39 protein-coding genes and 2 riboswitches are annotated in these 50165 nt (G+C 69.4%); of the genes, 20 read left to right on the top strand and 19 right to left on the bottom strand.

All coding sequences use genetic code 11. The features are described from left to right. Window positions 1-553, bottom strand: a 553-nt coding sequence (locus AC5Y31_RS20600) for an IS110 family transposase (protein ID WP_499982625.1), incomplete at its 3' end; no start/stop codon positions are given. 103 nt (window positions 554-656) lie between these two features. Continuing rightward, complete coding sequence (locus AC5Y31_RS20595; protein WP_499982623.1) at window positions 657-2153, bottom strand: potassium/proton antiporter; 1497 nt, start codon at window positions 2151-2153, stop codon at window positions 657-659. Window positions 2154-2311: 158 nt separating this feature from the next. On the opposite strand from AC5Y31_RS20595, the gene AC5Y31_RS20590 reads away from it, so the two are divergent. The 6 genes from AC5Y31_RS20590 (at window position 2312) to AC5Y31_RS20565 (ending at window position 8661) form a co-directional block, all read left to right on the top strand. Beyond that, on the top strand, window positions 2312-2992 hold the full coding sequence (locus AC5Y31_RS20590) for a potassium channel family protein (RefSeq protein ID WP_499982620.1): 681 nt from the start codon (window positions 2312-2314) through the stop codon (window positions 2990-2992). Between the two features lie 26 nt (window positions 2993-3018). After that, window positions 3019-3930 (top strand): SAM-dependent methyltransferase, encoded by a 912-nt coding sequence (locus tag AC5Y31_RS20585; RefSeq protein WP_499982618.1) that lies wholly within the window; start codon window positions 3019-3021, stop codon window positions 3928-3930. Window positions 3931-4445: 515 nt separating this feature from the next. Continuing rightward, window positions 4446-5717: a PPE family protein gene (locus AC5Y31_RS20580; RefSeq protein ID WP_065024310.1), complete on the top strand. Its 1272-nt coding sequence runs from the start codon at window positions 4446-4448 to the stop codon at window positions 5715-5717. 68 nt (window positions 5718-5785) lie between these two features. Further along, window positions 5786-7090, top strand: coding sequence for a PPE family protein (locus AC5Y31_RS20575; protein WP_499982615.1), 1305 nt, complete (start codon window positions 5786-5788; stop codon window positions 7088-7090). A gap of 49 nt (window positions 7091-7139) precedes the next feature. Next, a complete protein-coding gene (locus AC5Y31_RS20570; protein ID WP_499982636.1) occupies window positions 7140-8327 on the top strand; it encodes a sodium-dependent bicarbonate transport family permease in 1188 nt (395 codons plus the stop codon). Window positions 8328-8340: 13 nt separating this feature from the next. Next, window positions 8341-8661 carry a DUF732 domain-containing protein gene (locus AC5Y31_RS20565; RefSeq protein WP_499982612.1) on the top strand — a complete coding sequence of 107 codons (321 nt, stop codon included), beginning with the start codon at window positions 8341-8343 and terminating at the stop codon, window positions 8659-8661. Between the two features lie 81 nt (window positions 8662-8742). Here the strand turns inward: AC5Y31_RS20565 and AC5Y31_RS20560 are convergent, their stop codons facing one another. Both AC5Y31_RS20560 and AC5Y31_RS20555 read right to left on the bottom strand, forming a co-directional pair. Further along, window positions 8743-9138, bottom strand: coding sequence for a heme-binding protein (locus tag AC5Y31_RS20560; RefSeq protein ID WP_065024308.1), 396 nt, complete (start codon window positions 9136-9138; stop codon window positions 8743-8745). A gap of 216 nt (window positions 9139-9354) precedes the next feature. Next, entirely contained in the window at window positions 9355-10098 is a 744-nt protein-coding gene (locus AC5Y31_RS20555) for an MBL fold metallo-hydrolase (RefSeq protein WP_499982634.1), read from the bottom strand. A gap of 55 nt (window positions 10099-10153) precedes the next feature. Here AC5Y31_RS20555 and fgd point away from each other — a divergent pair, with 55 nt between their 5' ends. Further along, window positions 10154-11164, top strand: a complete 1011-nt coding sequence (gene fgd, locus AC5Y31_RS20550) for a glucose-6-phosphate dehydrogenase (coenzyme-F420) (RefSeq protein ID WP_065024306.1) — start codon at window positions 10154-10156, stop codon at window positions 11162-11164. A gap of 452 nt (window positions 11165-11616) precedes the next feature. Here fgd and AC5Y31_RS20545 read toward each other — a convergent pair whose 3' ends face one another. The 5 genes from AC5Y31_RS20545 to glnX all read right to left on the bottom strand — a co-directional run bounded on the left by AC5Y31_RS20545 (window position 11617) and on the right by glnX (window position 18017). Continuing rightward, window positions 11617-11856 carry a hypothetical protein gene (locus AC5Y31_RS20545; RefSeq protein ID WP_131810544.1) on the bottom strand — a complete coding sequence of 80 codons (240 nt, stop codon included), beginning with the start codon at window positions 11854-11856 and terminating at the stop codon, window positions 11617-11619. A gap of 62 nt (window positions 11857-11918) precedes the next feature. Beyond that, complete coding sequence (locus tag AC5Y31_RS20540) at window positions 11919-13217, bottom strand: hypothetical protein (protein WP_499982609.1); 1299 nt, start codon at window positions 13215-13217, stop codon at window positions 11919-11921. 263 nt (window positions 13218-13480) lie between these two features. Next, entirely contained in the window at window positions 13481-15724 is a 2244-nt protein-coding gene (locus AC5Y31_RS20535) for a serine/threonine-protein kinase PknG (RefSeq protein WP_499982633.1), read from the bottom strand. Continuing rightward, entirely contained in the window at window positions 15724-16701 is a 978-nt protein-coding gene (locus tag AC5Y31_RS20530; protein ID WP_499982606.1) for a glutamate ABC transporter substrate-binding protein, read from the bottom strand. Before AC5Y31_RS20530 ends, AC5Y31_RS20535 begins: the two co-directional genes overlap by 1 nt. Then, a complete protein-coding gene (gene glnX / locus AC5Y31_RS20525; RefSeq protein WP_065024300.1) occupies window positions 16698-18017 on the bottom strand; it encodes a protein kinase G-activating protein GlnX in 1320 nt (439 codons plus the stop codon). Before glnX ends, AC5Y31_RS20530 begins: the two co-directional genes overlap by 4 nt. Window positions 18018-18173: 156 nt before the next feature. Between glnX and AC5Y31_RS20520 the strand changes: the two genes are divergently transcribed. Further along, complete coding sequence (locus AC5Y31_RS20520) at window positions 18174-18635, top strand: NUDIX hydrolase (protein ID WP_499982603.1); 462 nt, start codon at window positions 18174-18176, stop codon at window positions 18633-18635. Between the two features lie 9 nt (window positions 18636-18644). On the opposite strand, the gene thiE is transcribed toward AC5Y31_RS20520, so the two are convergent. Then, entirely contained in the window at window positions 18645-19322 is a 678-nt protein-coding gene (gene thiE / locus AC5Y31_RS20515) for a thiamine phosphate synthase (RefSeq protein ID WP_499982601.1), read from the bottom strand. 57 nt (window positions 19323-19379) lie between these two features. On the opposite strand from thiE, the gene thiO reads away from it, so the two are divergent. Genes thiO through AC5Y31_RS20495 form a run of 4 tightly spaced genes read left to right on the top strand, consistent with a single transcriptional unit; the run spans window position 19380 to window position 22143 of the window. Beyond that, the gene (thiO, locus tag AC5Y31_RS20510; protein ID WP_499982600.1) at window positions 19380-20390 is read left to right on the top strand and encodes a glycine oxidase ThiO; all 1011 of its coding nucleotides are present in this window, start codon (window positions 19380-19382) and stop codon (window positions 20388-20390) included. Then, entirely contained in the window at window positions 20387-20584 is a 198-nt protein-coding gene (gene thiS / locus AC5Y31_RS20505; RefSeq protein ID WP_499982599.1) for a sulfur carrier protein ThiS, read from the top strand. Before thiO ends, thiS begins: the two co-directional genes overlap by 4 nt. Next, on the top strand, window positions 20577-21338 hold the full coding sequence (locus tag AC5Y31_RS20500; protein ID WP_499982597.1) for a thiazole synthase: 762 nt from the start codon (window positions 20577-20579) through the stop codon (window positions 21336-21338). Before thiS ends, AC5Y31_RS20500 begins: the two co-directional genes overlap by 8 nt. 28 nt (window positions 21339-21366) lie before the next feature. Then, the gene (locus AC5Y31_RS20495) at window positions 21367-22143 is read left to right on the top strand and encodes an SGNH/GDSL hydrolase family protein (RefSeq protein ID WP_499982595.1); all 777 of its coding nucleotides are present in this window, start codon (window positions 21367-21369) and stop codon (window positions 22141-22143) included. Here AC5Y31_RS20495 and AC5Y31_RS20490 read toward each other — a convergent pair. Beyond that, window positions 22140-23396: a PGRS repeat-containing protein gene (locus tag AC5Y31_RS20490; protein WP_499982593.1), complete on the bottom strand. Its 1257-nt coding sequence runs from the start codon at window positions 23394-23396 to the stop codon at window positions 22140-22142. The genes AC5Y31_RS20495 and AC5Y31_RS20490 overlap by 4 nt on opposite strands. A gap of 283 nt (window positions 23397-23679) precedes the next feature. Between AC5Y31_RS20490 and AC5Y31_RS20485 the strand changes: the two genes are divergently transcribed. From AC5Y31_RS20485 to AC5Y31_RS20465, 5 genes are all read left to right on the top strand, one after another. Beyond that, entirely contained in the window at window positions 23680-27219 is a 3540-nt protein-coding gene (locus AC5Y31_RS20485) for a PGRS repeat-containing protein (protein ID WP_499982592.1), read from the top strand. 373 nt (window positions 27220-27592) lie between these two features. Further along, a complete protein-coding gene (locus AC5Y31_RS20480) occupies window positions 27593-31354 on the top strand; it encodes a PGRS repeat-containing protein (protein ID WP_499982590.1) in 3762 nt (1253 codons plus the stop codon). 156 nt (window positions 31355-31510) lie between these two features. After that, window positions 31511-32992 (top strand): M28 family metallopeptidase, encoded by a 1482-nt coding sequence (locus AC5Y31_RS20475; RefSeq protein ID WP_499982631.1) that lies wholly within the window; start codon window positions 31511-31513, stop codon window positions 32990-32992. Continuing rightward, window positions 32989-34458: a M28 family peptidase gene (locus tag AC5Y31_RS20470; protein ID WP_499982588.1), complete on the top strand. Its 1470-nt coding sequence runs from the start codon at window positions 32989-32991 to the stop codon at window positions 34456-34458. The genes AC5Y31_RS20475 and AC5Y31_RS20470 overlap by 4 nt, the downstream gene beginning before the upstream one ends. A gap of 95 nt (window positions 34459-34553) precedes the next feature. Further along, entirely contained in the window at window positions 34554-35843 is a 1290-nt protein-coding gene (locus tag AC5Y31_RS20465) for a TetR/AcrR family transcriptional regulator (protein WP_499982586.1), read from the top strand. 12 nt (window positions 35844-35855) lie between these two features. On the opposite strand, the gene AC5Y31_RS20460 is transcribed toward AC5Y31_RS20465, so the two are convergent. Beyond that, window positions 35856-37340, bottom strand: a complete 1485-nt coding sequence (locus AC5Y31_RS20460; RefSeq protein ID WP_499982583.1) for a flavin-containing monooxygenase — start codon at window positions 37338-37340, stop codon at window positions 35856-35858. A 113-nt stretch (window positions 37341-37453) separates the two neighbouring features. Between AC5Y31_RS20460 and AC5Y31_RS20455 the strand changes: the two genes are divergently transcribed. Then, on the top strand, window positions 37454-38161 hold the full coding sequence (locus AC5Y31_RS20455) for a GAF and ANTAR domain-containing protein (protein WP_065023375.1): 708 nt from the start codon (window positions 37454-37456) through the stop codon (window positions 38159-38161). Here the strand turns inward: AC5Y31_RS20455 and AC5Y31_RS20450 are convergent. The 3 genes from AC5Y31_RS20450 to thiC all read right to left on the bottom strand — a co-directional run bounded on the left by AC5Y31_RS20450 (window position 38150) and on the right by thiC (window position 41237). Beyond that, window positions 38150-38767, bottom strand: coding sequence for an alpha/beta hydrolase family protein (locus AC5Y31_RS20450; protein ID WP_499982580.1), 618 nt, complete (start codon window positions 38765-38767; stop codon window positions 38150-38152). The genes AC5Y31_RS20455 and AC5Y31_RS20450 overlap by 12 nt on opposite strands. Further along, on the bottom strand, window positions 38764-39594 hold the full coding sequence (gene thiD / locus AC5Y31_RS20445) for a bifunctional hydroxymethylpyrimidine kinase/phosphomethylpyrimidine kinase (protein WP_499982578.1): 831 nt from the start codon (window positions 39592-39594) through the stop codon (window positions 38764-38766). The genes AC5Y31_RS20450 and thiD overlap by 4 nt, the downstream gene beginning before the upstream one ends. Beyond that, entirely contained in the window at window positions 39594-41237 is a 1644-nt protein-coding gene (gene thiC / locus AC5Y31_RS20440) for a phosphomethylpyrimidine synthase ThiC (protein WP_065023378.1), read from the bottom strand. The genes thiD and thiC overlap by 1 nt, the downstream gene beginning before the upstream one ends. Then, window positions 41232-41338: riboswitch (TPP riboswitch) on the bottom strand. It overlaps the preceding gene by 6 nt. A gap of 151 nt (window positions 41339-41489) precedes the next feature. Between thiC and AC5Y31_RS20435 the strand changes: the two genes are divergently transcribed. Together AC5Y31_RS20435 and AC5Y31_RS20430 are read left to right on the top strand one after the other, a co-directional pair. Further along, window positions 41490-43250 carry an MFS transporter gene (locus AC5Y31_RS20435; RefSeq protein ID WP_499982574.1) on the top strand — a complete coding sequence of 587 codons (1761 nt, stop codon included), beginning with the start codon at window positions 41490-41492 and terminating at the stop codon, window positions 43248-43250. 101 nt (window positions 43251-43351) lie between these two features. Beyond that, window positions 43352-43519, top strand: a riboswitch (M-box (ykoK) riboswitch). Window positions 43520-43753: 234 nt separating this feature from the next. Beyond that, on the top strand, window positions 43754-43957 hold the full coding sequence (locus tag AC5Y31_RS20430; protein WP_499982572.1) for an Rv1535 family protein: 204 nt from the start codon (window positions 43754-43756) through the stop codon (window positions 43955-43957). A gap of 7 nt (window positions 43958-43964) precedes the next feature. Here the strand turns inward: AC5Y31_RS20430 and AC5Y31_RS20425 are convergent, their stop codons facing one another. From AC5Y31_RS20425 to AC5Y31_RS20410, 4 genes are all read right to left on the bottom strand, one after another. Next, entirely contained in the window at window positions 43965-44240 is a 276-nt protein-coding gene (locus tag AC5Y31_RS20425; RefSeq protein WP_499982571.1) for a hypothetical protein, read from the bottom strand. After that, window positions 44237-48694, bottom strand: coding sequence for a cation-translocating P-type ATPase (locus AC5Y31_RS20420; protein WP_499982628.1), 4458 nt, complete (start codon window positions 48692-48694; stop codon window positions 44237-44239). The genes AC5Y31_RS20425 and AC5Y31_RS20420 overlap by 4 nt, the downstream gene beginning before the upstream one ends. Before the next feature lie 46 nt (window positions 48695-48740). Further along, window positions 48741-49244, bottom strand: coding sequence for a hypothetical protein (locus AC5Y31_RS20415; protein ID WP_499982569.1), 504 nt, complete (start codon window positions 49242-49244; stop codon window positions 48741-48743). A 106-nt stretch (window positions 49245-49350) separates the two neighbouring features. Next, complete coding sequence (locus AC5Y31_RS20410; protein WP_499982626.1) at window positions 49351-50154, bottom strand: exodeoxyribonuclease III; 804 nt, start codon at window positions 50152-50154, stop codon at window positions 49351-49353. Between the last annotated feature and the right edge of the window lie 11 nt (window positions 50155-50165).

Raw genomic sequence — 50165 nt, 5'->3', positions numbered from 1 at the left:
CCCGCTGGGCATACACCCCAGATAGCGGGGTGCGTTCCAGGCGCTTGCGGGCAGTGGCGCCGAACAGATCCGTTGCAACGATCAACACCCCGGCCTTGGCCAAGACCGCATGCACCTGCGCTTTAAGCCCCGATCGCAGCGCCACCAGTTTGGCGCGGTAACGGACCAGTTCACGCAGTTCCCGTGTCGCCGGCGGTGCGATCCAGGCCTCCGGTAGCCGATTCATTCGCAGCAGATCCGCCAGATCCCCGGCGTCACGCACATCGTTTTTGACCCGCCGATACCGAAACCCTTTGACACCCAGCGGGTGCGCCAAATGCACACTGGCACCTGCGGCTTGCAGCACCTCGACCGCCCAATACCAGCCGTAAGTGGCTTCAAGCACCACCTCCGGATTCGGTCCAGCGCGCTCGATCTCCAACGCCAACGCCACCGGATCGTTGACGATACGCACCGCCGAAAGCTGCTGCCCGGTATCGGTTTGACGGACGATCACCGAACGCTGTCGATGCAGGTCAATCCCGACGAACTGTTTTCCGGCATACTCGCTCATTAGGGGCCTCCCAACACGTGACTGGTAGTGACACCCCCAGCATCCGCCGGGAACGTCACGAGGAGCGGAGGCCCCGCCCCTTCATCGCATCAACGCCAGGGGTTCACTCCGAGTCGCCGTACTCGTCGAACCAGTGGGCCAGCTTGCCGCGCCGGCTGACCGCCCGCAGCCGGCGTTCCGCTGACGCGCGGGTTTTGCTGGTGGTGACGATCAGCAGCTCATCGCCGGCGGTGATCCGGGTGTCGGGCTGCGGGACGAAGGTGTCGCCCTTGCGGATGATCAAGGTGATGACGCTCGGGTCGGGTAGCCGCAGCTCCAGCACCGAGACGTTGTGCAGCTTCGATTCGGGCTGCACCGTCATCGTCAGCAGTTCGGCCTCCAAGACGTCCAGCGGGGCCGCCTCGACCTGGATCTCGCGGGTGGTGTCGCGCGAGATCAACCCGAGCCAATGCGCGAACAGGCCCAGGCTGGGGCCCTGCACCACCGTGTAGACCACCACCAGGATGAACACGATGTTGAGCAGCCGGTAGCTGTCCGGGACGCCCTCGACGATCGGAAACGTGGCCAGCACGATCGGGACCGCGCCGCGCAGACCGGCCCAGGACAAGAAGATCTGCTCCCGCCACGGCACCCGGAACCAGATCAGCGAGGCCACCACCGACAGCGGCCGGCTCAGCAGCAGCAGCACCGCCCCGATCACCAGCGCCGGGACCAGCTCCCCGGACAGCTGGCTCGGACTCACCAACAGGCCCAGCAGTACGAACAGGCCGATCTGCGCCAGCCAGCCCAGCCCCTCGGCGAACGAGCGGATCGCCGCGCGGTGCGGCAGGCCCGAGTTGGCCAACACCACGCCCGACAGGTAGGCGGCGATGAAGCCGCTGGCGTGCGCCGACGCGGCGGCCGCGAAGGCCACCATGGCCAGGCCGAACGTGGCCAGTGGGTACAGTCCGGACGCCGGTAGCGCGGCGCGGCGCAGCATCATCGCCCCGAGCAGCCCGGCGACCAAACCGATGGCCGACCCGGCCACCAGCTCATAGACGACGCTGCCGACGGCGTGCAGCGGCGCGATCGTCAGCGGGGTGGTGCTCAGCATCAGCACCACGATCGCCGCGGGCGCATCGTTGAAACCGGACTCCGCTTCCAGCAGACCGGCCACCCGCCGCGGCAGCGGCAGCACCCGCAGGATGGAGAACACCGCGGCCGCGTCGGTGGGCGAGACGATCGCGCCCAGCAGGAGCGCCAGCTGCCAGCTGACGCCCAGCAGCAGGTGCGCGGCCACCGCGATCACCGCCATGCTGACCACCACGCCGACGGTGGCCAGCACCGCCGCCGGTGCCAGTAGCCGACGGATGTTGCCGAACGTCGTCGTCAAGCCACCTTCGACCAGGATCACCGCCAGCGCGGTCGTACCCAGGTCACTGGCGAGTTGCACATCGGAGAAGTCCAGCCCGAGTCCGTCGTTACCGATCGCCACCCCGACGAGCAGGAACAGCAGCAGGCTGGGCAGCCCGACCCGATCCGCCGCGCGGGTGGCGATGATGCTCGCCAGCAGCACCAGGCCCCCGATCAGCAGGGCCAGGTAGAGCTGTTCCAGGCTCATCTGATCCCCATTCGGGCCGTCGGTGGTGGTCGAACCCGATCGTGTGATTCGCTCATGGTCAGCGGGTTCGTGTTATCTGTCAGTAAATCAGTACTGCCGCCACCACTGTGGTACACCCGGATCAGGCCAGGGGCGGTGCGCGGAGGAGGGGAGCGATCATGCGCGTCGGGATCGCCGGTGCAGGTGCGGTGGGCCGATCTGTCGCGCGAGAACTGATCGGCGACGGCCACCGGGTGCTGCTCATCGAGCGCAACCCGGCGCACTACGAACCGCACTCCGTGCCCGAAGCCGACTGGCTGCTGGCCGACGCTTGCGAGTTGTCCGCGCTGCAGGAATGCGGCATCGAGATCTGCGACGTGGTGATCGCCGCCACCGGTGATGACAAGGCCAACCTGGCCGTCGCGCTGCTGGCCAAGGCCGAGTTCGGGGTCTCCCGGGTGGTGGCCCGGGTCAACAACGCCCGCAATGATCGGTTGTTCACCGCGGAATGGGGTATCGACGTGGCGGTCTCCACACCGCGGGCGATGGTCGCCGCGGTGGAGGGGGCGATCGACGTCGGCCACCTGGTGTCGTTGATGGGGCTGCGGAGCGGTCAGGCCAGCCTGATGAAACTGACACTGCCCGAGGACAATACGCTGATCGGCCAACAAATCTGCAACGTCGCGCTGCCCGAGGGAGCCGCGCTCATCGCGGTGCTGCGCGGCGACGCGGTCATCCTGCCGCGGGCGGCCGACGCGCTGCGGGCCGGCGACGAGATGCTGTTCGCGGTGGCCGCCGGGATCGACGCCCAGGTTCAGGCGGTCGTGCACGGGGTGCCGGCCGGCAGAGAGATGCACTGACCATCGTGCCGCCCCGGTGGACACCCATGAGCACGGCGCCGGCCGCCGATGACGCCGGAAGCCTGGCCACCGGCGCCGGGGTCATCGCGACGGTGCTGGCCGCGGCGCGGGCGGCGGCGACGTCGCGCGGTCTGATCAACGACCCGTTCGCCGCGCCGCTGGTGCACAAGGTGGGCCTGGACTTCTGCATCCGGGTGGCCGATGGCGATCTGGACATCAGCCGGCTCGGCAAGGACGGCGGGTTCCCGCGGCTGGCGGAGTTCTCCGCGGCCCGCACCACGTTCTTCGACGCATTCTTCACCGACGCCGCGCGCGGCGGGATCCGTCAGGCGGTGATCTTGGGCTCGGGACTGGACACCCGCGCCTACCGGTTGTGGTGGCCGGCCGAGACCGTCGTCTACGAGGTGGACCATCCGCCGGTGGTCGACTTCAAAGCCACCACGATGCGGGCCTGGGGCAGTACGCCGAGTGTCAACCGCCGTGCGGTCGGTGTCGACCTGCGCGGCGATTGGCCGGCGGCGCTGCGGCGAGTCGGTTTCGACGCCACCGCGCCCACCGCTTGGGTCATCGAGGGTTTGCTGGTCTGGTATGTGCCGTCGGATGCGCAGAACCGCCTGCTCGACGGTGTGAGCGCGCTCAGCGCCCCGGGCAGCCGGCTCGCCGCCGACCACGCGGTGCCGCCGAGCCGGCCGCAAGCGGTGCACCACGAATCCCTCGTCGAGCGCTGGCGCCGCCGCGGCTTGAGCCTGACCGGTCCGGGACCGTTCTATTCCGGAGAGCACACCGATGTGGTGCGGCACCTGACCGAAAGCGGCTGGATGACGGTCGATTCCGGGATCGGCGAGCTGTTCGCCGCCGCCCGGCTGCCCCGGTTGACCGAGCGCGAGCTGGACGGGGCCCCGGCCGCGATCCGCTATGTCGCCGCTACCCGGAGCTAGCCATCACCATTGTTTCTCACTTCGGGAAGCATTGCGGGACCATTTATCTCGTACAACGTCATATTAAGTGCGACTGTCGTCACTGACCGGAGCGATTGCCAGACACCGCAGTGAACTTATACAACCTGTGACGGTGAAAGGGGTTGGCGACCGAATAGGGTTGCTGATCAACATGTTTGATTTGACCCAACCGTCGGGTAACGCCTCCTCGGAGAGCGGTCTTCCTGCGGAGCTTCTCCGTCATTCAATTTGTCCAAGAGGGACTTTCGGTAATTACTTCGCAGCTCGTACACAGCGAATCCCCGGCAAGTGGGCCTAGCTTGATGATTCGTCAACAGGCGGACAGCGCGACGATGCGTGAATGACCGGTATTTCCAGGAGGTTACGTGGTTCTCACACGCTGCATCGCGCGGGTACAGCCCCAGCGTCGGCCATATCGAAGCGCTCGATGACCGCAGTGCAGAGCATCGGGTGACTCGCATCTCCTGGGGCAGTTGTAAAGGGGTTGGGTGGAAATGGATTTCGGGGCGTTACCGCCGGAGGTGAATTCCGGCCGGATGTACTTGGGGGCCGGCCCAGGCCCGTTGCTGTCCGCGGCATCCGCTTGGGGCGAGCTGGCGGCGGAGTTGCACTCGGCGGCCGCGGGCTACGGTGCGGTCATATCGGACCTGTCCGCCGATTGGCATGGGTCGTCCGCCAACGCCATGTCGTTGGCGGCTGCGCCATATGCCGAGTGGATGAGCGGACTTGCGGCCCAGGCCGAAGAGGCGGGAGTGCAGGCGACCGCGGCCGCCGCCGCCTACGAGGCGGCGTTCGCAGCCACCGTTCCGCCACCGGTGATCGCTGCGAACCGCAGCCTGCTGATGACGTTGATCGCGACGAACATTCTCGGGCTCAACGCTCCGGCGATCGCGGCCACTGAGGCGCACTACGCCGAGATGTGGGCCCAGGATGCCGGAACCATGTACGGCTACGCCGGTGCCTCGGCGTCAGCCGCCCAACTGGCGCCGTTCGCCGAGCCGCCGCCGACCACCGACCCGGCTGGCGTTGCCGAGCAGGAAGCCGCGACCGCGAAGGCCACCAGTAGTCCGGCAAGCTCTGTTGCGCAGCAGGTTTCGCAGGCGATGGCAACGTTGCCGAATACGCTGCAATCGCTGTCAGGGAGTCCCGCCGTGGCGGGATCGGCGTTGCCGGGCGGCCTCGGCACCGATCTGGCCAACTGGAACACGATCATGTCAACGCTGAGCGGGGCGTACAGCCCGATGTTGGGATGGACGTCTGTGCCCGGCGGTCCGTTGCTGTCGTTCGGACAGATATTCAGCTGGCCGATCAATGCCATGGGCGCCACCTCATACCTGGCCGGCCCGAAGGCTATCACCGGCGCGTTGACGCCGCTGTCGTCGCTGGCGAGCCAGACCATTCCGGCGGCCGGACTCGGCGGGGGCCCGGTGACGGGCACGCTCGGCCGGGCGGCGCTGGTCGGACAGTTGTCGGTGCCGACGGCGTGGGCCACGTCCGCACCGGCGATCCAACCCCTTGTCTTGTCGCTGCCGACAAGTGCGGCCGCTCCGGCAGCCGCGTTGGCCGGTGAAGACGCACTGTTCAGTGAGATGGCCCTCTCCAGCCTGGCCGGACGTGCCATGGGCGCCACGACCGGCCGCACCGTCGGCGCGACGATGACCGGTACTGCCGGCTGCGGAGTGGGCGCCGATGTGCTCGGCGCCATTGCAGAGGCAGACCCGGCGGCGGCCACGATCGTTGTGATTCCGGAGCTCGGCGATGACTGACGTTTCGAAGCCGGCTTGTGGCCCCGCGCCCGCAAGCTGGGCTGCGCTACGGGAGGGGGGATAGGCGAATGTATTTCTCTCTGTTACCGCCGGAGACCAACTCGGGAAACCTCTACACCGGTCCGGGGTCCGGTCCGTTGCTGTCGGCGGCAGCGGCATGGGACCGTTTGGCCGGTGAAATGCAGTCCGCGGCAGCGGATTACAACACGGTAGTGGCGGGATTGACCGCTGGGTCATGGGCGGGCCCGTCGGCCGAGTCGATGGCGGCCGCGGCCGGACCCTATGCGGCTTGGATGTCGGCCACCGCAGCGCTGGCCGCCGAGGCAGGCGCGCAGGCGCAGGCCGCCGCAGCCGCCTACGAAGCGGCCTACGCAGCCGTCGTACCACCGGAAGCGGTGGCGGCCAACCGTACCCAGTTGACGTCGTTACTCGCGACGAACGTGGTCGGCCAGAACACCGCGGCGATCGCAGCTACCGAAGCCCAGTACCTGGAGATGTGGGCCCAGGATGCCGCGGCTATGCACGGTTATGCGGCGGCGTCGGCAGCCGCCACCAAGATCAGCGCTTTCACCCAACCGCCGCAGACCACCAACGCGAACGCGCCGGTCGCTCCGTCAACCGCTGCCGTGTCATCGGCTTCGAACCCGATCCTGCAGGCGGGCGCCGATATGGCGACCCGCTACACCGCGTTTTTCAACAACATGCTGAACACCCTGACCGGCTCGCCAGACGCCGGTTCGACGTTCGCGGCGATGTATTCAGCTCTCAAGGTCCCCCTCGGCTTCACCACTCAGTTCAATGACGTCTCCATGCTCACCAACTTCCCGATCCAGAACTTTCTGAAGTTCGCGCCCCCGCTCGGACGTGCTCTCGTCGAGATCCCGGGCACCCGCATGGGTGCAGGACTCGCGCTGCCGCCGTCCGGTGCACTGATGTCCAGCGTGTCGGCCGGGATGGGCGAGGCCAATATGGTGGGGTCGCTGTCCGTCCCACCCGCCTGGGCCGGCCAAAGCCCGGCGATCAGGTTGGCGGCCAGCGCGCTACCGACGGCCGGAACGCCCGCCGCCGTTCCCGGGAGCCTGCTGAGTCAGATGGCACTGGGTGGCATGACCGGTGGCGCTGTCGGCAGTGCGGCACCCCGGGTCGCCGCCGCAGGGCGGACCAGCGTCACCACCGGCCGGAGGGCCAAGACGCCCGCCAAGCTCGACCAAGTCCTCGCCAAGCTGCGCCATCAACCCGACTCGGTGCAGCACTGGAATACCGACCAAGCCGGATTGGAGGACTTGCTCGACGAGCTGTCGAGGAAGCCGGGAATCCACGCTGTGCATCTCAAGGGCAGGAGAACGAAGGCGCCCAAGACATCCGGGGTCTGACGCCCCGCATCCCATCGTGACCCGCTTCGGAATCGGAGAAATCATGCAAATGCTTTTGGAGTTCTGGCAGAACTTCAGCCACAACCTGTTCAAGCCGCTGCTGCTGTTCTTCTACCTAGGCTTCCTCTTGCCGATCTTGAAGGTGCCGTTTGAGTTTCCGCCGGCGATCTACCACGGGCTCACCATGTACCTGCTGCTGGCAATCGGCTGGCACGGCGGCGAAGAGCTCGCTGGGATCAGCATGTCCAGCATCGGAGGAGTGCTCGGTTTCATGGTGACCGGGTTCCTCGTGAACTTTGTCATCGGCGCGTTGGCCTACTTCATCTTGAAGCACACCACGAGAATGCGAGAAGTGGACCGGGCCACGGTCGCCGGCTATTACGGTTCGGACTCGGCGGGCACGTTTGCCACCTGCGTGGGCGTGCTGGCCACCGCGGACATTGTCTTCGACTCTTATATGCCGGTCATGCTGGCAATCATGGAGATTCCCGGCTGTCTGGTCGCGCTGCTCCTGGTGGCTCGGCTGCGGCGCAGAGGAATGGACTCCACCGGTCTGCTGCCCGGTGAGATCGGCTACACGGGGTCGGCCGCAAGCGTGGTTCGGGCTGCTCAGGGGAGCAGTACGGAGACCGTCTCTTTCGTTGCACTCGATGATCTCCCGGAAAATCTCGAAGCGGAAACCGGGAAGACTGCCGCGCCTGACGCGGAGACCTCCTTCATCTCCGGCGCGATCCTTCGCGAGGTCTTTCTCAATCCCGGCCTATGCCTGCTCATGGGCGGTATTGCGATCGGATTCATCAGCGGACTGCAGGGACAGAAGGTCACTGCCGTCGATGATCCGGTCTTCCTGACCGCGTTCCAGGGGGCGCTGTGTCTGTTCCTGCTGGAGATGGGGATGACCGCGTCCCGCAAGCTGCGGGATCTGAGAGCGGCGGGCCGCGGCTTCATCCTGTTCGGGCTGCTCGCGCCGAACCTTTTCGCAACGATCGGTATCCTGGTGGCGCACTTGTATTCTCAGCTCACCGGGTTCCAATTGGAGACCGGGACCTACGTGCTCTTCGCGGTACTCTGCGGAGCAGCGTCCTATATCGCCGTTCCAGCGATCCAGCGGTTGGCCATTCCCGAGGCCAGTCCCAGCCTGCCGTTGGCCGCGTCGCTGGGCTTGACCTTCTCCTACAACGTGACGATCGGTATACCGCTCTACATCGAACTGGCCCACCTGCTGGCACGGATGTGAGTATCGGGTGGTGATGAGCGTGAAAGAGATCGTCGCGGTAGCGGGCCTGGCACTCGCGCTCGCCGGGGCCACTCCCGCTCAGGCGGACCCCGACGGCGCGGACAATGACCCTGCCTTCATCGCGTCCCTGAAGCAGTCGGGGATGACGTTTGCCAGTGAAGGGCAAGCGATCGCGGCCGCCCGGGCGGTCTGCGGGTCGATCAGCAACGGCGAATCCGGGCTGCAGGTCGTCAGAGAAGTGCAGAGCGATAACGCCGCGCTCACGCTGGACGGCGCTGCGCAATTCGCCGCCATCGACGCCAACGCCTATTGCCCTGGGCAACTGAAGAATTGATCGGGCCATTGCGGCCGCTCCTACTGCCCGCAGCAGTGGGTGAAGAGGTTCGCGCGGGCAGTAGGAGCTGTCCCAGGGGCGCTATCCCGCCATGAATTCTGCGTAGGCAGAAGCCAATTCGGGCGGCAGCACCGTCGTCTGGCACTGCTGCTGCTTCTCACCGATCGGCGCCAGGATGCCACGCAACTCGTAGTACTCCTGCGGGTTGGCGGTGAAATAGCTGCGCACCTCGGCCGCGGCCTGCGGCCGTGGTGAGCTGATGGCCCGGTTCATCACGGCATTTGCGCCGGGGTGTGCGCTCAGATACTGGCGAGCCGAACCGGTAACCGAGTCGACGGTGCTGGTCACCGACGCCTGGCTGCAGTCCGGTGCCGCTGATGCCGACGGCGCGGCGATCAGGGTGGCGGCAGTGGCGCCCAGCAGTCCGGCGCCGAGGCCGAATCGCCGAATCATGGTGACGCCGTGGGTTTTCGACATGGATGTTTCCTTCCGGGTGGTTAATACAATTCCCGTCCGGAGCCCAAGGTACGCGCGGCCGGGGGGTGCGACATGTGTCCCGGAGCACAGCCGAATGTGCACTGGGGTAGCAAATTGATCACTCGCCGGTCGATCCGGGCAGGAGTGCCGCAAATGCGGATCCGATTGGTAAGGCTGCTCTTAAATTCCGTGATCAGCACTTATCGGATCGTGACCTTAAGGTTTGCCCGCACGCTCGATTGCGGCTTCCGCAGCCTCCCGAATAGGGCCCCGCCACACATCGCCATGGCCGGGCGCGAGGATGTCGGTCTCCAGCAGCGCCAGCGCCGCCAGGCTGCGGATGCAGTGGTCCTGACTGTGGCTGAACAGTGCCGGCAGCAGCTGCGGGCCGGTGTGTGACAGCACCGGGTGGCCGGTGATCAGGGCGTCGCCGCTGGCCAGTATCCCGTCCACCAGATACGAGCAGTGGCCGCGAGTGTGGCCCGGCGTGGGGATGGCCACCGGCTGGCCGGGCAGCCCGGCGGCGATGTCGCCGGTCAGCGGCTGGGCTGAGGGGATGCCCTCGCGGTTCAGACCGCCGTTGCGCAGGACGTGCACGCTCCACCGGACCCAGCTCGGCCGCCACAGCTGCGGAGCCACCGCCAGCGGCGAGGCCTGCTCCAGATACTCCCGTTTGGCGTGGCCCACCTCGTCGGCGTGGCAGTAAACCGGTGTGCCATAGGTCTTGGCGAGCCAGATCGCCGCACCGAAGTGGTCGACGTGGGCGTGGGTGAGCAGCACCGCCTGCACATCGCCGGCGTCGTATCCCAGGGCGCCCAGCGACGCCAGCACGTCGGTGCGGTCTCCGGGGTAGCCGGCGTCGATCAGCAGCACGCCGGTGTCATCGGTGACCAGCAGCCAGTTGACCGCCTCACCGCGGGCCAGGTGGACCCGTTCGGTCACGGGAACGACCTCGACCAGCCTTTCACCCATGCCCGTGAGTCTAGGAAGAGCGCGGGAGGGTAGAAAAGGTGGAATGGCGGAACTCAAACTCGGATACAAGGCGTCGGCGGAGCAGTTCGGGCCGCGGGAACTGGTGGAGCTCGGTGTGGCCGCCGAGGCACACGGCATGGACAGCGCCACCGTCAGTGACCACTTTCAGCCCTGGCGCCACGAAGGCGGGCATGCCCCGTTCTCGCTGGCCTGGATGACCGCGGTCGGGGAGCGCACCGAGAAGATCCTGCTGGGTACCTCGGTGCTGACCCCGACGTTCCGGTACAACCCGGCCGTCATCGCGCAGGCCTTCGCCACCATGAGCTGTCTGTACCCGCAGCGGGTCTTTCTGGGTGTGGGCACCGGCGAGGCGCTGAACGAGATCGCCACCGGTTTCACCGGCCAGTGGCCCGAGTTCAAGGAGCGGTTCGCCCGGCTGCGCGAATCGGTGCGGCTGATGCGCGAGCTGTGGCGCGGCGATCGGGTGGATTTCGACGGCGACTACTACCGGCTCAAGGGCGCCTCGATCTACGACGTGCCCGAGGGCGGCGTCCCGGTCTACATCGCGGCCGGCGGGCCGGCGGTGGCAAAGTACGCCGGGCGGGCCGGTGACGGTTTCATCTGCACCTCCGGCAAGGGCGAAGAACTCTACACCGAGAAGCTGATGCCCGCGGTGCTGGCCGGCGCCGAGGCCGCCGAGCGGGACGCCGACGGCATCGACAAGATGATCGAGATCAAGATCTCCTACGATCCCGATCCAGAGCTGGCGCTGAACAACACCCGGTTCTGGGCGCCACTGAGCCTGACCGCCGAGCAGAAGCACTCCATCGACGACCCGATCGAGATGGAGAAGGCCGCCGATGCGCTGCCGATCGAGCAGATCGCCAAGCGCTGGATCGTCGCCTCCGATCCCGACGAGGCGGTGGAGAAGGTCGGCCAGTACGTGCAGTGGGGCCTGAACCACCTGGTGTTCCACGCCCCCGGTCACGACCAGCGGCGTTTCCTGGAGCTGTTCAAGACCGACCTGGAGCCGCGGCTGCGCCGGCTGGGCTGAGGTCCGGCGACTTTATGCCGAGTGTGCGGTTTGGTCCGCGACACGCCGAGACCGGCGTACCAAACCGCACATTCGACGGCTGCACCGCGTTGGCCCAAATCGCCCGCCGCAGAGGCGGTTTGGCGAGGCGAAGGCGACTCGTCATCCAGCAGGAGTCTGCTTAGTGCTCTCGTCGGTCTCGCGGCGGACGCTTGCGATCAGCAAGCCGAGGACGAGGATGACCGGGACGCTGATGAACCAGACCGTGAGCACAAGAATTGGCCCCCAAAACGTTAGGCACAAGACAACCAGCCGAACGTATTCGCCCCCGTCGGGAACTGGCGACGTATCCCGTGGCGTAACAATCAAGCTGATCGACTCTGCAAGCCCCACAATCACACAGCACGCGACTGCGACCACGGCTACCGACCAGAGCGCCCGTCGCAGCGATGGTTTGGCGAAGTGAAGACGCGTCATTGCCCGGTAGAAGTCTGTTCGGTGCTCGCGCCCGTCTCGCCGCGGCGGACGCTTGCGATGAATATGCCGAGCGCGATGATGACGGGAATCGTGATGAACCAGGGGATCAGCAAGTAAGCCTGACCCCATAGCAAGACGGACCAGATGTAGATCCGGATGTATTCGCCGACCGAATACGGGTATTCGTCGGTGAGCGCCGAGACCGATAGTGCCGTGCCAGACGCCACGCTGGCCACGGCGTAGACAGCAGCGACTGAAAGAGCCACCCGCCCCAGCGATGGTCTAGTGAAATGGAACCTCATCGGCCGGTGCCTACCGTAGGCGCGCTGCTCTTGAAGGGATCCGTGAGCCGCGTCGTATGACTAACGAACGGATCGTCAAAAAATGGCAGGGCGTTATGCGGCAGGGCGTTTTCCAGCTCCCATTTCCAGTTCGGCATATCGGGGCGTACCGCGTGGATCGACGTATCGCCGATCCAGTGGTGGCGTTCAAGGCTGGTGCCCGGCCCCCATGGGCTGCCCGAGTTCGCCGGCGACCACTGCAATTGAGCGGGCGCGGCGCCGTCGCGGTACTGGTAGGTCTCCATGCTCGGGTAGATAGTAGTGCTCCCTCCGAGGCCAACCGTGCCGTCTGCGTGTGGAGCGAAGGTGATTCGTCCGTTGACCGTCGCTCCAACGGCGGTCGCTACCGGCCACTCGTACGCGTCGTGGGCGTTGTAGTCGATTGTCAACCGCCCGTCTGGCGCTTGTGCCACATGGACGTTCGGCACTGCTGCCGCCGCGCCGCCGCGTTGTCCGTCAACCGCCGATGTGGGGTTCTGGCGGACCACAACCATCCCGTTGTCGTAGTCAACGAACATCGATACCCGCGAGCACTCGACGTCCGCATTTGCGCTCGGACCCCGATTGTCACCGAAGTTATCGGGACGTAGACGTCGGTGTTGAAAGTCGTCCATGTCCTTCGGGATGTTGTACACGTGATCAGCAGGAATGAACATATTGGACCGGACAACCCCCTTGCCCGGTTGCGGTGTGATCCTGCCCGCGACGATCTCCGGTGGCACCCCGTGATATTTGGGATCGTAGCTGTGCGGGTCCAGCGCTGCCGCCATGCGCCAGTCGTTGTCGCTCACGGGGTCGCGGCCGTAAACCTTGTTGAACGCTTCTCGTTGGTTGCCGGCCCGGTCGGCGTCGGTCTTCCAACGGTCATCCAGCGGCACCGCGTGTGGTTGCCCATCGGCAGCCCCCGCCCCTCCGTCGGCCCCTTCGCCGGGGAAGGCGAATTCGTGTAGTCCCGCGGTGGCAGTGGTGAGGTTGCCGGCGATCTGCGCCTCATTGGCGACCAGGTTGGCGGCCCGAGATTTGATGAAGCTGGCGTGGGCTTGGGCGGCCTGTTCGCGGGCCTCCTGCTCTGCCGCCGAGGTGTAGTAGGTCCAGGTGTCGGTGACGGAGTAGTCGTCGCCCACCCGGAAGCCCTCGCGTTCAGCGGCATAGACGGCCGACAGCACCAGTCCTTTGTTTGCCACCTGCGAGTCGTAAGCGAGATCGGCAGTACCGGCGGCGTTGATCAGCATGTCGGCGGGGCTGTGCACCGTCACCACATCGGCGCGACCTGAGCCGCCAGCGCCTCGCAGCGCTGCGCCAACTCGCGCAAGCTGGCTGGGATGACCTGCAAAGGCGCTGGGGAGGTCATGAGAAGAGCGTAGTGGGATTTTCAACGATGTCAGTTCACGATATTGATCGCCGAGCGCCCTCCATGCCGAGTGTGCGGATTCGTACGCGACACGCCGAGACCGCCGTACCAAACCGCACACTCGACGGCCGGGCAGCCGGGGGGAGCGCCCGGCGGAAGGACGGCAGCTTAGAAGGTGCTCATCGGCCGCACCGCGTTGGCCATGTCGACCAGCGCGTAGCGGTGCGCCTGGGTCGGCGCCAGCCGGGCCAGGGCCCGCAGCGCCATCTCTACGCCGAGCCGCAGCCCGTGTTCGGTGAAGGGGAAGCCCAGGATGTGGTTCGTGCTGGCGTCGTGCTCGGCCAGCCAGTCCATCGCCGCTCCCAGCACCAACGCCCGGATCTGCAACACCCGCGGTTCGGTGTCCGGCAGTGCCTCCACCCGGCGCGCGGCGTCGCGAATCTGAGCCTCGGTGATCTCCTTCGTCGACCGACCAGACAGCAATGTCACCGCGCTGGTCAGCCGGGCAGTAGTGAAATGCCTTGAGGTGGCAGGGACTTCGTCAAGTGTGCGAACCGCCGCGGTGCGTTCGCCCTTCACCGACAGCGCGCGCGCCAGACCGAAGGCGGCCGAGATCACGCTGTCATCGGTACGCCACACGGTTTCGTAGAAGGCGCATTCCTCGTCGCTGCCGGCCAGCTCGGCGGTGGCGGCCAGCGCCATCTTGGGTGCCAGTTCGCCCGGGAACATGTCGAGCACCTCGGTGAAATCCTTGCGGGCGGCCTCGTAGTCGCCGGTGAGCAACTCGGCCACGCCCCGAAACCAGACCAACCGCCAGCGCCACCCGACCTGCTCGGCGAGCTCGTCGAGCTTGGCCATCGCCTTGGTGACGTTGCCCAGGTCCAGCAGCGCGCGCACCTCCATCAACGGCAGCCCGAGGGACTCCGACAGTTCGATGCCTTCGGATTCCGGCGCGCTGTTGCGCACGGCGCGCAGCGAATCCAGCGTCTGCACCGGTTCGCTGAGCTCCATCGACGTCAACAGCGGGGCGGCCACGTCACCCGGGTCGATCAGTGGCACCTGCAGGGCAGTGACGATCTCGCGGGCGGTCAGGTCTTGCGAGTGCACGTGTCCGTCGAGGTAGACGTCGGTGTGGGCGACCAGCAGGTGCTCGCCGAAGGTGGACCGCGACCGGGTGAAGACACTCGACAGCCCCGGCCGTGGCGTCCCGGTGTCCTCGGCGACCACCTCGCGCAGCACTCCGGTCAGCTGTGCGGACATCTCCTCGGCGGAGGTGAACCGGCGGCGCGGATCCGGGTCGATGGCACGGCGCAGCAACCGGCGGTAGGAGTCGTACTTCTTCAGAACCGGGTCGTCGTCAGGCAGACCCTCGACGTAGCGGCCCTCGCGGGTGCGCAGTTTCAGCGTCAGCGCAGCCAGGGTGCGGCCCACCGTGTAGATGTCGGTGGCCACCGTCGGTCCGGTTCGGACGATGTCGGGCGCCTGGTAACCCGGTGTGCCGTAGAGGTAGCCGAACGAGTTGATGCGCGACACCGCCCCGAGGTCGATCAGCTTCAGCTGCTCCTCGGTCAGCACGATGTTCTCCGGCTTGAGGTCGTTGTAGACCAGGCCCAGGGAGTGCAGGTAACCGAGTGCCGGCAGGATCTCCAGCATGTAGGCGATGGCCTGAGCCACCGGCAGCCGGCTGCCGCGGCGCTGCTTGAGCGACTGCCCGCCGACGTACTCCATCACGATGTAGCCGACCGGATCCCCGTGCGAATCCGGGTGCTGGACGAAGTTGAAGATCTTCACGATCGACGGGTGGGTCACCTCGGCGAGGAACTGGCGCTCGGCCATCGCGATGGCCTGCGCCTCGGCGTCGCCGGAATGCACCAGGCCCTTGAGGACCACCGGGCGCTCATTGACATTGTGGTCGACCGCCAGGTAGACCCAGCCCAGCCCACCGTGTGCCACGCAGCCCTTGATCTCGTATTGGCCGGCCACCATATCGCCGGGTTTGAGTTGCGGCAGAAAGGAATACGGGCTTCCGCAGTGCGGGCACCAGCCTTCCGAGGCGCCCTTGGCCTCGCCGGTCGACCGGCCCACCGGTTGACCGCAGTTCCAGCAGAAGCGCTTGGATTCGGCGACGACCGGGTCGGCCATCAGGGCCTCGAGCGGGTTGATCTCGGGAACCCGGGGGATCTCCACCAGTCCGCCGCCCAGGCGCCGCCGCGGAGCAAGAGTGCGCACCATCGCCGCGTCATCGGGTTCGTCGTGGCCCGATGCTGCGGGGTTCGTACCCTCGCGGGGACGGAAGATCGCCTGGGTCGACATCGGCCGTCGCACCGACGACGATTCGGCCAGCACGTCCGCGCGCTGGGTGGCCGGGCCATCAACGTCGAAGTCGTCGAACTCGGAATCGTCGCCGGCCATCAGCCCGAATACCTCGGTGTAGGGGGCGCCGGCGCCGGTCCCAGCACCGTCAACCACTTGCGGTACAAGGTGTTCCAGGTCCCGTCGCGGCGAATGCGCTCCAAGGTGCCGTTGACGAAGCGGACCAGGCCGGTGTTGTCCAGGTTGATCCCGATCCCGTAGGGCTCCTCGTCCATGCTGGGCCCGACGATGTGCAGGTACGGATCCTGGGCCATCAACCCGGCCAGGATCGAGTCGTCGGTGCTGACCGCGTCGACCTGACGCTGCTGCATGGCCACCAGGCAGTCGGCCCAGTTCACCACCGAGACGATGATCGGCGCCGGGGAGATGTCCCGGATGCGGCGCAGCGAGGTGGTGCCCTGCGCGACGCAGACCCGCTTGCCCGACAGATCGCCGGCCCGGCGGATCGAGGAGTCGCGCGGCACCAGCAGCCGCTGATTGGCGACCAGATACACCGTCGAGAAGTTCACCAGCTTTCGCCGTCCGCAGGTGATGCTCATGGTCTTCACCACGATATCGACTTCGGATTTCTGCAGCGCCGCAATGCGTTCGGCTGACGCCAGAATTCGGTACTCGACCTGCGTGGGGGTGCCGAAGATGTCACGGGCCACCTCGCCGGCGATGTCGACGTCGAAACCGGTGATCTCACCGGTGATCGGATCCCGGAAGCTGAACAGGTTGCTGCCGATGTCCAGTCCGACGATGAGCCGGCCCCGGTGGCGGATCTTGGCCACCGCCGCGTCGGCCTCGGCCTTGCTGCGGAACGGCCGCAGGCTGGCGGTGGCGTCACAGTTCTCGGTGCCCGACTCCGGCGGCCGCGGCGCCTCGGGCACCAGCTCCTGCATTCCGGCCGGGGTCGGCGGGGGCAGTGTGGGCACCGCGGTGGGCGTCACGAACTCGGAGTGGCCGCACCCGGTCAACCCCGACAGCACCAGCACCGCGCTGAGTGCGCCCACGAACAGTCGGCGATTCATCATTTGTACTCGTTCAGTCGTGGCCACAAGCCGAGCGCGACCGCGATCGCGGCCCCCATCGACAGCACCGCGCCCCCGACGGGGGCCACCGACAGTACCCGCCGGGCGTTGAGGACATCGCTGCGCAGTTGATTGCGGCTGTGCTGCAGCGCCTTGTCCAAGGCCGCGTCGAGCTGGTCGAACGCCGGAGTGGAGTCCTCGCCGCTGCCGCCCAGGGCCACCATGGTGGCGGCTCGGTAGTTGCCGACGGAGATGTAGGAGTTCATCCGGTCGTTGGCCTGCCGCCACCGGGTCAGCAGCTGCCCGGCGTTGGCCAGGTCGGCCTTGTCGACGGCGTCGCCGCGGTCCAGGTAGCCCTGCAGCTGCTCCTGCATGGTGTCGATGCGCTGGTAGAAGGTCTGCTTGCGGGCCTCCTCGTCCCCGCGCCGGATCAGCGACAGGGTCTCGTCGGCACGCGCCTGCTGCGCGGTGATCGCCAGGTTGGTGATCGCCTTCAATGATTCGGCGGCGGTGTCCTTGGCGGTGCGACTGCCCGCGGTGGAGATCACCAGCACGGTGCCGACCCAGATCACCATCAGCAGGATCGCCAAAGCACCGGCCACCAGCCCGGGGTTGATCCGGCGCCGGGTGTGCCGGGCCAGCCAGCGGTGCGCGAACGCACCGAACAACACCGTGGTCGCCACCACCAGGATCACCGGGGCCGGCACCCGGGTCGACGCCGTGGTCTGGACGTCCACCGTCGCCGAAGTGGCCTGGTAGAGCCGCTGGGCGTCGGGCAGGATCGTGTGCTGCATCAGCTCGGAGGCTTCCGACAGGTACGACGAACCCACCGGATCACCCGATCGGTTGTTGGTCCGGGCGGTCTCGATCAGGCCGGTGTAGACGGCCAGTTCCGCGTTGATCCGCCCCAGCAGCGCCAGCAGCGGCTCGTCGTTCAGGCCGCCGGAGGCCCGCGTCACCGCCACCGCGGCGGCGGTGATGGCCTGCTCGTAGCGTTCCCGCACCGCTCGCGGCTCGCCCTGCGCGATGAAGGCGGTGGCCGCCGCGGCGTCGGCCACCGACAGCGTGGTGTAGAGCTGGCCGGCGGCGTAGGCCAGCGGCTCGGTGTGATCGAGCACCGTGGTCAGGGTGTTCTGACGGTCGTTGATCGTGGTGGCGGTGGCAAACGCGCTGAAGCCGCCGAGTACGGCCAGGATGAGGCCGATGGCCAGGATCCGACCGGGGGTGGTGGTGAAAAACCACCAGCGGGGTCGGGCCGATTCGGTCGGCGACCGTAACCCCGCCGGCTCGGTTGACGGATGCGCCAACTCAACGGTCACGTCTGTTCGTCACTCCATCCCTGCGCGTCACCAACGAGCATAAAGGGATTCTAAGAGCGCAGGTGTCGTCTGCGCCGACCAGCGGGGTGTTGTTGCCGAAATAGTCGCGCGATCTCACCACAACCGAGACATACCGCTGCCGATACGCTTCCAGGCGTGCGAGGTGACGGCGATGGCTGGGCGTTTTCCGACACCGGGGACCGCTTCTGGGGCCGGCACGGCGCGGCGGGTCTGCTGCTGCGGGCGCCCCGCCCCGACGGCACGCGCACCGTGTTGCTGCAGCACCGTGCTTGGTGGAGCCACCAGGGCGGCACCTGGGCGCTGCCCGGCGGTGCCCGCGACAGTCATGAAAGCGCCGAGCAGGCCGCGATCCGCGAGGCGCAGGAGGAGGCCGGCCTGCTCGCCGACCGCATCGTGGTGCGCGCGGCGCTCGTCACCGCCTCGGCCAGCGGCACCACGTGGACCTACACCACCGTGGTCGCCGACGCCGACGAGCTGCTGCCGGTGGTGCCCAACCGGGAGAGCACCGAGCTGCGCTGGGTGCCCGAGCAGGACGTGTCCGCGCTGCCGCTGCATCCCGGTTTCGCCGCCAGCTGGGACGAGCTGCGCGGACTTTGAATTGCCTCGCTAAGCCCCGGTAAGCGCGGCAAGCAGTGCCTCGGCCGCCGCCTGCGGATCCTGCGCGGCGGTGATCGCCCGCACCACCACCACCCGGCCGGCGCCGGCACCCAGTACCTGCGGCAGCCGCTCGGCATCGATCCCGCCGATGGCGAACCACGGCTTGTCGGAGCGCTGGTCCGCGGCGAATTGGAGCAGCTCCAGACCCGGAGCGTCCCGGCCGGGCTTGGTGGGGGTGGGCCAGCACGGCCCGACGCAGAAGTAGTCGACCGGCTCGGTCAGCGCCGCGGTGACCTGCTGGCCGTCGTGGGTGGACCGGCCGATCAGCACGTCGGGCCCGACGATCTCACGCGCGATCGGCAGCGGCAGATCGTGCTGGCCCAGGTGCAGCACGTCGGCGCCGGCGGCCCGGGCGATGTCGGCGCGGTCGTTGACCGCCAGCAGAGCCCCGTGTCGGCGGGCGGCGGCGCCCAGGATTTCCAGCGCCGCCAACTCGTCGCGGGCCTCCAGCGGACCGAACTGCTGCTCGCCGGGCGAACCCTTGTCGCGCAGCTGGATGACGTCCACCCCGCCGGCCAGCGCCGCCTCGGCGAATTCGGCCAGGTCCCCCTTTTCCCGGCGGGCGTCGGTGCACAGGTAGAGCCGGGCGTCGAGGAGGCGGGTCAGACGGTCTGAGCGTTCGTGCATCCCTCGACGCTAGCGGCTAGCTTGGTGAGTTGACACCGAGGCGGAAGGGAGCAGCACATGCCCGGACCCTCGCTTGGTTCGCTGGCCGTGATCGGCGGCGGTGTCATCGGTCTGTCGGTGGCCATGCAGGCCGCCCGGGCCGGGTGGACGGTGCGGGTGCATCGCACCGCCGACCATGGCGCCTCCTGGGTGGCCGGCGGAATGTTGGCCCCGCACAGCGAGGGCTGGCCCGGTGAGGAGCAGCAACTGCGGCTGGGCCTGCGCTCGCTGGAGTTGTGGCACGACTTTCTCGTTCGGCTGCCCGCCGACGTCGTCACCGCCCGCGAATCGCTGGTGGTGGCCGCCGACCGCGCCGACGTCGCCGACCTGCGCACCGTCGCCGACTGGCTGACCGCACAGGGGCACCCGGTGATCTGGGAATCGGCCGCGCGCGAGGTCGAACCGCTGCTGGCCGCCGGGATCCGGCACGGTTTCCGGGCCCCCACCGAGTTGGCGGTCGACAATCGCGCGGTGGTCACCGCTTTGATCACCGCCTGCGAGGAACTCGAGGTGGCGTGGGCCGGGCCGGTCGTGGCGCTCGATCAGGTTGCCGCCGATGCGGTGGTGATCGCCAACGGCATCGATGCCCCGGCGCTGTGGCCGGGCTTGGCGATCCGGCCGGTCAAGGGCGAGGTGCTGCGGCTGCGTTGGCGCAAAGGCTGTTTGCCGGTGCCGCAGCGGGTGATTCGGGCCCGGGTGCACGGCCGGCAGGTCTATCTGGTGCCGCGCCCCGACGGCGTGGTGGTGGGAGCCACCCAGTACGAGCACGGCCGCGATACCGCCCCGGTGGTCTCCGGGGTGCGCGATCTGCTCGACGACGCCTGCGCCCTGGTGCCGGCGCTGGGGGAGTACGAGCTGGCCGAATGCGGGGCCGGTCTGCGGCCGATGACACCGGATAACCTGCCGCTGGTGCGCCGGCTCGACGAGCGGACGGTCGTCGCCGCCGGCCACGGCCGCAATGGTTTTCTGTTGGCCCCATGGACCGCCGAACAGGTTGTTTCCGAACTACTTCCGGTTGGAGTGCAATGATCATCAACGTCAACGAGAAACAGGTCGAAGTGGCCGACGCGACGACGGTCGCGGCGCTACTGGTGTCGATGGGCTACCCGGAACGCGGTATCGCGGTGGCGATGAATCAGGCGGTGCTGCCCAGATCTCGGTGGGCCACTACGCTTTCCGACGGCGCTCGACTCGAGGTGGTGACGGCGGTGCAAGGTGGTTGATGACGCGAAGCTGACCATCGCCGGACGGGAGTTGAGCTCCCGGCTCATCATGGGTACCGGTGGGGCGCATAGCCTGGCCGTGCTCGAAGAGGCACTGGTGGCCTCCGGCACCGAGCTGACCACGGTCGCGATGCGCCGCGTCGACGCCGAGGGCGGCACCGGGATGCTGGACCTGCTGAGCCGGCTGGGCATCACCCCGCTGCCCAACACCGCCGGTTGTCGCAGCGCCGCCGAGGCGGTGCTGACCGCGCAATTGGCGCGCGAGGCGCTGGGCACCGAATGGGTCAAGCTGGAGGTGATCGGCGATGAGCGCACCCTGCTGCCCGACGCCGTCGAATTGGTCCGCGCCGCAGAACAATTGGTCGATGACGGGTTCGTGGTGCTGCCGTACACCAATGACGACCCGGTGCTGGCCCGCCGGCTGGAGGACACCGGCTGCGCGGCGGTGATGCCGCTGGGCTCGCCGATCGGCACCGGGTTGGGCATCGCCAACCCGCACAGCATCGAGATGATCGTGGCGGCGGCCGGGGTGCCGGTGGTGCTGGATGCCGGGATCGGCACCGCCAGCGATGCCGCGTTGGCCATGGAGCTGGGCTGTGATGCGGTGCTGCTGGCCAGCGCGGTCACCCGGGCGGCCGACCCGCCCGCGATGGCGGCGGCGATGGCCGGCGCCGTCACCGCCGGCTACCTGGCGCGCCGAGCCGGGCGCATCCCGAAGCGCTTCTGGGCGCAGGCGTCCAGCCCAGCGCTGTGACACTCGCTTTCAGCGCGAGCGGCCGGCGATGAATCGCTATGTCGCCCTGGGCAGTTCGATGGCGGCCGGGCCCGGCATCCGGCCCGCCGTCCCCGGCGCACCCCGGGCGGCGGGACGCTCGGTCCGCAACTACCCCCACCTGGTTGCACACGCACGCAACCTTGACCTCGTCGACGTCACGTTCTCCGGCGCGACGACAGCGCATCTGCTGACCGAACGCCAGCACGGTGCACCGCCCCAGATCGAGGCGCTCGACGGGTCGGAAACCCTGGTGACGATCACGATCGGCGGCAACGACGTCGGCTACGTGCCGCTGCTGATGGCGGCGGCGCTGTTGCCCCGGCCCGCCCGGCTGCTGCCGCCGGTCGGTGCCCTCTTCGACCGTCGCCAGCGCCAGCAGGCCCTCGACGAAGTCGAAGCCGCGCTGCAGGCGGTCGGCGCAGCGGTGCGACACCGGGCGCCGGGTGCGCGGGTGCTCTTCGTCGACTACCTGACCCTGCTGCCGCCGGCCGGATCGCGGGCGGGCCGGCTACCCGAGCCCGTCGTCGAGCTGGCCCGCCACATCGCCGGCGAACTGGAGCGGCACACCGCCACCGCCGCGGCCGCCGCCGGCTGTGAGATCGTGCGGGCCGGACAGGCCAGCCGCGATCACCATCCCTGGTCAGCAGAGCCCTGGACGGTGGGCGCGGGCCTGCCGCTGCCGTGGCGGCCGTGGCCGTTTCACCCCAATGCCGCCGGCATGGCCGCGGTCGCGCAGCTGGTGACCGCGCACCTTGACGGGCCGGGGATCCAGCCCGCCGATTAAGAGGTAACGCCGGCTGCGCCCGGTTTCCCTGCCGGGCCGGTGCTGCCATGGACGGTGCCGGGCCCGCCCTTGCCGGACGGGCCGCCGAGCCCGCCAACGGCGCCCTCGCTACCGGCGCCGCCGTTGCCGCCGTTGCCGCCGGCACCGCCGTCACCACCGAAGCCCGCGCCGCCGCCGCCGTTGCCGCCGTGGCCACCGGTCCCGCCGACCCCGCCCACGCCGCTGGCCGCGCCGCCCAGGCCACCGGCGCCGCCGTCGCCGCCATTGGCCCCCAGGATGCCCAAAATGATGGGCGTGCCGCCGCCGCCGTTGCCGCCGTCGCCACCGGCGCCACCGGTGCTTCCGGCCCCGGTCGCCGCGCCGCCATCGCCCCCGGCGCCGCCGTGTCCGGCGCCGGCCGGGTCGCCACTGCCGCCGACGCGACCGCCGTTGCCGCCGTCGCCGCCCGCGCCGCCGGTGCTTCCGGCCCCGGTGGCCGTACCTCCGGTGCCGCCGTGCCCACCGGCCCCGCCGGCACCGAACTGCTGGCCGCCGTCGCCGCCGATCCCGCCGTGACCACCGGCGCCGGCGATGCCGGATTCGGTGCCAGAGCCGTGGCCGCCGTCGCCGCCGGCACCACCGTTGCCGAACAGCGTCCCGCCGGCGCCTCCGGCGCCGCCGTTACCGCCCGCACCGCCATCGGCGCCGGCCGCGCCGTCGCCGCCGTCGCCGCCGTTGCCGAATAGACCGGCGTGCCCGCCGTCGCCACCGGCCACGCCGGCCCCGGTCGCGTTCCAGCCGTCGCCGCCGTCGCCGAACCACACCCCGCCGTTGCCGCCGTCGGGGTCGGTCTCGGTCCCGTCCGCGCCGTTGCAGATCACCCCGCAGGCGTCGGGGTACAGCGGGGCGAAGAGCTGGTTGAGCGGGGCGGTGAGCTGCTCACCGAGCGGCGAGTTGAGCCAGTCCTGCAAGGCCGCGTGCAGCGGTGTGTAGAAGTCGAACGCGGCAGTACTGGCGGCCGATCCGGCCACCGCATCGCCGGACAGATCCGACGCGGCGAACAGACTGTTGAAGTCATCGCTCAGGTTGCCCCAGGCACTCGGGTCGAACAAGTCGGCCCACAGATCGTCGAAGTCGGCCTGGGCGGCCGGGACCGACGTCAGCGTTGCGAGGCCGACGGCTGTGAGGATCCCCAGCGCTGCAGGTGCTGTCCTCAGTTCGCCGCGGCGCCCGCGCGCACGGCGCTTCCCTGGCTTTCCCAGAAGATAAGACATCGGACCGACCTCCCTGCGCTGACTAGCGACTTCGGTGCATATTGGGCGACTCTAGCGGAACCGCTAGTGCGAAAAACCGTACCAAACGAATGAGATAGTCGCAGTTTGTAGACTTCCGGTAGACAATTGACGCTAGCGCAACTACTGTGCTGTTCCTAATGCGCATGTTAACAAGGCGTTACAGCGCTAAGGGCTTATACGGGGAACGGGGGCAATGATGGTTGTTCGGCGCGGTGCCACGGCCAGCGGGAGTTCAGGCAGGGGCGGTTCGAGCCGGCGGATCGTGGGCGCAGCGTCGACAGTCGGCGCGTTCCTGGCCTTTGGAATGGCGCCGTTGGCGGCGGCGCCGGCGGCCAATGCCGATTTCGATGACTTCCTTTCCGACCTGTTTGATCCCACCGCGTGGGGCAACCTGTCCGGGCACTTCGACGACCTGTTCACCGGTTCGGATCTGCCGGGTTCGGCGGCTGCGGATGCGGATTTCGCCCAGATGTGGGACACCATGTTCTACACGCCGTTGCACGCGGCCTTGCAGGACTGGATCAATTCTGACTTCGGGTCGCAGGTCAACGGTGTGGTGAACCAGATGTTCGCGCCGTTCACCGAGGGCTTTTGCGGGATGATCTGCAACGGTGCCGACGGCACCGCCGACAGCGTCGACGGCCAGGCCGGTGGGCTGTGGTTCGGCGATGGTGGCGATGGCTGGTCGTCGAACCTCGAGGGGGTGGCCGGGGGTAACGGCGGCCATGCCGGTGGTATCGGTGACGGTGGTGACGGTGGCGCCGGCGGCCTAGGTGCCGACGGTGGCAACGGTGGCCACGGCGGGGAGATGTGGGGCAACGGCGGCGATGGCGGGGCCGGCGGTAATGCGACCGCGACCCTGGCGGCCGGCAACGGCGGCAACGGCGGGTCCTCGGGTCAAGCGCAGGACTTCTTCGGCATGGGCGCGCTGGGCAACGGCGGTGACGGCGGCGTCGGCGGTGCGGGCTGGAACGGGTCGACCGGGTCGTTCGCCACTGGCGGGGATGGCGCCGGTGCCAACGGCACCAACGGTGGCAACGGTGGCAACGGCGGTGCGGGTTCGTCGATCCTGGGGGTCGGCGGTAACGGTGGCACTGGTGGTGCGGCCGGCAACGGTGGAGACGGTGCGACCGGCACCGCTGCGCACATCACCGGCGGCAACGGTGGCGACGGTGCCGCCCCGGGCACCGGCGGCAAGGGCGGTGTCGGTGGCAGCGCGGCGGGCGTGGACGGCACCTCACCGACCAGCGGCGGCAATGGCGGTAACGGCGGCAGTGGCTACGACGCATCCACCGACGCCAACGCGGTCGCCGGCGCCTCAGGTGGCGATGGTGGTCTAGGGGGCAACGGCGGTGCCTACGGCAACGGCGGCAACGGCGGAGCCGGCGGCAACGCCGCAACCGGGACGAACGGCCAGGACGGTGTGCTGACCGGGCGTTCGGTGACGCAGGTTCCGAGTGCTGGGCAAGCTGGCGGCAATGGTGGCAACGGCGGTGCCGGCGGGAACAGCGGCACCAAGGGTGGCAACGCCGGCAACGGTGGTGATGCCGGCAACGGCGCTGACGGCGGCACCGGCGGTCATGGGGTTCAGATTCCGGCTGACCAGAACACCGGTGCTGTGAGCGCAGCCAATTCCAATGGCGCGGTCGGTGGGGCCGGCGGTCACGGCGGCAGTGGTGGCGCCGGTGGTCAGGCGCTGTGGGACGGCGGTAACGGCGGCAACGGCGGTAATGCCGGAACCGGCGGCAATGGCGGTACCGGTGGGCAGGCCGGTGAGCACGACAACAACGCCGCGACCATCGACGGCACGGGCAACGGTGGTGCCGGTGGGGCCGGTGGCGACGGCGGCAACGGTGGCGCGGCCGGTGCTGGCGGGGCCAACGGGCAAACCGGGACCTTGGGTAACGGCGGTAGTGGCGGTAACGGCGGCGACGGTGGGCGGCTCTTCGACGGCGCAACTACCGGACAAGATGCCAACCCGGCCAAGCCTCCGGCGCACGGCATCGGCGGTGACGGTGGTGTCGGGGGTAACGGCGGCACCGGCTACCACGCGGGTGCCGGCGGCAACGGTGGCAATGGTGGTGGCGGCGGTGCCGTCCCGGTCGACGGCGACGGCAACCCGATCGGCGGTGTCAACGGGGACGCCGGCGGCAACGGTGGCGCTGGTGGCGCCGGCGGTGACGGCATCTCGGTGGCCAACGGCGGTGACGGCAACGGCGGCGCGGGCGGTAACGGCGGTAACGGCGGACACGGCCAAGACGGCGCCTCCTATGCAGCGATCAATGGCCTCAACAATGCCTATGTCGCCCCCTACGGCCCGCGTGACGCCAACCCCGGCGGTGCCGGCGGCAACGGCGGCGACGGTGGTGCCGGTGGTGCGGCCGCCGGTGGTGTGGCCGGGCAGCAGGGCAACGGCGGCGACGGTGGTGGCGGCGGCAACGGTGGTGCCGGTGGTGACGGCGGCGTGACATTCGAGAACGGCCGGGTGGTGATCGACGGCACCGCCGGCGGTGCGGGCGGCGCCGGTGGTACCGGTGGCTCCGGTTTCAACGCCGGCAACGGCGGCAGCGCCGGAACTGGTGGTACAGGGGGTAACGGCGCAGACGGCTCCAACGAGGCCGGTGGTATCGCCGATGGTGGCCACGGCGGCAAGGGCGGCGACGGCGGCGATGCCGGTGTGGCCGGTACGGCTAGCGGAGGCAGCGCCGGCAGTGACGGTGCGGTGGCCGACGGTGGAGCCGGCGGTAACGGCGGCGCCGGTGCCGGCAATGTCACCGGTGTGACCGGCGGCGGAGCCGGCGGCAACGGCGGTGCCGGCGGTGCCGGCGGCGGTGGCACACACACTGCCGGCAACGGTGGTGCCGGTGGCAGCGGTGGTGACGGCGGTTCCGGGCAGATCGGTGCCGACCCGAGCACTGGCTTGAGCACCAACGGCAATGGCGGTGGCTACGGCGGCATCGGCGGGGCCGGTGGCGCCGGCGGTACCGCGACCGCCGCAGACGGTATCGGCGGCAACGGCGGCCAGGGCGGCGCCGGTGGCAACGGCGGTGCGGCCGGTGCGGCACAGCACACCGACGCCGGCCACGCGTGGTCGCAGCATGCTCAGTTCGGCGGCAACGGTGGTGCCGGCGGCGCGGGCGGGGCCGGCGGCGCCGGGGGCGTGAACGGTCACGTGGGCAACGGCGCTGATGGTGGTGCCGGAGGCAACGGCGGTGACGGCTTCACGGCGACGCCCACCGACTACAACGGCGGACGGGTCGATGTCGCCGGTGGGGCCGGCAATGGTGGCACCGGTGGCGCAGGTGGGGCCGGTTTCAACCCGGGTGACGGTGGTGCTGGCGGTAACGGTGGTAACGGCAACACGGTGACGGTCAACGGGCCTGGCGGCACCGGACCGACGGGGGCTACGGGCAGTGGCGCCACCCCCGGTGCCGGCGGCGATGGCGGTGCCGGTGGTGACGCGATCGGCGGCGGCACCGGTGGCGCCGGTGGCGCGGGTGGCGACGGCGGCATCGCCGGCGGTGACAATGCCAACGTGGTGGCCGCGACCGGTGGCGCCGGCGGTGCTGGAGGCGCTGGAGGCGCGAGTGACACCGGAAGCGGTGGCACCGGCGGTACCGGCGGCGACGGCGGCAACAGCGAGACCACGGGCGGCGGCGTCGGCGGCACTGGCGGCGGTGGCGGCCAGGGCGGTGCGTCCGGGGCCACGGCCGGTGACGCCGGTGGACCCGCGGATGCCGTCACTGGCGCTACCGGCGGCGCCGGCGGCACGGGTGGTGCCGGCGCCCAGCCCACCCCGTAGCAGACGGTCAACACGACCGGCACGACACCGGGAATGCCCCGCACACCTCCCCGTGCGGGGCATTCCCTCTGCCTGTGAAGATCCCCAGGACGGCGGCGCTGTCCTCAGTTTCAGGAGCGTCGCCGTCGCGAACGCTGTGTCTGAGGCATCGAGATGATGGGTGAGCTCCGGCCGGTATCCAGGAACCTTGGCACATTGCTGGCAAACTTCGCCTGAGCAATACGCGGCACAACCGTACTAGTCGAATGAACAAGCAGGATTCTCTGTACTTCCAGTAGACAATTGACGCCCGTGAAACTATTCTGTGCTTCCTGAGGCCAACGTTAGCGCCGGCCCACATCATTGATGCTTTCGAGAAGGGTCGGGTTTCGACATGGTTGATCGGCACGGCATCACCGGCAGCGAGAAGTCAGACAAGCGCGCGGTGTGGCAGGGCCGGCGGATCCTGGGCGCGTCCACCGCGGTAGGGGCGTTTCTGGCCTTCGGAATGGCGCCGTTAGCCTCGGCGCCGGCGGCCAATGCCGACTTTGATGATTTCTTGACTGATCTGTTTGATCCGAGTGCGTGGGGCAACCTGTCGAACGATTTCGACAGTCTGTTCACCGGGTCGGCTGGGGATCTGTCCGGTTCGGCGGATGCGACCGACATGGCTCAGATGTGGGACACCATGTTCTACACGCCGTTGCACGCGGCCTTGCAGGACTGGATCAATTCTGACTTCGGGTCGCAGGTCAACGGTGTGGTGAACCAGATGTTCGCGCCGTTCACCGAGGGCTTTTGCGGGATGATCTGCAACGGCGCTGACGGCACCGCCGACAGCGTCGACGGCCAGGCCGGTGGCCTGTGGTTCGGCGACGGCGGGGATGGCTGGTCGTCGACTCTCGAGGGTGTGGCCGGCGGTAACGGTGGCCATGCCGGCGGGATCGGCAACGGTGGTGACGGTGGCGCCGGCGGGCTGGGCGCCGATGGTGGCAATGGTGGCCACGGCGGGGAGATGTGGGGCAACGGCGGCGACGGTGGCGCCGGCGGGGCGGCGACCGAGACTTTGGCGGCCGGCAACGGCGGCAACGGCGGTTCCTCGGGTCAGGCCCAGGACTTCTTCGGCATGGGCGCGCTGGGCAACGGTGGCGACGGCGGCATCGGCGGTGCGGGCTGGACCGGTACCAATGGCGCAGCGGGCGCGGCGGCCGGCGCCAATGGCGGTAACGGCGTGGCCGGCACCAATGGCGGTAACGGTGGTGCCGGTGGTTCCGGTTCGTCGATCCTGGGCGTCGGCGGCAACGGTGGTGCCGGTGGTGCCGGGGGTAACGGCGGCAACGGCGGGACGGGCGCGACCGGGGCCGCGGGCACGTTCGACAACAACGGTGACGGCAACGGTGGCGCCGGTGGCACCGGCGGCAATGGCGCCGCGGGTGGCAACGGCGGCACCGGCGGGGCAGCCGGCATCGGATCGGCTCATTTCGGCGGTAACGGCACCGTGGGCGTTGGAGGCAACGCGGGCAACGGCGGCAACGGCGGGGGCGCCGGTGCCGGTGGCGCGGGAGCTGACGGCGCGGCTGGCACAGCAGCCGACCCCAACGGCCACGCCGGCGGCAACGGCGGCGACGCCGGTGACTCCGGTATCGGGGGCGCGGCCGGTACCGCCGCGACCGGCGGAGCGGCCGGGACAGCCGGTTCCGCCGGGGGTGTCGCCGACGGTGGTGCGGGCGGAAACGGTGGCGCCGGTTTCGACAACAGCGGCCCCAGCCCGTCCTATCAAGATGAGCCAGGCCATGTCGCCGCGGCCGGTGGCAACGGCGGTGCGGGCGGTGCCGGCGGGCGAGGAAGCAGCAGTCTGGCTTCGGTCGGCGACGGCGGCAACGGTGGTGCGGGTGGCAGCGGCGGAGCCGCAGGCGGCGGTCAAGACGGCCAGGTCGTAGGGTTCAGTGACCTGGGCCGGCCGCCGGTCGGAGCTGGTGGCGCGGGCGGTACCGGTGGTGCCGGTGGTGACGGCGGTGCTGGCGGCAACGCCGGAGCGGTCGGCGGACACAGCGGCAACGGTGGCGACGCCGGCAGCGGTGGGAACGGCGCCAACGGCGGTCAAGGCGCGTCCCACAACGACGGCATCACCGTGATCGACGGGTACAGCCCCAGCGGCAACGGCGGCAACGGTGGCGCCGGCGGCAACGGCGGGGTGGCCGGAACCGCCGCGAACGCCGGCGATGTCGGTCAGCTCGGTAACGGTGGTGACGGCGGCGCCGGTGGTAACGGCGGCGACGCCGCACCGCACACCGACGTACTGACGATCGCCCGCGGCGCGGTTTCCGGTGACGGCGGTGCCGGTGGCGCCGGCGGCACGGGATATCAGGCCGGCAACGGTGGTGACGGAGGCAACGGCGGCAACGGCGGCGTCGGTTCTGCGAGCACCGGCGTTGCCGGCGGCGCGGGCGGTGCTGGTGGTGTCGGCGGTGACGCGATCACTGGCAGCAACGGCATCGGCGGTAACGGTGGTGCCGGTGGCAACGGTGGCAACGGCGGCGACGGCTCCTTGATCAACAGGACGACGCCAGATTTCGGCAACGTGCCCGCCAACGCCATCACGGCCGGCGCTACCGGCGGGGCCGGGGGTTCCGGGGGCAACGGCGGCACCGACCTGACCGGCACCGGCCAGGACGGCAACGGCGGCGCCGGCGGCAACGGTGGCAACGGCGGCAACGGAGTCAACGGCGGTGCCCAGTTCGCCGATGGCACCACCGTGGTCAACGGCGGTAATGCCGGTGCCGGTGGTGCCGGTGGTGTCGGCGGCGATGGATACAACTCCGGTGCCGGTGGTGCCGGTGGGCAAGCCGGCACCGGTGGTTCCGGTTTGAACGGCACTGCGGATCGCCCTGACGGCGGCAATGGCGGCAATGGTGGCAACACCGGCGTGGGCGGCGCGGCAGGCACCGCCAGCGGCGGGTCGACCGGCGCCGCCGGGGTTACGCCGACCAGCGGAGGCAACGGCGGTAACGGCGGCAACGGCTACGACCCGTCGACGGACGCCAACGCGCTTGCCGGCGCCAACGGCGGTAACGGCGGCGCGGGTGGCAACGGCGGCAACTACGGCAACGGCGGTTCCGGCGGCGCCGGCGGCAGCGGAACCAACGGTGGTGCCGGTCAGAACGGTGGTTCCGGCGGCAACGGTGGCGCCGGAGGCAAGGGCGGGACCGCGGCCGGCAACGGTGGGCAAGGCGGCAACGGTGGCGTCGGAGCTGATGGCGGCGCCGGCGCTGCGGGCCAGACGACTCCGGCGGTGCCGAACAGCTACGAGCCCGGCGAAAGCACGAGTGGCGGTGTGAGCTTCGTCGAAACCAACGGTCAGGCCGGTGGCGCCGGCGGTTCCGGCGGTAACGCGGGTGCCGGCGGTGCCGCGCAGGCGGTGACTGGTAACGGCGGCAACGCCGGCACGGCCGGTCGCGGCGGCAACGGAGCCGACGGCGGGCAGGCCGGCTACACCACCGACGACTCGCCTCCGGGTGGGCCGTTCTGGACTGGCAACGGTGGTACCGGTGGTGACGGCGGGACTGGTGGTGCCGGGGCGGCCGGTGGAGCTGGTGACGCCCAAGGTGCCGCGGGAGCCAACAGTGGCGGAGCAGACGGCGGTAATGCCGGCAGTGGCGGCGCCACTGCCACCGCACCCGAGTTGGACGGCTCGGCGTCCAGCACAGTCGCTGCCAACGGCTTGGCCGGCCGCGCCGAAGGTGTTGCCGGCAACGGTGGCACGGGCGGCGACGGCGGTGCCGCCGGGGGCGCCGGGACCACCGCCGGTGACGGCGGTAACGGTGGCGCCGGCGGAAGCGGCCAGACCGGCTTCATCTCCCAGGGCGGCGCGGGTGGTGACGGTGGTGCCGGCGGTGCAGCCAATGGCGGCACCCAGGGCAACGGCGGCGCTGGCGGCAACGGCGGCAACGGCGCCGACGCGCTCGACGGCCTGATCTTCACCGGCGGCGGCACGTCGGGTACCAACAGCGCTCCCGCCGTCGGTGGCGACGGCGGCGACGGTGGTGCCGGCCTGACCGGCGGTGCGGGCGGCACTGGCGGTGCAGGCGGTGCTGGCCTCAACGGCGGACCCAGCGCGGCAAACGGCGCCGACGGTACGGCCGGTCAATCGGGCTAGCGCCGATCCGAGAGGTCCACGCAGCAGCCCCGCACGGCATGGCCGCGCGGGGCTGCTGCATTCCGGGGAGGTACACCGGCCGTGGTCTGGCCGTGCCTGGCGCGAACCGCAACACCCACCCACTAACGTGGACGCGTGGATTACCAGAAGAAACTGATGCCCGTTCTCGGTGCCGTGCTGCTCGGTGCGTTGTTCACCGGCGGGTGCAGCAGCAGCACACCGCAGCAGACCGAGCAGGCGCCGGATGCCGCCGCGGCCGCCCAGTTCGCCGGCTCGCTGAGCGACAAGGTGACCATCGACGCGATGATGGCGCACTTGCAGAAACTGCAAGACATCGCCAACGCCAACAACGACACCCGCGCCGTCGGCACCCCGGGGTATGACGCCAGCGTCGACTACGTGGCCAATACGTTGCGCGAGCACGGTTTCGACGTGGAAACTCCGGACTTCATCGCCCGGGTGTTCAAAGCGGAGAAGGGCTCGGTGCACCTCGGCGACAAGACCGTCGAGGCCCGCGCGCTGCAGTACAGCCTCGGGACCCCGCCCGAGGGTGTCACCGGGCCACTGGTGGCCGCGCCGGCCGACGACAGCCCGGGCTGCAGCCCAGAGGACTACGACGGACTGACCGTCAAGGATGCCGTCGTGCTGGTCGACCGCGGAACCTGCCCGTTCAAGGAGAAGATGGCCGTCGTCGTCGAGAAGGGCGCGGTGGCGATGGTGGTCGCCGACAGCATCGACGAGGAGAAGATGGGTGGCACGCTCGGCGAGTCCACCGAGGTGAAGATCCCGGTGGTGAGTGTGACCAAGGCCGACGGCGCGATGCTGCGCGGCGGGCACGGCGCCATGACCGTCAAACTCGACGCGCACACCGACGAAATCCCGGCGCGCAACGTGATCGCCCAGACCAAAACCGGATCCACCGAGAACGTAGTCATGCTCGGCGCCCACCTGGACAGCGTCCCCGAGGGCCCCGGCATCAACGACAACGGCTCCGGAGTGGCCGCCGTGCTGGAAACCGCCCTGCAGCTTGGTGATTCGCCGCAGGTGCAGAACGCGGTGCGGTTCGGGTTCTGGGGTGCTGAAGAGCTCGGCCTGATCGGCTCGCGCAAGTACGTCGAGTCGCTCGACGTCGAGCAGCTCAAGAACATCGCGCTGTATCTGAACTTCGACATGCTGGGCTCGCCGAACCCGGGCTATTTCACCTACGACGGCGACCAGTCGCTGGCGCCCGACAAGCGCGGCCAGCCGGTGGTGCCCGAAGGCTCGGCCGGCATCGAGCGCACCCTGGTCGACTACCTCAAGTCCGCCGGTAAGGAACCGCGCGACACCTCGTTCGACGGTCGCTCCGACTACGACGGGTTCACCCAGGCCGGCATCCCCTCCGGCGGCCTGTTCTCCGGCGCCGAGGTGAAGAAGACGCCCGACGAGGCCAAGCTGTGGGGCGGTGCCGCCGATGAGCCGTTCGACCCGAATTACCACCAGAAGGGCGACACCATCGACAACATCGACCGCGACGAGTTGGCCGTCAACGGCCGGGGCGTCCCCTACGCCGTCGGGCTCTACGCGCAGGATCTCAGCGGCCGCAACGGAGTTCCGGTACGCGACGATCGCACCCGCCACGTCGTCAGCACGCCGTGATCCGTCCGGCGGGCGCCCTGCTGGTGGCAACCGCCTTGCTGGCGGGCTGCTCGCCGGAGCCCGCCGAGCCGCCGCTGCCGAACCGGCTGGCCGGTCAGGTCACGCTCGAGGCGATGCTGTCGCACCTGCAGCGATTCCATGAGATCGCCGACGCGCACCGGCATAACCGGTCCGACGGCACACCGGGTTTCGAGGCCAGTGCGGAGTATGTGATCAATGCCTTGCGGGACAAGGGCTTCGACGTGCAGACACCGGAGCTCACCCGGCTGGACACCACGTCGCCGGGCAAGCCGACCCTGACCGTGGGCGCAACCGGCTACGCCGTCGACCAGGCCTCGCTGCTGGTGCGCACCCCGCCCGGCGGAGTGCGCGGTCCGGTAATCCGCCCGACCCAATCGACCGGGTGTGCGGCGACCGACTATCCGGCCTCGGTGCCGCGCGGGGGCATCGCCGTGGTCAGCGACGCCGGTTGTTCGGTGGTGGCCAAGCAGGACGCGGCGCTGCAGCGCGGCGCCGCCGCACTGATCGTGGTCAGCCTGCCCAGCCGCAACGGTGCGCCTGCCGGACTGTTCCCACCGGACTACTACGAGCAGCTCACGATGCCGGTCGCGGTGACCGGTCGCGACGGGGAGCACGCGCTACGCCGCGCCACCGGCGCGGTGCGGCTCGTGCTGGACGCCACCACCGTCAAGATCACCTCCCGCAACATCTTGGCGCAGACCAAAACCGGCTCCGCGGATGATGTCGTGATGGTCGGTGCGCACCTGGACAGCGCACCGGGCGGGTCGGGAATCAACGACAACGGCTCCGGAGTGGCCGCGGTGCTGGAGACCGCCGTGCAGCTGGGACCGTCGCCCGCGGTGACCAACGCGGTGCGGTTCGCGTTCTGGGGCGCCTTCTGGGCCGGAGAAGAACCACAGCTCGGCGGGTCCACCGACTACGTTTTCGGACTCGACCGCGAGGCGCTCAATGACATCGCGGTCTACCTCGACGTCGACATGCTCGCCTCGCCGAATGCCGGTTACTTCACCTACGACGGCGACCAGTCGGCGCTGCCGAGCCGCGATTTCGCCGCCGGCGACGTCCCCGATGGCTCCGCCGGGGTGGAACGCACCCTGGCCGGCTACCTCAATCTGGCGGGTGTGCGGCCCGCCGACATGCCGCTGAGCAGCGACCACGATTACAGCCCGTTCGTGATGGCCGGCGTTCCTATCGGCGGGATCACCACCGGGGCATCGCAGCCCAAGACCACCGCGCAGGCCCGGCTGTGGGGCGGGGAACCCGGGACCGCGTTCGACCCGAACTATCGCGGTCCCCGTGACACCCTCGACAAAATCAACCGGCAGGCCCTGGCGCTCACCGGTCCCGCGGTCGCGTTCGCGGTGGCCAACTACGCGCAGTCCCTCGGAGGCCCGAACGGCGTTCCGCTTCGCGACGTCCGCCACCGGGTACCGCTGGTCCCCTAGCGGTTGCGACCCGACGGGCCCCAAGCAGAGCACCTTGCGCTCACTGTTCACCCAGATGTGTTAAGAATGGCGCTTTAGATAACGGAAGTTATGAGGTGATTATCACGCTTGGTGCCACGAACGACCCGGCCGAACGCCCGGGCGCGCGCATCAGACGGCGCCCCAAGGACCGCAAAGCACAGATCACCCGTGCGGCGGCGGAAGCGTTCAGTGCGCAGGGCTATCACGCGACCAGCATGGAGGCGATCGCCACCAGAGTTGGGATTTCCGCGCCTGCTCTGTACCGGCACTACCCCAGCAAATACCAGATGTTCGCCGTCGTCGTCGGTACGCTCGGCCAGCAGCTGGTTGACTGCACCGCCTTCCTCGACGACGTCCCCGACGCCGAGTTGGAGCGCGACGCCGCGGCGGTACTCGACCAGGCCTTCGACGCGCTGATCACCTCGGGGATCGGTGACCGCGAGATCGGCGGGTTGTACCGGTGGCAGGGCCGCTATCTGCAGCCCGACGATCAGGCCAAGTTGATGGCGCAGATGCGCACGGTTCATCGGCGCATTCAACGTCCACTCGTCGCGCTGCGCCCGGAGCTGACCTCCCCCGAATGCTGGACCTTGTCATCGAGCCTGCTCAGCCTCTCCGGAAGCATCCTCGGCCACCGGCTGCGGCTCCCCGACGAAGAAGTCCGGCCACTGCTCAGCGAGGCTGCGCGCGCGGTGGCGGCCACCCAATTGCCCAAGCCCGAAGACGTCGGAGTCAATCGGCCGGCGGTATGGCGCATCTTCACGCCGGACGCCGGACCGTATGAGGCCCTGCTGCACGCGGCGATCCTGCTGTTCGGCAAACAGGGCTATGCCGAGACCAGTGTCACCGAGGTCGCCGACGCCGTCGGGGTCCCGGCATCCGGGGTATACCGTTACTTCTCCAGCAAAGCCGACATCTTGACGACCGGTCTGCAGCGCGCCATGGACCGGATCGCCGGGGAGATGTCGGCCATCGCCAGTGTGTTCGCCGACCCGCGCGAGACGCTGACCCGCCTGGTCGAGGCGTGGGTGGCCACCGTGTTCGCCAATCCCGAGCTGGCCGCCGTCTACGACACCGAGCGGGTCAACCTGGCATCGGCCGAGCGGGAACTGCTCCGGGATTCCGAGCGCGCGTTCATGGACACCTGGGCCAAGCCACTGATCATGGTGCGGCCGGGACTGGACAGCGACCACGCGCGGTTCCTGGTGCACGCGTTGTCGGTACTGCTGGACGACATGGGCCGGGTGGCTCGGGAGCGCGCGGCCAAGCTCGGCGAGGACTCGGTCCCCGGCGGCCCCGGCTACGCGCAGGCCTGCCTGCGCACTCTGATGGAGTCCATTCTGCTGGGCCCGGCTGACGCCTGACGATTCGCGGGCTCAGGCGAGCTGGTAGTCCTCCAGCGGGAACCGAGAGCCGTCGCGCACCGCGTTGCGCACCGAGGTGGGCCGCAGCAGCGACGCTTCGCCGCTGGGGTTGAAGTAGTAGGACCGTGACGTGGCGCAGTCGCCCGCGTAGAACACCGAGCGGTCCAGCCGTTTGGTCATCTCGTCGAGGAAGCGGGTGTTGGCGGCCTCGGTGACCTCGAAAGTCGTCGCGCCGCGGCGCTGCAGTTCGCCGAACAACCGGCCCATGTGGCGCATCTGGTATTCCATCGTGTTGAAGAACGACAGGCCGCAGAACGCATAGGGGCTGGCCAGGCTCAGGAAGTTCGGGAAGGCCGGGATCGAGACCCCCTGATAGGCCTGGAACCGGTTCTCCCGCCACCATTTACCCAGATTGCGCCCGTCGCGTCCGACGATCTCGATCGCCGGGAAGTTGGCCTCCCACATGTCGAAACCGGTGGCCAGCACCAGCGTGTCGATCTCGCTCTTGCGTCCGTCGAGGGTCACGACGCCGTCCGGCTCGATGTGATCGATCCCGCCCGTCTCCAGGTGCACGTGCGCCTTGTTGAAGGTGCGGTAGTAGTCGTTGGACCAGCTGGGCCGTTTGCAGCCGATGTCGTAGTTCGGAGTGAGCTTGGCCCGCAGCTCCTTGTCCCGGATCGAGATGAACCGGTGGATCTTGCACAGGTCCATCGCGCCGATCGACAGCCGGCGGAAATAGGGGAAGTTGAGGATCCCGACGAACGTCATGAACCCCAGCAGCCCATCGGTCACATACCGCACCGCCCGCTGCGTCAGCGGCACCCGGGCGAACAGGCGCCGCACGGCCGGCGAGATCCCGAAGTCCAGCTTGGGCGCCACCCAGATCGGCGTGCGCTGGTACACCGTCAGGTCGGCGACGGTCTTGGCCAGCTCCGGGATCAGCTGCACCGCGGTGGCGCCGGTGCCGATCAGGCCGACCCGTCGGCCGGTGAAGTCGTGCTGAGCATCCCAGGCGGTGGTGTGCACCACCTTGCCGGCGAATTCGGCGATGCCGGGGATGTCCGGGGTGTGCGGCTGCGACAGGAACCCGGTCGCGGTGATCAGGTAGCGGGCGCTCAGGGTGGTGCCATCGGCCAGGTTCACCTGCCAGTGCTGGGCCTCCTCATCCCAGCGGGCGCCGTCCACGCATGTGTTGAACCGCATGTGGCGGCGCACGTCGTACTTATCGGCGACGTGCTCGGCGTAGCGCTTGAGTTCCGACCCGGTGGCGAACAGCCGCGTCCAGTGCGGATTGGGCTCGAACCAGTAGGAGTAGGTGGTCGAGGGGATGTCGACGGCCAGTCCGGGGTAGCGGTTGACGTGCCACGTCCCGCCCAGATCGTCCTCGCGTTCGAGCAGGACGATGTTGTCGTAGCCGAGCTTCTTGAGCTCGATCGCCGCGCCCATCCCGCCGAAACCCGCACCCACGATGACGACGTCGAAGCGCTCCGTACTCATGAAAATCACGGTACCTGACTCGCCAGTAACCAGCGAAGCTCACCGGGCCGCCACGCGGGCGGGCACACTGGCGGAGTATCCGCAGCTCGTGACCGCAAGGACGAAAGGCAGTCATGACCGATCCGATGGCCGATCCGGCCACGGTGTTCACCGCGTTGGCGAACATCGTTTACCAGTCTTCCAGCCTCGACGAGGTGTACGCGGCGATCTGCGCGGCGGCGACGCTGATGGTGCCCGGATGCGACCACGCGAGCGTGATGGTGCGCCGCGGCGACGGCTACGGCAACGCCGCGGCGAGCGACGCGGTGGCGGCCACGATCGACAAACTGGAGATAGCCGTCGGTGAGGGGCCCTGCCTGGATGCCATCGAGGACGAAGCAGCCCAGATCGACCCCGACCTCACTGCCGACAGCCAGTGGCCGGCGCTGGCCGCCCGGATCGTCGGCGAGACACCGGTGCGCGGCGCGATGGGATTCCGGCTGCTGGTTGAAGGCCGCAAGGCAGGTGCGCTCAACCTGTTCTCCGACACACCTGGCGCGTTCGACACCGCGGCCGCCGAAAGTGCGGTCGTCCTGGCCGCTTTCGCCACGATCGCGATCGGCGCGGCGGTCCGCGGCGAAGAGGTGGACACCCTGCAACGCGGGCTGGCCAGCAACCGGGAGATCGGCAAGGCGATCGGCATGCTGATGGTGCTCAACGACCTCTCCGAGCCAGAAGCCTTCAACCTGCTGCGCCGCATCTCCCAGGACACCAACATCAGGATCGCCGACATCGCCGCGGAAGTCGTCAAGCGGCGCGGCCGAGGGGAGTCAGCCCAATAGCCGCAGCGCGGCGTCGACGGCCAGCGCCGGCACATCGAGTGTCTTCGACGCCAGGTCGTGCCGGGCGCCGGTGATCTCGACGACCTGGTGCGGCGCCGGGACCAGCGCGGCGGCCGCCTGGATCTCGGCGGGCGTTCCGAAGGGATCCGAGGTGCCGTGGGTGAACACCGTGGGCACGCCGATATCGGGCAGATGTTCGGTGCGGGCGCGTTCGGGCTTGCCGGGCGGGTGCAGCGGGTAGGAGAACAACGCCAACAGGTCCACCGGGGCGCCCCCGGCCGCCACCACCATCGAGGTCTGCCGGCCGCCGTAGGAGTGCCCGCCGGCAATCAGCGGACCGCCGGCCAGACCGCGGGCATACCCGATCGCCGCGGTGATGCCGTCGCGGTCGCCGGCACCCGACCCCGACGGCGGGCCCTTGGGCCGGCGCCGCCGAAACGGCAGGTCGTAGCGGATCGCCAGGAAGCCGCGCCGCGCCCACTCGTCGCAAAGCCGCTGCAGCATGGGCGAATCCCGGTTGCCGCCGGCGCCATGGGCCAACAGCACCACCCCGTGCGGGGTGCCGCCGGGTTCGTGAGCGACGCCGGCGATCTCGTCGAGGATCACCGCGACAACCGGAACAGCGGAGAGACCGGGCCGTGCCCGTGGCCCAGCGGGTAGGCGGCGCGCAGGCACTCGGTCACCCAGCGCTTGGCGAATGCCACCGCGTCGGGAACCGAAAACCCGTGGGCCAGAGCGCACGCGGTCGCCGCGGCGAGCGTGTCGCCGGCCCCGTGGTCGTCGCCAGTGGCCACCCGGGGGCCGGGGAACTCCTGAAAGTGGTTGCCGTCGTAGAGCAGGTCGGGGCTGTGCTGCGCCGACGGCAGGTGTCCGCCTTTGATCAGCACCCACCGCGGTCCCAGGGCGTGCAGCGCCCGGGCCGCGGCCCGCTGGGATTCGGCGTCAACCACCTCGATGCCGACCAGCAGCCGAACCTCGTGCAGGTTCGGTGTCACCAGGGTGGCCAGCGGAAACAGTGTGTCGCGCAGCGCATCCAGGGCCGATGTCGCCAGCAGTGCATCACCGTGCATGGACGCCGAAACCGGATCGACCACCAGCGGCACCGTCAGCCCGAGATCACGCCAGGTCGCGGCCACGCTTCCGATGATCTGCGCCGACGCCAGCATCCCGGTCTTGGCGGCCTGGATCCCGATGTCGGGCACCACCGCTTCGATCTGGGCGGCGACGGTGGCGGTAGGCACCTCGTGAAAGCTTTTGACGCCCACCGTGTTCTGCACCGTCACCGCCGTGACCGCGACGCAGGCATGCACACCGAGCAGTGCGCAGGTGCGCATGTCGGCCTGAATGCCCGCGCCGCCACCGGAATCCGACCCGGCGATGGTGAGGACCCGCGCCGGGGTCGATCCGGGCGGGGCCAGCGGCAGGAACTCCACTAGGAGGAGATGGGCAGATACACCCGGTTGCCGTGGTCGGCGAACTCGGCGGACTTCTCGTCCATGCCCTTCTGGATCGCGGCGTCGATGTCCTCCTGGGTGTGCAACCCGTGTTCGTCCGCGTAGTCGCGCACGTCCTGGCTGATCCGCATCGAGCAGAACTTCGGCCCGCACATCGAGCAGAAGTGTGCGGACTTGGCCGGCTCGGCGGGCAGCGTCTCGTCGTGGTATTCGCGTGCGGTGTCCGGGTCCAGGGACAGTGCGAACTGGTCATACCAGCGGAACTCGAAGCGCGCCTTGGACAATGCGTTGTCGCGGTCCTGCGCGTGCGGGTGCCCCTTCGCCAGGTCGGCGGCGTGTGCGGCGATCTTGTAGGCGATCACGCCGTCCTTGACGTCCTTGCGGTCCGGCAGGCCCAGGTGCTCCTTGGGCGTCACGTAGCACAGCATCGCGGTGCCGGCCTGGGCGATGATCGCCGCCCCGATCGCCGAGGTGATGTGGTCGTAGGCCGGTGCGATGTCGGTGGCCAGCGGCCCGAGGGTGTAGAACGGCGCCTCGTCGCACCACTCCTCCTCCAAGCGCACGTTCTCGACGATCTTGTGCATCGGAACGTGGCCCGGGCCCTCGATCATCACTTGGGCGCCACGGGATTTGGCGATCTTGGTCAGCTCGCCCAGAGTGCGCAACTCGGCGAACTGGGCCTCGTCATTGGCGTCGGCGATCGAACCGGGCCGCAGCCCGTCGCCGAGCGAGAAGGTGACGTCATAGCTGGCCAGGATGTCGGCGAGCTCTTCGAAGTTGGTGTAGAGGAACGATTCCTGGTGCCGCGACAGGCACCACGACGCCATGATCGAGCCGCCGCGCGACACGATGCCGGTGACCCGCTTGGCGGTCAGCGGCACATAGCGCAACAGCACCCCGGCGTGCACGGTCATGTAGTCCACGCCCTGCTCGCACTGCTCGATCACGGTGTCGCGGTAAAGCTCCCAGGTCAGCTTCGTCGGGTCGCCGTTGACCTTCTCCAGCGCCTGGTAGATCGGCACCGTGCCGACCGGCACCGGGGAGTTGCGCAGGATCCACTCCCGGGTCTCGTGGATGTCCTTGCCGGTCGACAGGTCCATGATGTTGTCGGCGCCCCAGCGGGTGGCCCACACCATCTTGTCGACCTCTTCGCCGATCGAGCTGGTCACCGCGGAGTTGCCGATGTTGGCGTTGATCTTCACCTTGAACGCCTTGCCGATGATCATCGGCTCCAGCTCGGGGTGGTTGTGGTTGGCGGGGATCACCGCGCGGCCCCGGGCCACTTCGTCGCGCACCAACTCGGCGGGGAAACCCTCGCGGGCGGCGATGAACGCCATCTCGGCGGTGATCTCACCGGCCTGTGCGCGCTGAAGCTGGGTGCCGCGGTCGCGCACCACGCCGGGGCGGGCCGGCAGGCCGCGGTGCAGGTCGATCACCGCGTCGCTGTCGGTGTAGGGGCCGGACGTGTCGTAGAGGTCGAAGTGCTCGCCGTTGGTCAGATTCACCCGGCGGAACGGCACCTTCATCGCCACGCCACCGGGGGCTTCGATCTCGCGGTAGACCTTCTCGCTGTAGGGGATGGGCCCGGTGGTCACCTGCGGCTCGACGGCTACATCGGTCATGTTTGTTCCTCTCCCTTGCCGGCATTACCCGGTCAGGTTCGTACGGTCGACGGCCCCGGCCGTCCTCTCAGCGCACTGGTTGCGCTCCCGCGGTGTGGATTTCTGCACTGCCATTACTGCCCCTGCCACGCTATCGCAGCGCGGCAGTTGGCGTAAGGCGCTGGCCAGGGTGCGTCTGCCGCAGATTAGGCATCCGATCCTTTGCATAGCTAATATATGTGCCTTGGCTTAACGAAAGACGTGGTGACTTAGATGACGGCGCAGATCGAGAGGGCAGATCTCGATCCCGGCGCGGTCGCCACCGCCCGTCGCCGGCGCCGCTATGACCGCGACCACCCGCGCTACAAGTGGATCGCGCTGTCCAACACCACGCTGGGCGTGCTGCTGGCCACCATCAACGGCTCGATCGTGCTGATCTCGCTGCCGGCGATCTTTCGCGGCATCGGGCTGAACCCGCTGGACCCGGCAAACGTCAGCTATCTGCTGTGGATGCTGATGGGCTACCTGCTGGTCGGGGCGGTGCTGGTGGTCTTCTTCGGCCGGCTCGGCGACATGTTCGGCCGAGTGCGCATCTACAACGCCGGCTTCGTGGTGTTCACGGTCGCGGCGATCGCACTGTCGATCGACCCGTTCGACCTGGGCGCCGGCGCGCAGTGGCTGATCGGCTGGCGCGTGGTGCAAGGAGTCGGCGGGGCGATGCTGTTCGCGTCGTCGTCGGCGATCCTCACCGATGCCTTCCCGGCTAATCAGCGCGGCATGGCACTGGGCGTCAACCAGGTGGCGGCGGTCGCCGGGTCCTTCGTCGGCCTGCTGCTCGGCGGGCTGCTCTCGGAATGGGATTGGCGGGCGGTGTTCTGGGCCGGCGTGCCGATCGGGGTGCTGGGCACCATCTGGTCGGTGCGCTCGCTGCACGAACTCGGGGAGCGGGCACCGGCCAAGCTGGACTGGGCCGGCACCGTGACGCTGGGACTGGGCCTGACCGTGCTGCTGACCGCGATCACCTACAGCATTCAGCCGCATGGGAATTCGCCCACCAGCTGGACCAGCCCCGCCGTGCTGGGCGCGCTGGCGCTGGGGGTGGCGCTGCTGGTGCTGTTCTGTGTCATCGAACTGCGGGTGGCCGCGCCGCTGCTCGATGTGCGGCTGTTTTTGATCCCGGCCTTCGGCATGGCCAACGTGGCGGGCCTGATGTCGGCGATCGGGCGCGGCGGGCTGCAGTTCATGCTGATCATCTGGCTGCAGGGCATCTGGTTGCCGTTGCACGGCTACAGCTTCGAATCCACCCCGCTGTGGTCGGGGATCTATCTGCTGCCGATGACGGCCGGGTTCCTGTTGGCCGGGCCGGTGGCCGGGTCGCTGTCGGACCGGCACGGCGCCCGGCCGTTCGCGGTCGGCGGCATGGTGCTGATGGCGGCGACGTTCGTGGCGCTGGTCATGCTGCCGGTCGACTTCGACTATCGGATGTTCGCGGCGCTGGTGTTCCTCAACGGGCTGGGCGGTGGGATCTTCACCGCGCCCAACAGCGCCGTGGTCATGTCCAGCGTCCCGGCCGATCAGCGCGGGGCGGCGTCGGGCGTGCGGGCCACGTTCTTCAACGCCGGCACGTCGCTGTCGATCGGCGTCTTCTTCTCGCTGATGGTGATCGGTCTGGCCAACACGCTGCCCGCGGCGATGGGCGCCGGGCTGCAGCAGCAGGGCGTGTCGGCCGCGGTGGCCGACCAGGTGGCCGCCACGCCACCGGTGGGCAGCCTGTTCGCGGCGTTTCTGGGCTACAACCCGATCGCCGAGTTGTTGGGGCCCTCCGGCGCCCTGAACCATCCCGGCGTCGACGCCCAGGCGCTGACCGGGCAGAGCTTCTTCCCCCAGCTCATCTCCGGGCCGTTCCACACCGGGCTGGAGGTGGTGTTCGCCGCCGCCGCGGTGATGATGGTGCTCGGCGCGCTGACCTCCTGGCTGGCGCCGGGGCGGTATGCGATCGAGCCGGTGAATGTGTCCGACCGCGCGGCGGCGTGAATGCTCGCGGCACAAGCGCATTTGGGCAGGTCAGGTGTGTCCGACACGCCCGAAATTCGGGGAGTTGACCCGGGCTCGCGCGTGATGCACTATGGACCACGCAAGCACCTCGTTAGGTGAGGCGTCTGCACGGACACAGGCCACTGACCCCGAACGTCGAAAGACGCCCCGGGTCAGGACAGCTCCTCCCGGCTTAAGGGTTGAGCCCAAGTGGCTTCCAGAGATGGACACGCCGTGCAGTGCCAAAGCTCTGACGAGAGGGGTGCGGTCTCCCGACAGTCGTCGGGGCTGCCTCCACGAGCATGCGGTGAAAACCGGCACGCCAGCGCGTGTCCGCGACCGAGAGGAGGTGAGGGACGAATGAGTTCCGGTGATAGTCCGAGCCGATATCTGACGTCTGTTCCGTCCCCATCCGAACGGTCGCATACCGCCTCCAGCTGAGCAAAAATCCTGAGCTCCTCGCTGGGCGCGTAGCACCGTTACGCGACTAGGAGGCCATCATCATGGTTGCAATCGCTTACACCGACATCACGGCTCCGGCCCCGCGTGTCATCAGCACGCCGACCAAGCTGGACGCCCGCCGGAGCGCGCCCGCCGCGCCTGCCTCAGACCCGGTGGTCGACATGGCCACCCGGCTGCTCAGCGGTCCGCTGAACCAGATGTACGCACTCCTGTGGCGCGTCGGGGTGCTGACCGTCAACAACTGAGGTCGCGCTAGACGTCTTCTAACGCCTCGCCGAGTTGCTCGAGCACGTCGCTGCGGTGGTTGTTGGCCAGAATGTGGCCGGCGGCCACCGCAACGGCAACCGGCCAGTCGATGATCTCGAAGGCGGCCAGCAGCGCCAGCCCCCCGTAGTAGGCCAACTGCTCGGGACGCGGCACCGTCACCTTTCCGACCAGCGGCAACTCGACCGCGAAGCCCTCCGCCTCGCGGATATGGGCCACCGCTTCTTTTTGCGATGTGCTGCGCCGCGGCTTGTCCGCCATCATGAGCCTCCTGGTGGCGACGGGTCGCCGGATGATCGGGCCGCGGCCGTTCCGCGACGAGAGCCGGTGTCCCCATTGTGCACAAGCCGCAGGTGCGGCGCGGGGTGGCCGTTGGACGCCGCGGTGCCGTCCGGCCGGCGCGGCCCCGGAACGATGAACTCTCTGGGCTTGTCCGCGATGTCCTGCCAACCGGACACCAGCTTGGGTACCACGGCCGCACCGACGGTGGCGACCGTCGCCGTACCCAATGCCTGGGCCCAGCCCAGCGGGCCCAGCGGGGTGCAGCCCAGCAGCTGACTGACACCGGGAATGGTGATCAACGTTCCCATCGCGCCGAGCGATCCGACCGCGGTGAGCACCACCAGCGGGTCGTGGGAGTCCAGCAGCGTCTGGCCGAGCTGGGCCGCCACCAGCGACACCAGGGCGACGGTCGACGCCCGCTGCTGTCGCCCGGTGACCGACGCCAGTGCCCAGGCACCGACCGCCGACGACGCCGTGGTCACGCCGCGCACGGCGACCGCGCGCCACAGCGCGTCGGGATCCGGCCCGCGAGCCGCCGACGCGGCGGAGTCACTGAGCTCGCTGACCGCCAGCGCGGTGGCCGGCAGCGCATCGGTGAGCATGTTCACCAGCAGCAGCTGGCGGGCGTTCAACGGCGAGCGGCCGGTGATCGCACTGCCGATGATCGCGAACGCCACCTCGCCGGCGTTGCCGCCCAACAGCACCGCCACCGCTGCCTGCACCCGCTGCCACAGTTCGCGGCCCTCGTCCAGCGCGTCCAGCAGCGCATGCACCCTGCCGCCGACCAGCACCACGTCCGCGGCGGTGCTCGCCGATTCGCTGCCGTGCGCGACGACGGCGAGGCCCACGGTGGCCGCCCGGATCGCGGCCGCGTCATTGGCGCCGTCGCCGACCATCGCCGACACCTTGCCGGTGCGCTCCAGGGTCTGGACGACCTGAACCTTGTTCTCCGGTGACATCCGGGCGAACACCACCTTCTCGGCCACCGCTTGCTCTTGACCCTTGCGCGACAACGCATCCCAGTCGGCGCCGCTGATCACCTGGTCGGCGCTGACGGCCAGGCCCATCTCCCGGGCGATCGCGGTGGCGGTGACCGGGTGGTCGCCGGTGATCAGCCGCACCGGGATCCCGCGGCGGTCCAGCTCGGCCAGCAGATCGGCGGCTTCCGGGCGCGGGGTGTCGGCGATACCCAGCAGGCCGACGAAAGTCAGTCCGGCACCGCAGAATTCGGCGATGTCCTCGGGATCCGGGTCGTCGCCGAGGGCGGCCACCTGTTCGGGGGACAGGTGCCGGCGGGCGACCGCGATCACCCGCAGGCCTTCGCCGGCCATCTCCAGCACAGTTCGGCGGATCGCCGGGTCTCCGCCGCAGGCGGGCCCGACCACCTCGGGGGCGCCCTTGACCGACAGCTCGGCGCCGTCGACCGACGCCGAGTAACTGCGGCCGGACCGGAACGGCAGGTGGGCGACTTCCCCACGATCGGGATCGACCACCTCTGCGGCTACCGCGGCCTCGACGATGGCGGCGTCGGTGGCGTGCACCTGGCGGCCGTTGGTCGCCGGCGCGGCCTGCGCCGCGAACCTCAGTACCTGGTCGGGCGAGTAGCCCGGTGCGGGTTTCACCTCGGTCACCCGCAGCCGGTTCTGGCTCAGCGTCCCGGTCTTGTCGAAGCACACCACGTCGACGCGGCCCAGCGCCTCGACCGAACGTGGAACCCGCACCAGCACACCGGATTTGGTCAATCGGCGCGCCGACGCCTGCTGGGCGAGGGTCGCCACCAGCGGCAGCCCTTCCGGGATCGCCGCGACGGCGATCGCGATGCCGGAGGCCACCGACTGGCGCAGCCCGGTGCGCCGGAGCATGCCCAGCCCGGTCACCAGCGCACCGCCGGCCAGGCTGATCCGCCACGCCTTGCTGGTCAGCAGGCTCAGCTGGTGCTGCAGGCCGACCGCGGACTGCTCACCGGCGACCAGGTCGGCGGCCCGGCGACTGTAGGTGTCGGCGCCGGCCGCGGTCACCAGCGCCAGCGCCGTGCCGGTGATGACGGTGGTGCCGGCGTAGACCATGCACTCGCGGTCGGCCAGATCCGCGCCGGGGGTGGCCTCGACCTGCTTGACCACCGACAGGGATTCGCCGGTCAGCGAGGACTCGTCGACTTCCAGGTCGTCGGCGTCGATCAGGCGGCCGTCGGCGGGCACCACCTCGTGGGACCGGACCTCGATCAGCTCGCCGGGGCGCAGTTCTTCGGCGTTCACGTCGCAGTAGGTCCGGTCGTCGGCCGTGGCGCCCAGGATCACCTTGCGGGCCGGGGCCACCTGCTCATTGAGCAGGACGTTGAGCCGGCGTTCGGCCACCAGTCGCTGCGCGGCGGCCAGCACCGCGTTGCCGCTGACCACCGAGCCGACCAGGATCGCGTCGACCGGTGAGCCCAGCACCGCGCTGGCCGCGGCCCCCAGCGCCAGCACCGGGGTGATCGGGTCGGACAGTTCACTGCGCACCGCCTGGGCGAACTGCCAGAACAGTTTCGGCGGTGCGGTGCGCTGGGCGCCGCGGCGGGCCAGGTCGACGGCCGCCAGTGCGGCCGCCGCCGCGGGTGCGTGGTGGCTCTCGGTCGGCATCTCCTGGTCCGGCGGCGGAAGCACCGCCCGCACCTGATCGATCGACATGGCGTGCCACTCGTGCACCGCGGCCGGCCGCGGCATCGCGGCGTCCACCGCGCGCCGGGCCAGCCAGTAACCGGAAAGCGCGCCGGCCGCGGCGCCGGTGGTCACCGGACCGGGACCGCGGCCACGCACCCCGGGCAGCATCAGCAGCGCACCCAATGTCGAAGCGCCGGTGGCGATCTCGACACCACGGCGACTGGCGGAGCGGGCCGCCGGCAACGCGTGCAGCATCCGCCACGCCGCGGCCAGGTCGGTCAGCAACACGTCGGCGCACCACGGCGGGCTGCCCTGCCCCGCCAGCATGCCCAGTGCCACGTCGGCCGCGGCGAGCGCGTCGACCGCGGCCGTCGAGAGCACCGCAACGTCGTGACCGTCGGCTTGGTAGGCCCTCGCCGCAGCCGCCAGCGCCTCATCGATGGATGCGCCGTCCAGCGGACGGATCTCATCGAAGATCGGCCGCAGCTCGCCGAGCGCATCCACCTCGACCGAGATCACCTCGACGTCGGCGCGCCTGGCCTCGGTGACCACCGCGGCGGCCAGCGGCAGCAGCGCGGGCTGGAATGACGCCTGCACGCCGGCGCGCGGACCGATCCGGTGCCAGCCCGGGGTGAGTTCGGGATCGCCCAGCCGGGCCAGAGCCTGCGCCCACACGGCGCGCAGCTCGTCGTCGTCGGCGCCGCGCACCTGCATCACCCGCAGGTTCTCGCCGCACAGCACCCGCGGGTCGATGATCACGGTGTCGATCCGGTCGAGCTCACGCAGGCTGCCTGGCCGCAGCACCACCACGCCGTGCTGGTCGGCCAGGCCGCGGCCCAGAGTCGCGGCGAACGACTCGCGCGCGGTGCGGGTGCCCTTCGGGGCGGTCACCGCCGCAGCGGTGCCGGCCAGGTCGGGACTGCGGGTCACCGCGCCGATCACGCCGGCCCCGACGGCTTGCGCAACGGCGCTGCGGGTCAGATGGCGTTCGACCGGACCCGGCGGCCGCGGCACCGGCCGGGGCGGGATGGCCACCGGCGGGTGGTCGGCGTAGTCGGCGAGTTCGGGTTCGCGCCGGCGCCAGGCCCGCGCCGCGGCGAGTTCCTCCCCGGCGCGCATCGCCTCCATCGACACGTCCACCGCCAGCGCGGTGGGTGCTTGGTTGAGGGTGTGCACGGCCGCGCCGGCCAGCGATAGCAGCGCGTCGGTGGCCTGCTTGCCGAGGCTGTCCTCGAGCAGCCGGCGCAGCCGCGGCTGGTAGTCGACGACGATGACCCCGGCTTCCAGACCCAGCGGCAGCACCGGCAACCGCAGCAGCCGGCCGACCGTCGCCAAGCCCAGACCGGCGACGTTGGCGCCGACGGTCAAAGCGCGCAGCGCCTGCGTCCTGCCGTCACCGGGCAGGCTCACCGGCGGGCGCGTTGCAGCATGAATCCGACGGTGCCGGCTCTCGATGTCGGCGACGACCCGGCACAACTCGCGCAACGACACCACGTCATTTCCGGACGAGTCCAGACCGACGACAAGGCGGGCCAGCGGGTGGTTCAACCGGACCGAGGTGACCCCGGGCAGCGCGCGTGCCGCGCTGAGCACGGCGGTCGCCAGTTCGGCGCCGTCGGCTCCGTCGAGCCCTCGTACCTCGACCCAGGCCCGGTGCTCGCCGCGGAAGCACCGCCGGGACAGCGACCACCCGGCCTCGCCGTTGGGAATGACGGCTCCGGCTAGCCCGGTCGCGGTCTGCACCGAGGCATCGACCAGTGCGGAAGTGAGTTGGACACCGAAATTCGCCGCACGCAGCGGAAGAGAGTGCCTGATGGCACGGCCTAAATCCACTCCGCCCCGCTCAGTGGCGCGCGCGAGCGCTGCTGCCGCCGGTGCGCGACTGCCGTGCCGTGGTCTTCTTAGCCTGCGAACCGCTGCGCCGCGGGGTCGACGAGCCCGCCGGCTTCCCCGACTTCACCGACTTCAACGGCCGTGCCGCTGCTGAGGGAGCCTTCGCCGAGGGCTTCGCGGGTACCGCTGTCGAGGCCTTGGTGTTGTGGGCCTTGCTGTTCTCGGAGCGGCCGTTGAGCTGCTTGAGCACCAGCGCGGTGCCGCCTACTGCCACCAGGACCGGCCACTCGATCAACCCGGAGACGCCCAGAGCGCCCAGGGTCAGTGCGGCAGCCGGGGTGGAGTGGCTGCCGGTGCTGAGCCCGCGTTGCGCACCGCTGGCCGCACCCTTCACTCCGCCGATCACTCCGTTGAGCGCGGCCCCGCCGATCGCACCGGCCGCCTCAGTGGTCATGGTCGCCGCGCGGGTTGCCGCCCCGGCCACCTTCCGTACCGTCCCTGCGACGGCGTTCATGGGTATTCCCTGCCCTTCAAATGAGCAAATTGGTTAACCCGATCCATCCTATGCGCAATTCGGCGACCGCTGCCGAATCCACAAGGAATTCATATAACTGCGGGCCTCAGGGCTGTTGAATGTCCACCAGTACCGGCGCGTGGTCGCTGGGCGACTTGCCCTTGCGCTCCTCCCGGACGATCTCGGCGTGCGAGACCCGGGTCGCCAGCGCGGGGGAGCCCAGGATGAAATCGATGCGCATGCCCTGCTTCTTGGGGAACCGCAGCTGGGTGTAATCCCAGTAGGTATAGACGCCGGGGCCGGGGGTGAACGGCCGCACCACGTCGAGGTACTGCGCCTCGGTCAGCGCCCGGAACGCCCGGCGCTCCGGCTCCGAGACGTGCGTCGCGCCGTTGAAGAACTCCATGCTCCACACGTCGTCGTCCTGCGGGGCGATGTTCCAGTCGCCGACCAGCGCGATCGGCGCCGACGGGTCCTCGGCCAACCAGCCTGCGGCGGTATCGCGCAGCGCGGCAAGCCATTCCAGCTTGTAGGTGTAATGCGGGTCGTTCAGGGTGCGACCGTTGGGCACATACAGGCTCCACACCCGCACCCCGGCGCAGGTGGCGCCCAGCGCGCGGGCCTCCACCGCCGGGTCGGCCTCCGGCTTGGCCCAGACCGGCTGGCCGGGGAATCCGACCTCGACGTCGTCCAGGCCGACCCGGGACGCGATCGCCACCCCGTTCCACTGGTTGAGGCCGACGTGGGCCACCTCGTAGCCGAGTTCGTGAAACGGCAGCGTGGGGAACTGCGCGTCGGTGCACTTGGTCTCCTGCATGGCCAGCACGTCGACCTCGGCGCGGGCCAGCCAGTCGGTCACCCGGTCCACCCGGGTGCGGATGGAGTTGACGTTCCAGGTGGCCAGTCGCAGTGCAGTCACGC

Source organism: Mycobacterium sp. NGS18 (assembly GCF_059813185.1).
The sequence above is the reverse complement of the archived record's forward strand: the minus strand, read 5'-3'. Positions and strand labels throughout refer to the sequence as shown.

Excerpts from the sequence above, each read along its gene's own strand:
- fgd (WP_065024306.1), top strand. The coding sequence starts at position 10,154 with ATGGCGGAACTCAAACTCGGATACAAGGCGTCGGCGGAGCAGTTCGGG.
- AC5Y31_RS20495 (WP_499982595.1), top strand. The coding sequence starts at position 21,367 with ATGAATCGCTATGTCGCCCTGGGCAGTTCGATGGCGGCCGGGCCCGGC.
- AC5Y31_RS20560 (WP_065024308.1), bottom strand. The coding sequence starts at position 9,138 with ATGTCGAAAACCCACGGCGTCACCATGATTCGGCGATTCGGCCTCGGC.
- AC5Y31_RS20435 (WP_499982574.1), top strand. The coding sequence starts at position 41,490 with ATGACGGCGCAGATCGAGAGGGCAGATCTCGATCCCGGCGCGGTCGCC.
- thiC (WP_065023378.1), bottom strand. The coding sequence starts at position 41,237 with ATGACCGATGTAGCCGTCGAGCCGCAGGTGACCACCGGGCCCATCCCC.
- AC5Y31_RS20475 (WP_499982631.1), top strand. The coding sequence starts at position 31,511 with ATGCCCGTTCTCGGTGCCGTGCTGCTCGGTGCGTTGTTCACCGGCGGG.
- AC5Y31_RS20430 (WP_499982572.1), top strand. The coding sequence starts at position 43,754 with ATGGTTGCAATCGCTTACACCGACATCACGGCTCCGGCCCCGCGTGTC.
- AC5Y31_RS20460 (WP_499982583.1), bottom strand. The coding sequence starts at position 37,340 with ATGAGTACGGAGCGCTTCGACGTCGTCATCGTGGGTGCGGGTTTCGGC.
- thiO (WP_499982600.1), top strand. The coding sequence starts at position 19,380 with ATGCCCGGACCCTCGCTTGGTTCGCTGGCCGTGATCGGCGGCGGTGTC.
- AC5Y31_RS20425 (WP_499982571.1), bottom strand. The coding sequence starts at position 44,240 with ATGATGGCGGACAAGCCGCGGCGCAGCACATCGCAAAAAGAAGCGGTG.
- AC5Y31_RS20585 (WP_499982618.1), top strand. The coding sequence starts at position 3,019 with ATGAGCACGGCGCCGGCCGCCGATGACGCCGGAAGCCTGGCCACCGGC.
- thiE (WP_499982601.1), bottom strand. The coding sequence starts at position 19,322 with ATGCACGAACGCTCAGACCGTCTGACCCGCCTCCTCGACGCCCGGCTC.
- AC5Y31_RS20595 (WP_499982623.1), bottom strand. The coding sequence starts at position 2,153 with ATGAGCCTGGAACAGCTCTACCTGGCCCTGCTGATCGGGGGCCTGGTG.
- AC5Y31_RS20530 (WP_499982606.1), bottom strand. The coding sequence starts at position 16,701 with ATGATGAATCGCCGACTGTTCGTGGGCGCACTCAGCGCGGTGCTGGTG.
- AC5Y31_RS20455 (WP_065023375.1), top strand. The coding sequence starts at position 37,454 with ATGACCGATCCGATGGCCGATCCGGCCACGGTGTTCACCGCGTTGGCG.
- AC5Y31_RS20590 (WP_499982620.1), top strand. The coding sequence starts at position 2,312 with ATGCGCGTCGGGATCGCCGGTGCAGGTGCGGTGGGCCGATCTGTCGCG.
- AC5Y31_RS20415 (WP_499982569.1), bottom strand. The coding sequence starts at position 49,244 with ATGAACGCCGTCGCAGGGACGGTACGGAAGGTGGCCGGGGCGGCAACC.
- AC5Y31_RS20575 (WP_499982615.1), top strand. The coding sequence starts at position 5,786 with ATGTATTTCTCTCTGTTACCGCCGGAGACCAACTCGGGAAACCTCTAC.
- AC5Y31_RS20565 (WP_499982612.1), top strand. The coding sequence starts at position 8,341 with ATGAGCGTGAAAGAGATCGTCGCGGTAGCGGGCCTGGCACTCGCGCTC.
- AC5Y31_RS20580 (WP_065024310.1), top strand. The coding sequence starts at position 4,446 with ATGGATTTCGGGGCGTTACCGCCGGAGGTGAATTCCGGCCGGATGTAC.
- AC5Y31_RS20480 (WP_499982590.1), top strand. The coding sequence starts at position 27,593 with ATGGTTGATCGGCACGGCATCACCGGCAGCGAGAAGTCAGACAAGCGC.
- AC5Y31_RS20490 (WP_499982593.1), bottom strand. The coding sequence starts at position 23,396 with ATGTCTTATCTTCTGGGAAAGCCAGGGAAGCGCCGTGCGCGCGGGCGC.
- AC5Y31_RS20535 (WP_499982633.1), bottom strand. The coding sequence starts at position 15,724 with ATGGCCGGCGACGATTCCGAGTTCGACGACTTCGACGTTGATGGCCCG.
- AC5Y31_RS20570 (WP_499982636.1), top strand. The coding sequence starts at position 7,140 with ATGCTTTTGGAGTTCTGGCAGAACTTCAGCCACAACCTGTTCAAGCCG.
- thiS (WP_499982599.1), top strand. The coding sequence starts at position 20,387 with ATGATCATCAACGTCAACGAGAAACAGGTCGAAGTGGCCGACGCGACG.